This window comes from Variovorax boronicumulans (genome assembly GCF_019352895.1).
Classification (GTDB): domain Bacteria; phylum Pseudomonadota; class Gammaproteobacteria; order Burkholderiales; family Burkholderiaceae_C; genus Variovorax; species Variovorax boronicumulans_A.
The window spans coordinates 584,214-640,465 of sequence record NZ_JAAAFX010000004.1; the positions used below are offsets into that span (position 1 = coordinate 584,214).

At 69.2% G+C, this 56,252-nt stretch carries 50 protein-coding genes; 32 read left to right on the forward strand and 18 right to left on the reverse strand.

Annotated features, from left to right (window positions below; all coding sequences use genetic code 11):
• The 5 genes from K0H49_RS30505 to K0H49_RS04340 all read right to left on the reverse strand — a co-directional run.
• Window positions 1-409 (reverse strand): ATP-binding cassette domain-containing protein (locus K0H49_RS30505; protein ID WP_257624584.1); only part of this gene is annotated, 409 nt, incomplete at its 3' end.
• A 121-nt stretch (window positions 410-530) separates the two neighbouring features.
• A complete protein-coding gene (locus tag K0H49_RS04325; RefSeq protein WP_219209891.1) occupies window positions 531-1,490 on the reverse strand; it encodes a LysR family transcriptional regulator in 960 nt (319 codons plus the stop codon).
• Window positions 1,491-1,536: 46 nt separating this feature from the next.
• The gene (xdhB, locus tag K0H49_RS04330) at window positions 1,537-3,981 is read right to left on the reverse strand and encodes a xanthine dehydrogenase molybdopterin binding subunit (RefSeq protein WP_219209892.1); all 2,445 of its coding nucleotides are present in this window, start codon (window positions 3,979-3,981) and stop codon (window positions 1,537-1,539) included.
• Window positions 3,978-5,573: a xanthine dehydrogenase small subunit gene (gene xdhA / locus K0H49_RS04335; RefSeq protein ID WP_219209893.1), complete on the reverse strand. Its 1,596-nt coding sequence runs from the start codon at window positions 5,571-5,573 to the stop codon at window positions 3,978-3,980. The genes xdhB and xdhA overlap by 4 nt, the downstream gene beginning before the upstream one ends.
• 191 nt (window positions 5,574-5,764) lie before the next feature.
• Window positions 5,765-7,027, reverse strand: coding sequence for an Nramp family divalent metal transporter (locus K0H49_RS04340; RefSeq protein ID WP_219209894.1), 1,263 nt, complete (start codon window positions 7,025-7,027; stop codon window positions 5,765-5,767).
• A 99-nt stretch (window positions 7,028-7,126) separates the two neighbouring features.
• Here K0H49_RS04340 and K0H49_RS04345 point away from each other — a divergent pair, with 99 nt between their 5' ends.
• Window positions 7,127-7,960, forward strand: coding sequence for an alpha/beta hydrolase (locus K0H49_RS04345; RefSeq protein WP_219209895.1), 834 nt, complete (start codon window positions 7,127-7,129; stop codon window positions 7,958-7,960).
• Between the two features lie 6 nt (window positions 7,961-7,966).
• Here K0H49_RS04345 and K0H49_RS04350 read toward each other — a convergent pair whose 3' ends face one another.
• Both K0H49_RS04350 and K0H49_RS04355 read right to left on the reverse strand, forming a co-directional pair.
• Complete coding sequence (locus K0H49_RS04350) at window positions 7,967-9,301, reverse strand: glycerate kinase type-2 family protein (protein ID WP_219209896.1); 1,335 nt, start codon at window positions 9,299-9,301, stop codon at window positions 7,967-7,969.
• 53 nt (window positions 9,302-9,354) lie between these two features.
• Window positions 9,355-10,560 carry a urate hydroxylase PuuD gene (locus K0H49_RS04355; RefSeq protein ID WP_219209897.1) on the reverse strand — a complete coding sequence of 402 codons (1,206 nt, stop codon included), beginning with the start codon at window positions 10,558-10,560 and terminating at the stop codon, window positions 9,355-9,357.
• Window positions 10,561-10,792: 232 nt separating this feature from the next.
• On the opposite strand from K0H49_RS04355, the gene K0H49_RS04360 reads away from it, so the two are divergent.
• On the forward strand, window positions 10,793-11,146 hold the full coding sequence (locus K0H49_RS04360) for a VOC family protein (protein WP_219209898.1): 354 nt from the start codon (window positions 10,793-10,795) through the stop codon (window positions 11,144-11,146).
• Between the two features lie 16 nt (window positions 11,147-11,162).
• On the opposite strand, the gene xdhC is transcribed toward K0H49_RS04360, so the two are convergent.
• Window positions 11,163-11,966, reverse strand: a complete 804-nt coding sequence (xdhC, locus tag K0H49_RS04365) for a xanthine dehydrogenase accessory protein XdhC (protein WP_219209899.1) — start codon at window positions 11,964-11,966, stop codon at window positions 11,163-11,165.
• Window positions 11,967-12,034: 68 nt separating this feature from the next.
• Between xdhC and K0H49_RS04370 the strand changes: the two genes are divergently transcribed.
• The gene (locus tag K0H49_RS04370) at window positions 12,035-12,550 is read left to right on the forward strand and encodes a hypothetical protein (RefSeq protein WP_219209900.1); all 516 of its coding nucleotides are present in this window, start codon (window positions 12,035-12,037) and stop codon (window positions 12,548-12,550) included.
• Here K0H49_RS04370 and K0H49_RS04375 read toward each other — a convergent pair.
• Window positions 12,531-13,454: a LysR family transcriptional regulator gene (locus tag K0H49_RS04375; RefSeq protein WP_219209901.1), complete on the reverse strand. Its 924-nt coding sequence runs from the start codon at window positions 13,452-13,454 to the stop codon at window positions 12,531-12,533. The genes K0H49_RS04370 and K0H49_RS04375 overlap by 20 nt on opposite strands.
• Window positions 13,455-13,623: 169 nt before the next feature.
• Between K0H49_RS04375 and K0H49_RS04380 the strand changes: the two genes are divergently transcribed.
• Window positions 13,624-14,997 carry an aspartate aminotransferase family protein gene (locus K0H49_RS04380; protein WP_219209902.1) on the forward strand — a complete coding sequence of 458 codons (1,374 nt, stop codon included), beginning with the start codon at window positions 13,624-13,626 and terminating at the stop codon, window positions 14,995-14,997.
• A gap of 14 nt (window positions 14,998-15,011) precedes the next feature.
• A complete protein-coding gene (locus K0H49_RS04385; RefSeq protein WP_219209903.1) occupies window positions 15,012-15,890 on the forward strand; it encodes a transporter substrate-binding domain-containing protein in 879 nt (292 codons plus the stop codon).
• A 6-nt stretch (window positions 15,891-15,896) separates the two neighbouring features.
• Here K0H49_RS04385 and uraH read toward each other — a convergent pair whose 3' ends face one another.
• A complete protein-coding gene (uraH, locus tag K0H49_RS04390) occupies window positions 15,897-16,247 on the reverse strand; it encodes a hydroxyisourate hydrolase (protein ID WP_219209904.1) in 351 nt (116 codons plus the stop codon).
• 84 nt (window positions 16,248-16,331) lie between these two features.
• Between uraH and K0H49_RS04395 the strand changes: the two genes are divergently transcribed.
• The 4 genes from K0H49_RS04395 to K0H49_RS04410 all read left to right on the forward strand — a co-directional run bounded on the left by K0H49_RS04395 (window position 16,332) and on the right by K0H49_RS04410 (window position 21,294).
• On the forward strand, window positions 16,332-16,997 hold the full coding sequence (locus K0H49_RS04395) for a GntR family transcriptional regulator (RefSeq protein WP_219209905.1): 666 nt from the start codon (window positions 16,332-16,334) through the stop codon (window positions 16,995-16,997).
• A 169-nt stretch (window positions 16,998-17,166) separates the two neighbouring features.
• Window positions 17,167-18,108 (forward strand): allantoinase PuuE, encoded by a 942-nt coding sequence (puuE, locus tag K0H49_RS04400; protein ID WP_219209906.1) that lies wholly within the window; start codon window positions 17,167-17,169, stop codon window positions 18,106-18,108.
• 154 nt (window positions 18,109-18,262) lie between these two features.
• On the forward strand, window positions 18,263-20,050 hold the full coding sequence (gene uraD / locus K0H49_RS04405; protein WP_219209907.1) for a 2-oxo-4-hydroxy-4-carboxy-5-ureidoimidazoline decarboxylase: 1,788 nt from the start codon (window positions 18,263-18,265) through the stop codon (window positions 20,048-20,050).
• A 17-nt stretch (window positions 20,051-20,067) separates the two neighbouring features.
• Window positions 20,068-21,294: a M20 family metallopeptidase gene (locus K0H49_RS04410; protein WP_219209908.1), complete on the forward strand. Its 1,227-nt coding sequence runs from the start codon at window positions 20,068-20,070 to the stop codon at window positions 21,292-21,294.
• A gap of 58 nt (window positions 21,295-21,352) precedes the next feature.
• On the opposite strand, the gene K0H49_RS04415 is transcribed toward K0H49_RS04410, so the two are convergent.
• Entirely contained in the window at window positions 21,353-22,324 is a 972-nt protein-coding gene (locus K0H49_RS04415) for a LysR substrate-binding domain-containing protein (RefSeq protein WP_219209909.1), read from the reverse strand.
• A gap of 131 nt (window positions 22,325-22,455) precedes the next feature.
• On the opposite strand from K0H49_RS04415, the gene K0H49_RS04420 reads away from it, so the two are divergent.
• The gene (locus K0H49_RS04420; RefSeq protein WP_219209910.1) at window positions 22,456-23,202 is read left to right on the forward strand and encodes an SDR family oxidoreductase; all 747 of its coding nucleotides are present in this window, start codon (window positions 22,456-22,458) and stop codon (window positions 23,200-23,202) included.
• Between the two features lie 234 nt (window positions 23,203-23,436).
• Complete coding sequence (locus tag K0H49_RS04425) at window positions 23,437-23,904, forward strand: GNAT family N-acetyltransferase (RefSeq protein ID WP_374122304.1); 468 nt, start codon at window positions 23,437-23,439, stop codon at window positions 23,902-23,904.
• A gap of 144 nt (window positions 23,905-24,048) precedes the next feature.
• Here K0H49_RS04425 and K0H49_RS04430 read toward each other — a convergent pair whose 3' ends face one another.
• Complete coding sequence (locus K0H49_RS04430) at window positions 24,049-24,762, reverse strand: aspartate/glutamate racemase family protein (RefSeq protein ID WP_219209912.1); 714 nt, start codon at window positions 24,760-24,762, stop codon at window positions 24,049-24,051.
• Between the two features lie 590 nt (window positions 24,763-25,352).
• Between K0H49_RS04430 and K0H49_RS04435 the strand changes: the two genes are divergently transcribed.
• On the forward strand, window positions 25,353-26,849 hold the full coding sequence (locus K0H49_RS04435; protein WP_219209913.1) for a nucleobase:cation symporter-2 family protein: 1,497 nt from the start codon (window positions 25,353-25,355) through the stop codon (window positions 26,847-26,849).
• A 7-nt stretch (window positions 26,850-26,856) separates the two neighbouring features.
• Here K0H49_RS04435 and K0H49_RS04440 read toward each other — a convergent pair whose 3' ends face one another.
• Window positions 26,857-27,714 (reverse strand): aldo/keto reductase, encoded by an 858-nt coding sequence (locus K0H49_RS04440; RefSeq protein ID WP_219209914.1) that lies wholly within the window; start codon window positions 27,712-27,714, stop codon window positions 26,857-26,859.
• 134 nt (window positions 27,715-27,848) lie between these two features.
• On the opposite strand from K0H49_RS04440, the gene K0H49_RS04445 reads away from it, so the two are divergent.
• From K0H49_RS04445 to K0H49_RS04465, 5 genes are all read left to right on the forward strand, one after another.
• A complete protein-coding gene (locus K0H49_RS04445; protein WP_219209915.1) occupies window positions 27,849-29,162 on the forward strand; it encodes a C4-dicarboxylate transporter DctA in 1,314 nt (437 codons plus the stop codon).
• 5 nt (window positions 29,163-29,167) lie between these two features.
• A complete protein-coding gene (locus K0H49_RS04450) occupies window positions 29,168-29,872 on the forward strand; it encodes a GntR family transcriptional regulator (RefSeq protein ID WP_219209916.1) in 705 nt (234 codons plus the stop codon).
• Window positions 29,873-30,033: 161 nt separating this feature from the next.
• Window positions 30,034-31,152 carry an AI-2E family transporter gene (locus K0H49_RS04455; RefSeq protein WP_219209917.1) on the forward strand — a complete coding sequence of 373 codons (1,119 nt, stop codon included), beginning with the start codon at window positions 30,034-30,036 and terminating at the stop codon, window positions 31,150-31,152.
• Window positions 31,153-31,304: 152 nt separating this feature from the next.
• On the forward strand, window positions 31,305-31,742 hold the full coding sequence (locus K0H49_RS04460) for a DUF2141 domain-containing protein (protein WP_219209918.1): 438 nt from the start codon (window positions 31,305-31,307) through the stop codon (window positions 31,740-31,742).
• Between the two features lie 9 nt (window positions 31,743-31,751).
• A complete protein-coding gene (locus K0H49_RS04465; RefSeq protein ID WP_219209919.1) occupies window positions 31,752-33,275 on the forward strand; it encodes a carotenoid oxygenase family protein in 1,524 nt (507 codons plus the stop codon).
• Window positions 33,276-33,285: 10 nt separating this feature from the next.
• Here the strand turns inward: K0H49_RS04465 and K0H49_RS04470 are convergent, their stop codons facing one another.
• Window positions 33,286-34,188: a LysR family transcriptional regulator gene (locus K0H49_RS04470; RefSeq protein ID WP_219209920.1), complete on the reverse strand. Its 903-nt coding sequence runs from the start codon at window positions 34,186-34,188 to the stop codon at window positions 33,286-33,288.
• A 111-nt stretch (window positions 34,189-34,299) separates the two neighbouring features.
• Here K0H49_RS04470 and gcl point away from each other — a divergent pair, with 111 nt between their 5' ends.
• The 7 genes from gcl (at window position 34,300) to K0H49_RS04505 (ending at window position 44,998) form a co-directional block, all read left to right on the forward strand.
• A complete protein-coding gene (gene gcl, locus K0H49_RS04475; RefSeq protein ID WP_219209921.1) occupies window positions 34,300-36,093 on the forward strand; it encodes a glyoxylate carboligase in 1,794 nt (597 codons plus the stop codon).
• Window positions 36,094-36,268: 175 nt separating this feature from the next.
• The gene (gene hyi, locus K0H49_RS04480; RefSeq protein WP_219209922.1) at window positions 36,269-37,054 is read left to right on the forward strand and encodes a hydroxypyruvate isomerase; all 786 of its coding nucleotides are present in this window, start codon (window positions 36,269-36,271) and stop codon (window positions 37,052-37,054) included.
• Between the two features lie 12 nt (window positions 37,055-37,066).
• Window positions 37,067-37,969: a 2-hydroxy-3-oxopropionate reductase gene (locus K0H49_RS04485; protein WP_219209923.1), complete on the forward strand. Its 903-nt coding sequence runs from the start codon at window positions 37,067-37,069 to the stop codon at window positions 37,967-37,969.
• Between the two features lie 106 nt (window positions 37,970-38,075).
• Window positions 38,076-40,376, forward strand: coding sequence for an NADP-dependent malic enzyme (locus tag K0H49_RS04490; RefSeq protein WP_219209924.1), 2,301 nt, complete (start codon window positions 38,076-38,078; stop codon window positions 40,374-40,376).
• A gap of 289 nt (window positions 40,377-40,665) precedes the next feature.
• Window positions 40,666-41,265 carry an RNA polymerase sigma factor gene (locus K0H49_RS04495; protein WP_257624585.1) on the forward strand — a complete coding sequence of 200 codons (600 nt, stop codon included), beginning with the start codon at window positions 40,666-40,668 and terminating at the stop codon, window positions 41,263-41,265.
• Window positions 41,262-42,290 carry a FecR family protein gene (locus K0H49_RS04500; RefSeq protein WP_219209926.1) on the forward strand — a complete coding sequence of 343 codons (1,029 nt, stop codon included), beginning with the start codon at window positions 41,262-41,264 and terminating at the stop codon, window positions 42,288-42,290. Before K0H49_RS04495 ends, K0H49_RS04500 begins: the two co-directional genes overlap by 4 nt.
• Window positions 42,291-42,649: 359 nt before the next feature.
• Window positions 42,650-44,998 (forward strand): TonB-dependent siderophore receptor, encoded by a 2,349-nt coding sequence (locus K0H49_RS04505; RefSeq protein WP_219209927.1) that lies wholly within the window; start codon window positions 42,650-42,652, stop codon window positions 44,996-44,998.
• Between the two features lie 12 nt (window positions 44,999-45,010).
• On the opposite strand, the gene K0H49_RS04510 is transcribed toward K0H49_RS04505, so the two are convergent.
• Both K0H49_RS04510 and K0H49_RS04515 read right to left on the reverse strand, forming a co-directional pair.
• Window positions 45,011-46,075: an S-methyl thiohydantoin desulfurase domain-containing protein gene (locus K0H49_RS04510; RefSeq protein ID WP_219209928.1), complete on the reverse strand. Its 1,065-nt coding sequence runs from the start codon at window positions 46,073-46,075 to the stop codon at window positions 45,011-45,013.
• 55 nt (window positions 46,076-46,130) lie between these two features.
• Window positions 46,131-47,771, reverse strand: a complete 1,641-nt coding sequence (locus K0H49_RS04515; protein ID WP_219209929.1) for an OPT/YSL family transporter — start codon at window positions 47,769-47,771, stop codon at window positions 46,131-46,133.
• Between the two features lie 156 nt (window positions 47,772-47,927).
• On the opposite strand from K0H49_RS04515, the gene K0H49_RS04520 reads away from it, so the two are divergent.
• The 6 genes from K0H49_RS04520 to K0H49_RS04545 all read left to right on the forward strand — a co-directional run bounded on the left by K0H49_RS04520 (window position 47,928) and on the right by K0H49_RS04545 (window position 52,597).
• The gene (locus K0H49_RS04520) at window positions 47,928-48,701 is read left to right on the forward strand and encodes an IclR family transcriptional regulator (protein WP_219209930.1); all 774 of its coding nucleotides are present in this window, start codon (window positions 47,928-47,930) and stop codon (window positions 48,699-48,701) included.
• A 140-nt stretch (window positions 48,702-48,841) separates the two neighbouring features.
• Window positions 48,842-49,873, forward strand: a complete 1,032-nt coding sequence (locus K0H49_RS04525) for an ABC transporter substrate-binding protein (RefSeq protein ID WP_219209931.1) — start codon at window positions 48,842-48,844, stop codon at window positions 49,871-49,873.
• The gene (locus K0H49_RS04530) at window positions 49,873-50,730 is read left to right on the forward strand and encodes an ABC transporter ATP-binding protein (protein ID WP_219209932.1); all 858 of its coding nucleotides are present in this window, start codon (window positions 49,873-49,875) and stop codon (window positions 50,728-50,730) included. The genes K0H49_RS04525 and K0H49_RS04530 overlap by 1 nt, the downstream gene beginning before the upstream one ends.
• A complete protein-coding gene (locus tag K0H49_RS04535) occupies window positions 50,727-51,500 on the forward strand; it encodes an ABC transporter permease (protein ID WP_219209933.1) in 774 nt (257 codons plus the stop codon). Before K0H49_RS04530 ends, K0H49_RS04535 begins: the two co-directional genes overlap by 4 nt.
• A 7-nt stretch (window positions 51,501-51,507) precedes the next feature.
• Window positions 51,508-51,993, forward strand: a complete 486-nt coding sequence (locus K0H49_RS04540) for a nucleoside deaminase (protein ID WP_219209934.1) — start codon at window positions 51,508-51,510, stop codon at window positions 51,991-51,993.
• A gap of 58 nt (window positions 51,994-52,051) precedes the next feature.
• Window positions 52,052-52,597 carry a hypothetical protein gene (locus K0H49_RS04545; RefSeq protein WP_219209935.1) on the forward strand — a complete coding sequence of 182 codons (546 nt, stop codon included), beginning with the start codon at window positions 52,052-52,054 and terminating at the stop codon, window positions 52,595-52,597.
• On the opposite strand, the gene K0H49_RS04550 is transcribed toward K0H49_RS04545, so the two are convergent.
• Window positions 52,594-52,992, reverse strand: a complete 399-nt coding sequence (locus tag K0H49_RS04550) for an OsmC family protein (protein WP_219209936.1) — start codon at window positions 52,990-52,992, stop codon at window positions 52,594-52,596. The two genes, K0H49_RS04545 and K0H49_RS04550, sit on opposite strands and share 4 nt — an antisense overlap.
• 49 nt (window positions 52,993-53,041) lie before the next feature.
• Window positions 53,042-54,118, reverse strand: coding sequence for an aromatic ring-hydroxylating dioxygenase subunit alpha (locus tag K0H49_RS04555; protein WP_219209937.1), 1,077 nt, complete (start codon window positions 54,116-54,118; stop codon window positions 53,042-53,044).
• 395 nt (window positions 54,119-54,513) lie between these two features.
• Here K0H49_RS04555 and K0H49_RS04560 point away from each other — a divergent pair, with 395 nt between their 5' ends.
• Both K0H49_RS04560 and K0H49_RS04565 read left to right on the forward strand, forming a co-directional pair.
• Window positions 54,514-55,542 carry an ABC transporter substrate-binding protein gene (locus K0H49_RS04560; protein ID WP_219209938.1) on the forward strand — a complete coding sequence of 343 codons (1,029 nt, stop codon included), beginning with the start codon at window positions 54,514-54,516 and terminating at the stop codon, window positions 55,540-55,542.
• Window positions 55,539-56,060: a nucleoside deaminase gene (locus K0H49_RS04565; RefSeq protein WP_219209939.1), complete on the forward strand. Its 522-nt coding sequence runs from the start codon at window positions 55,539-55,541 to the stop codon at window positions 56,058-56,060. Before K0H49_RS04560 ends, K0H49_RS04565 begins: the two co-directional genes overlap by 4 nt.
• Window positions 56,061-56,252 lie beyond the last annotated feature (192 nt).

A 56,252-nucleotide genomic window follows, 5' to 3' on the forward strand; every position in this document is an offset into this window, starting at 1 on the left:
TGTGCACCGGGCGCGAGGGGTCGATGTCGAGCCCGTACTCGCCGGCCTTGGCCGTGATGCGGCGCGTGACCTCGGCCAGCGCCAGGCTCTTGTCGAGCCCGAGCCACACGTTCTCGGCCACGGTGAGCGTGTCGAACAGGCTGAAGTGCTGGAACACCATGCTGATGCCCAGCGCGCGCGCCTCCTGCGGATTGCGCACGTTCACGGCCTGGCCGTTGAACATCACGGTGCCTTCGTCGGGCTTGACGGAGCCGTAGATGATCTTCATCAGCGTCGACTTGCCGGCGCCGTTCTCGCCGAGCACGGCGTGCGTCTCGCCCGGCTGGACCACCAGCGACACGTCGCTGTTGGCCACCACCGCCGGGTAGCGCTTGGTGATGTGGGAGAGCTGGAGTCGTGACGTGGTCATGCGTGTCTCGCTGGCATCGTGGTTGTCATAGGGGCCGAATCGGTCCGTGGATCCATCTTTGTTCTTCGGGTTCGGCATCGACGTGGAAGCAGGAAGCAGGCCACGCGCGGTGCCCGGGGCGCTAGGGTTCCAGAACGGCGGCGGCGGCGGCGGGCGAACGCAGCGAGGCGGCCACCGACTTGATGCGCTCGCGCAGCCAGCGCGCCGAACTCGACGCGTGCGTTCGCTCGTGCCACAGCTGGTAGTACATCAGCCGCGGGAAGCTCACCGGGCACTCGACGATGCGCACCGGCAGCCGGGCCGCGAAACGCTCGCAGTACTGGCGTCCGGTGGTCAGCACCAGCAGGCTCGAGGCCACCATGTCGGGAATCAGGCCGAAGTGCGCGCAGCGCGCCGTGATGTTGCGCTGCAGGTCCTGCGCGTCGAGCATCTGGTCGATGATGCCGCGCGCGCCCGGGTGCATTGGCGTGGGCGCGACGTGCTCGGCGGCCAGCCAGGTCTCGGCGTCCCAGCCGCGGCGCAGCACCGGGTGGTCGGCGCTCACCAGCGAGACGATCTCGTCGCCGAACAGCCGCGCCATGTGCAGGTCCTCGGGTGGCTTGAGCCAGTTGCCGATCACCAGGTCGACGTCGCCCAGCGACAGGTGGCCGTGGTAGTTGGAGTCGGGCGACAGCGGATGGATCTCGATCTTGCACAGCGGCGCCTGCGCCTTCACCTGCGTGACGAACATCGGCAGGAACATCGGGTCGAGGTAGTCGCTGGCGGCCACCCGGAAGGTGTTGGTGGCGGTCTGCGGGTCGAAGCCGCGGGCGTCGCTGAACAGCACCTCGGCCGAGCGCAGGATGCTGGCGGCGGGCTCGATCATGCGCAGCGCGGCGTCGGTCGGCACCATGCCCGAACCGGAGCGCACCAGCAGCGGGTCGCCCGAGAGTTCGCGCAGCCGCTTGAGCGCGGCCGACACGGCGGGCTGGTACATGCCCAGCCGGATGGCGGCGCGCGACACGCTGCGATCGGTCAGCACGGTGTGGAGGACCCGGATCAGGTGCAGGTCGATCTTGTCGAACAGCGTTTGGTCTCTCATAACGATCTACACATTTTCACAATATGCGGACGGTTATACCGCTGCTTCACCCCGCGACCGCCTGCACCGCGGTGATCGCGCTCAAAATCGCCTCGCTGGTCGCCGGCGCGCGCAGCGGCGGGTCGATCTTGTGCTCGCCGGCGGCCGACACGGCGTCGCGGATCGCGAAGAACACCGAGAAGGGCAGCAGCAACGGCGGCTCGCCCACCGCCTTGCTGCGGTGGATCGAATCCTCGGCGTTCGGGCCGTCGAACAGCCGCACGTTGAACACCGGCGGGCAGTCGTTGGCGGTCGGGATCTTGTAGGTGCTGGGGGCGTGGGTCGTGAGCTTGCCGCTCTGCGGATGCCAGACCAGTTCCTCGGTCGTGAGCCAGCCCATGCCCTGGATGAACGCGCCCTCGACCTGGCCGATGTCGATGGCCGGGTTCAGCGAGCGGCCCGCGTCCTGCAGGATGTCGGCGCGCAGCAGCTTCCATTCGCCGGTCAGCGTGTCCACCACGACTTCGCTCACGGCCGCGCCGTAGGCGAAGTAATAGAAAGGCCGGCCCTTGAGCCGGTCGCGGTCCCAGCTCAGGCCCGGCGTGGCGTAGAAGCCGTCGGACCACAGCTGCACCCGGTCGAGGTAGGCCTCGCCCACCAGCGTGGCAAAGCTCAGCGTGCGGCCGGCGACCTCGACCTGGTCGTTGGCGAAGCGCACGTCGGCCGGCTCGCCGCCATGGCGCGCGGCGGCGCACACGGCCAGCCGCTCGCGGATCTGGCGCGCCGCGTCCTGCGCGGCCTTGCCGTTGAGGTCGGCGCCGGTCGAGGCCGCGGTGGCCGAGGTGTTGGCGACCTTGGTGGTGTCGGTGGCGGTCACGCGCACGCTCTCGAAGCCCACGCCCAGCTCGTGGGCCACGACCTGCGCCACCTTGGTGTTGAGCCCCTGCCCCATCTCGGTGCCGCCGTGGTTGACCAGGATCGAGCCGTCGCTGTAGACATGGACCAGCGCGCCGGCCTGGTTGAAGTGCTTGACGTTGAACGAGATGCCGAACTTCAGCGGCGCCAGCGCCAGGCCGCGCTTGAGCACCGGGCTGCGCAGGTTGAAGTCGGCGATCGCCTCGCGCCGCGCGCGGTAGTCGCTGGTCTGTTCGAGCTTGGCCACCAGCTCGTGGATCACGTTGTCGGTCACGACCTGCTCGTAGGGCGTGACGTTGCGCTCGTCCTTGCCGTAGAAATTGATGCGCCGCACGTCGAGCGGATCGCGGCCCAGCGCCCGCGCCACGGTGTCGAGGATGTTCTCGACCGCGATCGCGCCCTGGGGCCCGCCGAAACCGCGGAAGGCCGTGTTGCTCTGGGTGTTGGTGCGGCCCGAATAGCCGTGCATAGCCACCTCGGGCAGCCAGTAGGCGTTGTCGAAGTGGCACAGCGCGCGCGTCATCACCGGACCCGACAGGTCGGCCGAGTGGCCGGCGCGCGAGACCATCGAGATCTCCGCGCCCAGCAGCCGGCCCTCGTCGTCGTAGCCGACCTCGTAGTCGTACCAGAAGCAGTGGCGCCGACCGGTGACCATGAAGTCGTCGTCGCGGTCCAGCCGCAGCTTGACCGGGCGCTGCAGCCTGTGCGCCGCCACCGCCGCCACGCAGGCGAACAGGCCCGACTGCGACTCCTTGCCGCCGAAGCCGCCGCCCATGCGCCGGCATTCGACGTGCACCTCGTTGGCGTGCAGGTGCAGCGCGTGCGCCACCAGATGCTGCATCTCGCTCGGGTGCTGGGTCGAGCAGTGCACGTGCATGCCGCCGCCCTCCTTCGGGATCGCGTAGCTGATCTGGCCCTCGAGGTAGAACTGCTCCTGCCCGCCGACATCGAGCGTAGCCTTCAGGCGATGGGGCGCGGCCGCGATGGCGGCGCGCACCGCCGCCTGCTCGTCGCCACCGGGCGCCGCGGTGCTGCGGCGCAGGTGCATCGGCGGCACCACGTACTGGCCGCGCGCGTGCGCGTCCTGCGGCGTGAGCACCGGCGGCGCGGTCTCGACCGTGAGCACCTCCTTGGCACGCGCGGCCGCGCCGCGGGCCACGGCGCGGGTCTGCGCGATCACCGCGAACACCGGCTGGCCCAGGTAGCGGATGTCGCCGCTGCACAGGATCGGGTCGTCGTGCACGATCGAGCCGCAGTCGTTGCTGCCCGGGATGTCGGCCGCCGACAGCACCGCCACCACGCCGGGCATGGCGCGCAGCACATCGAGGTTCATGCCGGTCAGCCGGCCGTTGGCCACCGGCGACAGGCCCAGCGCGCAGTGCAGCGTGCCGCGCAGCTCGGGGATGTCGTCGATGTAGGTGGCCTCGCCGGCCACGTGCAGCTGGGCGGATTCGTGCGGGCGGCTGATGCCCACGCGCGCGCCGCCGTCCTGCGCCTTGGCCTCGGCGCCGCGGTCGATGCGCGCCAGGATGTTGGCCTGGTAGTCGGCAAAAGCCTCGGTGGGCTTGAGCAGCAGGGCTTCGATGGGCTTGTTCATTGGGCGGACTCCTGCACGGCCAGCACGTCGTGCGGCATCACGCTCCACACGCTGGTGGCCGCCAGCGGCAGTGCATCGGTGGCGCGGGTTTCCAGCCACAGGCGCTGGATCAGGTTCTGCGCCACCTGCAGCCGGTAGGCGGCCGAGGCGCGCATGTCCGACAGCGGCTGGAAATCCTGCGCCAGCGCCTGCTGGGCTGCCTTGACGGCCTGCTGCGTCCAGGGCTGGCCGAGCAGCGCGGCCTCGGCGCCGGCCGCGCGCTTGACGATACCGGCCATGCCGCCGAACGCCAGCCGCACCTCCTTCACGGTGTCGCCGTCGAGCGTGAGCGCGAAGCCCGCGCACAGCGCCGAGATGTCGCAGTCGAAGCGCTTGCTGATCTTGTAGGCCCGCACCTGGCGCCGCAGCGCGGCCAGCGGCACCGACAGGCCCTGGACGAACTCGCCAGGTTCGAGCCGGTTCTTCATGTAGTCGAGGTAGAAATCGGTCAGCGGCAGGCGGCGCGTGCGCTCGCCGCGGCGCAGCTCGATCTGCGCGTCCAGCGCCATCAGCACCGGCGGCGAATCGCCGATGGGCGAGCCGTTGGCCACGTTGCCGCCCATGGTGCCCGCATGGCGGATCGGCGGCGAGGCGAAGCGCAGCCAGACCTCGACCAGCGAGGGCGCGCGCTGCGCCAGCGCGCTCCAGGCGGCCTCGAGCGAGGCGCCGGCGCCGATGTAGAGCGCGTCGCCGCGTTCCTCGACCACCTTCAGCTCGGCCACGTCGCCCACGTAGACGATGTCGCCCAGGTCGCGGAACTGCTTGTTGACCCACAGGCCCACGTCGGTCGAGCCCGCGAGCAGCCGCGCGGCAGGCTTGCTTTCGCGCAGCGCGGCCAGGGCTTCGAGCGTGGTCGGGGCGTGGAAGTGATCGAGGCGCTCGCCACGTGGGGCGGCGTAATGGAAGGTGGCGTCGCGCCGCAGGCCTTCGAGCGCCTGCACCACGGGCCGGGTGTCGAAAGGCACGGCCGGCAGGTCGAACATGCGCTGGCCGGCATCGAGGATCGGCCGGTAGCCGGTGCAGCGACACAGGTTGCCCGACAGGTCGTCGGCCAGCTGCTGACGGCTCGGGCGGGTGCCGGTGGTCTGGTGGTGTTCGTAGGTCGACCACAGCGACATCACGAAGCCGGGGGTGCAGAAGCCGCACTGCGAGCCGTGGCAGTCGACCATCGCCTGCTGCACCGGATGCAGGCGCTGCACCGGGTGCTTGTCGTGCCGCGCGGCGTCGTGGGTGCAGTCGGCACCGCCGCGCGTCTTCAGGTCCTCGACGGTGAACAGCGCCTTGCCGTGCAAGGTCGGCAGGAACTGGATGCAGGCGTTGACCGTTTCCAGCTTGAGTCCGCCCACGGTGCCGGGCGTGCCCTCGGGGGCCAGTTCGCCGATGACCACGGTGCAGGCGCCGCAGTCGCCTTCGTTGCAGCCTTCCTTGGTGCCGGTGCAATGGGCGTCCTCGCGCAGCCAGTCGAGCACCGAGCGCGTGGGATGCACGCCGCCCACCTCGACGGTGCGGCCCTGGTGGAAAAAGCGGATCGGTGATGTCGTCGTGGGCGTCATGTTCTGGTGCGGCTCGGGTCGGTCGGGCGGTGCGTTTCGCCCATTCCAGGCGGTGCATTCCGCCCATGCTGGAACTTAAGGCCCGCAGGCCTCTGTTTCATACGGACGTCACCATAGTGGCTATATGGGCAAGCCGCTGTGCGGGGCGTCGATCCAGCCATTGTCATCCCGACAACGGGGCAGCGAAAGCCTCAGGCGAACAGATCGCGCGCCATCATCAGCACCGCGAAACCCATGAGCGCGGTGCCGCCCCAGCCCAGCCAGCGCGTGCGCCGGCTCGAGACGAAGACGCCCATCACGCGCTCCTTGGCCACCAGCATCATCATGGCCGCCATGATCGGCACCGCCACCACGCCGTTGACCACCGCGCTCCAGTACAGCGCCTTCATCGGGTCGATGGGCGTGAAGTCCAGCGCGGTGCCCACCAGCGTCGCGATGCCGATGATTCCGTAGAAGGGCTTGGCCTCGCGCCAGTGCAGCTCCAGCCCCTCTTCCCAGCCGAAGGCCTCGGCCACGGCGTAGGCCGCCGACGAGGCCAGCACCGGCACCGCCAGCAGGCCGGTGGCGATGATGCCGCCGGCGAACAGCCAGAAGGCGAAGTCGCCGGCCAGCGGGCGCAGCGCCTCGGCGGCCTGCGCGGCCGAGGTCACGTCGTGGATGCCCGCGGTGTAGAGCACCGAGGCGCCCACCACCATCACGAAGAAGGCGATGGTGTTGGAGAAGATCATGCCGATCCAGGTGTCGAGCTTGACGCGCCGCAGGCCGCGCCAGATCTCGGCCTCGGTGCCGACATGGCTCACGCCACCGCCCTTCTGCCGCAGTTCCTCGACTTCCTGCGAGGCCTGCCAGAAGAACAGGTACGGCGAGATCGTGGTGCCCAGCAGCGCCACGATCATCATCCAGTAGTCGCTGCTCCACTGCAGCTGCGGCACCACCAGGTCGTGCAGCACCTTGGCCCAGGGCACCTTCACCGCGAACACCGTCGCCACATAGGCGAACAGCGTCAAGGTGAGCCACTTGAGGATGTGGGCCAGCCGCCGGTAGGGCACGAAGATCTGCAGCAGCACCGTGACCACGCCGAACAGCAGCGAATGGAAGTGCTGGCCGCCGCCGACCACCAGCTGCAGCGCCTCGCCCATGGCGCCGATGTCGGCCGCGATGTTGATGGTGTTGGCCAGCACCAGCAGCCCGATCAGTCCCAGCAGCAGCCAGCGCGGCATGTGGTCGCGCAGGTTGGCCGCCACGCCCTTGCCGGTGACCCGGCCGATGCGCGCCGAGACCATCTGGATCGCGATCATGAAGGGCAGCGAGAGGAACACCGTCCAGAGCAGGCCGGTGCCGAACTGCGCACCGGCCTGGGTGTAGGTGGCGATGCCCGAGGGATCGTCGTCCGCCGCACCGGTGACGACGCCGGGGCCCACGTGGCTGAGAAAGGACGGGATCCGGTTTTTCATGGGTGCGAAGCTAGCATGGGAGGATGGGTCGAAACTGACGAAATCGCGGCCTCGCCCGATGCGGCGAAACTAGGGCCTGTCTTTCCCCTCGGAGTCTTCTTGTCATCCAAAGCCTCTCGCATCGCACTGTCCGCCTCGGCGGCCGCCCTCGGCAGCCTCGCGGCCTACTGGACGCTCCTCGCCACGCGGCAAGGCCATATCCTGTTCAACGCCCGCAAGCTGCCGGTGGTGCACCTGTCCGAGCACTTCTCCACCTATTCGCACACCGTGCCGGGCGGCATGGTGCGCGGCTATGTCTACCACCCGCTCGGTGAAGAGGCGCTGCAGGACCTGTTCATCTACTTCGCAGGCCGCGGCGAGGACGTGCGGGCCACGGCGCAGGCGCTGCACTGGCTGCCCGAGGGCTTCGGCCTCGCGGCCTTCAACTACCGCGGCGTGGCCGATTCGCAGGGCGACCCGTCGGAGATCGCATCGGTCGCGGACGCGATCCAGTTCGCCGGCCACCTGCGCCGCGCCTTCCCGCGCGCGCGGCTGCATGTGGTGGGCCGCAGCCTGGGCACGGGCGTGGCGATCCAGCTGGCGGCGCAGCGCGACTTCGCGAGCCTGCAGCTGGTGACGCCCTACGACTCGATGCTGGAGGTGGCGAAGAAGCGCTTCCCGCTGGTGCCGCTGGCGCTCTTGCTGCGGCATCGCTTCGACTCGCTGACACACAGCCAGGAGGTCGCGGCCAAGACCCAGGTGCTGCTGGCCGAGCACGACGTGGTGGTGCTGCCCGAGCGTTCGCAGAAGCTCATCGACGCCTGGCCCACGCCGGTCCACGTCCAGACGGTGGCGGACTCCGACCACCACAACATCATGGGCCTCGAGGCGACCTGGCTGAACCTGGTCGACTTCGCGCTGACGACCGTACTGCCCGAGACCAAGGCGGCCTGAGACGGCTCAGAGAATCAGCAGCGCCCGGAAGTCGTTGACGTTGGTGTGCGTCGGCCCGGTGACCAGCAGGTCGCCGATCGCGTCGAAGTAGCCGTAGGCGTCGTTGCGGTCCAGGTGGTCGGACAGCTTGCGGCCCGCGGCCGTCGCGCGTGCCAGCGTGTCGGGCGTGACGAAGGCGCCGGCGTTGTCCTCCACGCCGTCGATGCCGTCGGTGTCGGCGGCCAGTGCCCACACGTCCGGCTGGCCCATCAGCGCGCCGGCCAGCCCCATGCAGAACTCGCCGGCCCGGCCACCCCGGCCCTTGGCCTGGCCCGGCTGGCGCGGCCGGATCGTCACCGTGGTCTCGCCGCCCGAGAGGATCACGCAGGGCCGCGCGAAGGGCTCGCCGCGCAGCGCCACGGCGCGCGCCAGGGCCGCATGCACCTTGCCGACCTCGCGCGATTCGCCTTCCATCTCGTCGCTGAGGATGTGCGTCGCCATGCCGGCGTCGCGCGCGGCCTTGGCGGCCGCTTCGAGCGACTGCTGCGGCGTGGCGATCAGATGGGTCTCATGGCCGCGAAAGACGGCGTTGTCGGGCTTGGGCGTCTCGAGCTCGCCGCTCTGGAGCCGGGCGCGCACCGGCGCGGGCACCTCGATGGCGTAGCGGTCGAGGATGGCCAGCGCTTCGGCGCAGGTGGTGGCGTCGGGCACGGTGGGACCGCTGGCGATCACGGCCACGTCGTCGCCCGGCACGTCGCTGATGGTCAGCGTCAGCACGCGCGCCGGCGCGCAGGCCGCGGCCAGCCGGCCGCCCTTGATGCGCGACAGGTGCTTGCGCACGCAGTTCATCTCGCCGATGCTGGCGCCGCTCTCCAGCAGCTGCTTGTTGATGCGCTGCTTGTCTTCCAGCGTCAGGCCTTCGGCCGGCAGCACCAGCAGCGAGGAGCCGCCGCCCGAGATCAGGCACAGCACCAGGTCGTCGGCCGTCAGGCCCTCGGTCAGCGCGAGGATGCGCTCGGCAGCCTGCATGCCGGCCGCGTCGGGCACGGGGTGGGCCGCCTCGACGATCTCGACGCGTTGCGGCACGCCCTCGGGGCGCGGCGGGATGTGGTCATAGCGCGTGACCACCAGCCCCGACAGCGGCGCCTCGGCCGGCCACAGCGCCTCGAGCGCCTGCACCATCGAGCCGGCCGCCTTGCCCGCGCCCAGCACCAGCGTGCGGCCCTTGGGCGGCGGTGGCAGGTGCGCGCCCAGCGTGTGCAGCGGCAGCGCACGCTCGACCGCTGCGCGGTAGAGATGTTCGAGGAAGGCGCGCGGCGCCGTGCGGGGATCGGGGGCGGTGACCGGGGTCGAGGCTGTCATGTGTGGCTTGTCTCCAATCCCCGAATTTTGCCGCACGCTCGCCCTGCCGGCCGCTAGTTGGTCTTTGCGCCGGCCTGGAACCAGCGGCCGATCAAGGCGCGCTCCGCATCGGTGATCTGCGTGGCGTTGTTCATCGGCATGATCTTCGTGACCACCACCTGCTGGTACACCGCCTGCGCGTGGGACTTGACCTGGTCGGGCGTGTCGAGCCGCACGTTCTTCATCTGCACGGCCGCGCCATGACACATGTAGCAGCGCTGCTCCAGCACCTTCTGCACGTCGCCGAAAGCCACCTTGGGCACTTCGGCACCGGCCACGGGCGCGGCCACCGGTTCGGGCTTCATCCAGACGATGGTCAGGCCCAGCACCGCGATGCCGAACAGCGCATAGGGCAGCGGATGGCGCGCATTGCCCAGCTTGAAGCGGTGGCGCACCACGAAGAACTGGCGAATGGCCGCGCCACCCAGCATGATCAGCAGCAGCACCACCCAGTTGTACTTGTGGGTGTAGGTGAAGCTGTAGTGGTTGCTCAGCATCGCGAACAGCACCGGCAGCGTGAAGTAGGTGTTGTGCACGCTGCGCTGCTTGCCGCGCTGGCCGTGCACCGGATCGACCGGCCGGCCCTCGCGCAGCGCCTGCACGTTCTTGCGCTGGCCGGGAATGATCCAGAAGAACACGTTGCCGCTCATGGTCGTGGCCATCATGGCGCCGACCAGCAGGAAGGCCGCGCGGCCGGCGAACCACTGGCAGGCCAGCCAGGTCGCGAACGCGATGAAGACCGCGATCAGCACGCCGACGATGGTGTCGCCGTTCTTGCGCCGCCCGAAGATCTGGCAGATGCCGTCGTAGACGATCCAGAACACCACGAAGAAGGCCAGCGCCACCGAGATCGCGGCACCCGGCTCCCAGTCCATCTTGCTCTTGTCGATCAGGTAGGTGCTGGCGTTCCACAGATAGGACATCGTGAACAGCGCGAAGCCGGTGAGCCAGGTCGAGTAGCTCTCCCAGTAGGACCAGTGCAGGTGGTCGGGCACCTTCTTGGGCGCCAGCGTGTACTTCTGCATGTTGTAGAAGCCGCCGCCGTGCACCGCCCATTGCTCGCCGCCCACGCCCTTGTCGAGCGACTCGGCGTCCTGCGGTTTCTCGAGGCTGTTGTCCAGCATCACGAAATAGAAGGAGGCGCCGATCCAGGCGACGGCGGTGATGACGTGGACCCAGCGCAGCAGCAGGTTGGCCCAGTCGAGGTAGTAGCTTTCCATGCTCAACCTTGTCGGCGCGTGGGTGCGCCTTGTGAGGGTTTGAATCTGCTCACCACTGCGGGCGCTGTAAGCAGATGAATGGCCGCGAACGCAGGTCTGGCGACCTCGCTCCGCTGCGGCTTGTTGTGGACCAAAGTGTATACACAATTCCCCCGTGTCGGGTGGTTTTTATGGGCAGGGATTTACCGCATCGCCCAGCACAATCCGGGCCACCTTCACGCATTGGAACGCCATGGCAGCCACGGGCCGGGATCGGCAGATCGACAACATCGAGTTCAACGTCGCGGACATCGCGCGCAGCAAGGCCTTCTACGGCGCCGTGTTCGGCTGGGCCTTCACCGACTACGGCCCCACCTACACGGAATTCAGCGACGGCCGGCTGACCGGCGGCTTCACCACGGGCGAGCCGGTGCGGCCGGGAGGCCCGCTGGTGATCCTGTATGCCGACGACCTGGCCGAAACGCAGCGGCGCATCGAAGCCGCGGGTGCGGCGATCTCGCGGCCGGTGTTCGCCTTCCCGGGCGGCCGGCGCTTCCACTTCACGGACCCCGACGGTTACGAGCTCGCGGTCTGGTCGGCGCCCTGAATCGGCCCGGCGGCGCTCACGGCGGCATCAGCAGCTGCGCCGCCACCGCCACCGCGATCACCTCGGGCTCCTTGCCCTCGATGCCCGGCACACCGATCGGGCAGGTGATGCGTGCCAGCTCCTCTGGCGTGAAGCCGCGCGCCTCGAGCCGGTGGCGAAAGGTCGCCCACTTGGTCCTGCTGCCGATCAGGCCCACGAAAGGCAGGTCGTCGCGCGCGCGCAGGCGCTGCAGGCAGGCGATCACCACGTCGAAATCCTCGGCATGGCTGAAGCTCATGATCAGCACGCGCGAGCCCGGCGCCAAGCCGGCCACCGCGCCCTGCACCGGCTCGGAATGCTCGGTCTCGATCTGCACCGGCAGCGCGGGCGCGAACACGCCTTCACGGCTGTCGATCCAGCGCACCGAGAACGGCAGCGTGGCGAGCAGGCGGGCCAAGGCGGCCCCCACGTGCCCGCCGCCGAACAGCGCGACCGGCTTGAAGTGCGCGCTGAGTTCGCGGGTCAGCGCCGGCACGTCACGCGCGATGACCCGCTGGAAGGCCAGGAACACCACGCCGCCGCAGCACTGCCCGAGGCTGGGGCCCAGCGGGTAGCGGCGCACGGCCTCGATCGGGTCCCCGCCGGCCAGCCAGGCCCGCGCTTCCTGCACCGCCTGGAATTCGAGCTGGCCACCGCCGATGGTGCCGGTCAGGTCGTCCTGCCAGACCGCCATCCAGGTGCCGGCCTCGCGCGGCACCGAGCCCTGCGTCGACGCGACGCGCACCAGCACCGCGGCCTCGCGGCCGAGGCGCTGCAGCAGTTCGTCGAGGGCCGGGATCATCGCGGGATTGTCCTCCCGGATCACACGCCGATGCATCGGCCTGGCGTATGCACGGTATAACGTCGGCGATGATTTTCCGCCTCACCCCGCGCCATGTCGCGCTCGCCGCCGCCCTGTCCGCCACGCTATGGCTCGCCGGTTGCGGCACCGCCCCCACCGCCACCACGCCCGGCCAGGTGCCCGGCCAGCTCAGCAACGCCACCTCGGCGCCACCGGGCCCGGTCCAGCAGCCGGCGCCCCGCGCGTCGGTCGCGGCCAACCCGCGCGAGTACCGGCGCGATGCCGCGCGCCACATCTACGACGCCAACAAGGACCGCATCTACGGCGGCCAGCTGCCGGCCGTGCTCTATGCCGTGGGCACGCTGCAGGTGAACCTGGACGCCGGCGGCAAGGTGCTGTCGATGCACTGGATGCGTGCACCGCAGCATGCGCCGGAAGTGATCGCCGAGATCGAACGCACCGTGCTCGCCGCCGCGCCCTTCCCGGCGGCGCAGCGCCTGGGTCCGGTGACCTGGACCGACACCTGGCTGTGGGACAAGGGCGGCCGCTTCCAGCTCGACACCCTCACCGAGGGTCAGCTGTAGCCTCGCACGGGGACGGCGCCCCGCTGCAGACCCGCTCCCACAGCTGCCCGACGACCGCCCGCGCCTGCGTCCGGGCGCGGTAGGCCACGATGCTCACCTCGACGTCCCAGGCGCCCTCGCCCACCGGCACGAGGTCGGCCAGCCGCCCCGCGACGAAGGAGCTGTCGGGCAGCCAGGCGACGCCCAGGCCCTGCGACGCCAGGTCGCCCAGCACGTCGGTCATCTCGGCCTCGAAGGCCCGGTAGCCGACGAGCGCCTGCGACGACTGCTCGATGGCCGAATCGACCACACGCGCAAAGTAGCCGCTGGCCGAGTACATGAGCAGCGGCACCGGCCGGGCTGACGTGCCGGGCAGCGCGAGCCCGCCCGAGGCGGCCAGCGCGCGCGACGCGTACGGGCGCACCTGCTCCACGCCCAGTTCGTGCCGCTCGAAGCGCGCCATGTCGAGCTGGATCGGATGCGCCGCCTGGTGGAAGCCGATCAGGATGTCGGCCGAGCCCGCGTTGAAGGCCGACACCGTGTCGTGCACATTGCCCACCTCCAGGCTGCAGGTGATCGCGCCTTCGCCCGACCATTGCCGCCACCATCCCGGCAGCCGCGTGCTGGCCAGCGCATAGGTCGAGGCGATGCGCACATGGTTGCGCGAGGGCGCATCGCCGATCGCAGCCTTGGCGTCGGCGATCTGGTTCAACAGGCCGGTCGCGACCTTGCGGAAATGATCGCCTGCGGGCGTGAGCCGCGTCGGGAACGCGGCGCGGTCGATGAGCTTGGCGCCCAGCCATTGCTCCAGCGCCTGGATGCGGCGGCTGAACGCGGCCTGCGACACGTTGCGCATCTCTGCCGCGCGGGTGAAGTTCTGCACTTCGGCCAGCGTCACGAAGTCCTGAAACCAACGGGTGTCCATCGCCTGATTTGCTCCTTTGCTGCGGGCTTTTGCAAGTCGCATGCCGATTCGATTTGCGCATCGGCCATGCGTGACGCGCATTGCGGCCGGATGCAAACTCAACATTGGACCGCAGGCCGCCCGCTCGCGACCATCACGAATCCCCTCTTCACAACCCAAAGGATTCATCATGAGCGAGCAACTTCGCGCGGCGGCCAAGGAATACATGGTCCGCTACGGCGGCGACACCTTTCCCAACCTGTTCCGCAGCGCCCGTGGCGCCATCGTGATCGACGACACCGGCCGCGAGATCCTCGACTTCACCTCGGGCCAGATGTGCGCCACCATCGGCCACAACCACCCGGCCATCGTGCGCGCGGTGCACGAGGCCGGCGAGAAGGCCTTCCACATGTTCAGCGGCATGATCCCCGAAGTGGTGGCCGAGCTCGCACAGAAGATGGCCACCGACTGGATGCCCGCGCCGCTGACCAAGTCGATCTTCGTCAACACCGGTTCCGAGAGCAACGAGGTGGCGCTGCGCATGGCGAAGATGTACACCGGCGGCTTCGAGATCCTGGCCGTGGGCGGCTCCTGGCACGGCGTCACGGGCGGCACCAGCGCCGTGTCCTTCGCGAGCGACCGCAAGGGCTACGGCGTGCACGTGCCCGGCGTGTTCCTCATGCCCGAGCCCAACGCCTACCGGCCCTATATCCAGGGCATGTCGGCCGAGGAGTCGGCGCTGACCTGCCTTGAGCTCGGCCTCAAGATGTACGACATGGCCTCGACCGGCCGCCGCGCGGCCATCATCATCGAGCCCATCATCAGCGCCGGCGGCGTGCTGGTGCCGCCCAGGTCGTACATGCAGGCCCTGCGCAAGGCGGCGGACGATCGCGGCATGCTGCTGATCTTCGACGAGGCGCAGACCGCCTTCGGCCGCATCGGCCACCGCACCGCCTCGGACTTCTACGGCGTGGTGCCGGACATCATGTCGGTCAGCAAGACCATGGGCGGCGGCCTGCCGCTGGCCGCGACCGTGACCAGCCCGAAGATCGAGCAGGACGTGTTCGAGAAGGGCTTCACCTTCTACACCAGCCACGTCTCCGATCCGCTGCCCGCCACCGTGGGCCTGGCCGTGCTCGAGACCATCCGCAGCGAGGGCCTGATCGAACGCGCCCGCAGCACCGGCGCCTACCTGCGCGGCCAGCTGCTCGACATGCAGCAGCGCTACGAGGCCATCGGCGACGTGCGCGGCGAGGGCCTGCTGCTGGGCGTGGAACTGGTGCAGGACCGCGACTCGCGCCTGCCCTACCACGAGCTCGGCGCGCGCACCACGAAGAAGTGCTTCGAGCTGGGCCTGAGCATGAACATCCGCCGCCGGCCCGAGCGCGGCTCGGTCTGGCGCATCGCGCCGCCGCTCACCGTGCGCCACGAGGAGATCGACCGTGCTATCGCCATCCTCGACCGCGCGCTGCGCGAGAGCCTGGACGAGATCGCGCGGCCCGCGCCCGTGGCCCGCGCGGACGCGAAGGTGGCCGGCAAGGCCGTCGCGGCGGCGAACCACTGAACGGCGGCGTCACCATGACCCGACCTCTTCTCCTCGGCGTCGCGCTGGCCCTTGCATGCATGGGCGCCAGCGCGCAGGACAGCGGCACGCTCGCCAAGGCCCGGGCCGCGGGCAGCGTCACGATGGGCGTGCGCGACGCCTCGCCGCCGCTTTCGTACTCGCTGGGTACCGGCTACGCGGGCTACCACGTCGAGCTGTGCGAGCAGATGCTGTCGAAGCTGCTGCCCGGCGTCGCCATCCGGCAGATGGCCGTGACCTCGCAGAACCGGCTGCCGCTGCTGCAGAACGGCACCGTCGACATCGAGTGCGGTTCGACCACCAACAACACGGCCCGCCAGCAGCAGGCCGCCTTCGCCCACACGACCTACATCACCGAAGCGCGCTTCGCGGTGCGGGCCGCGAGCGGCATCGCTTCGGTCGAGCAGCTCAAGGGCAAGACCGTGGTGACGACCACCGGCACCACGCTGGTCCAGCGGCTGCGCCGACTCGAACAGGAGCGGCACATCACGGTGGTGCTGGCCAAGGACCATGCGGAGAGCTTCCTGCTGCTGGAGAGCGGGCGCGCCGACGCCTTCGCGATGGACGACAACACGCTGGCCGGCAACATCGCCAACGCGCGCAACCCCGCGGACTTCAGGATCGTGGGCAAGCCGCTGGGCATCGAGCCGATCGCGATCATGCTGCGCAAGGACGATCCGGCCTTCAAGAGCGCGGTCGACGGCTACCTGGCTGCGGCCATGGCCTCGGGCGCGCTGGAGAAGCTCTACGCCAAGTGGTTCATGGCGCCGATCCCGCCCAAGAACGCGGTCATCAACATCCCGCTGAGCGACTCGCTCAAGGCCGCGTTCCTGGCGCCCAACGACCGGCCGGCCGAGGCCTACGAGGAGAAGTAGCGCCGCTCAGGACCCGCGGTAGGTGGAATAGCTCCACGGGCTGACCAGCAAGGGCACGTGGTAGTGCTGGTCGGTGTGGGCCACGCCGAAGTCCAACGAGACCTTGTCCAGGAAATTGGGCTCGGGCAGCTTCACGCCGCGCGCCTTGAAATACGCTGCCACGTCGAAGGTCAGGCGGTAGGTGCCCGTGCGCAGGCTGTCGTTGTCGTAGAGCGGCCCGTCGCTGCGGCCGTCGGCGTTCAGGGTGAAGCGCTTGACCAGCGTGGCCTGTTCGCCTTGCGTGGTGTACAGCGCCACCGCCATGCCGGCGGCGGGCCCGCCGTGCATCGTGTCCAGTACGTGAGTGCTCAGGCCCATGGCTCGCTCCTTCGGTCCGGCGGTGCCGGTAGTTTGGTGGACAAAAGTGTATACAGTTGTGGGATTCGGGTCTATCATGAATGCATGGAGCCCTCCACCACCGGCGCGATCGTCGACGCACTGACCAAGGCGATTGTCGAGCACCGCCTGCAGCCCGGCAGCAAGCTCGCCGAGCAGAAACTGGCCGATCATTTCGGGGTCTCGCGCACGCTGGTGCGCCAGGCCCTGTTCCAGCTGTCGCAGAACCGGCTGATCCGGCTCGAGCCCGCGCGGGGTGCCTTCGTGGCCGCCCCCACGGTCGACGAGGCGCGGCAGGTCTTCGCGGTGCGCCGCATGCTCGAAGCCGAGATGACGCGTGCCTTCGTGCGCGAGAGCACGCCGGCCCGGATCAAGGCGCTGCGCGATCACGTGTCCCAGGAGAAAGACGCCGTGTCCGGCGGCAGCGCCCGGCGCCGCAACGAACTGCTGGGCGACTTCCACGTGCGCATGGCCGAGCTCATGGGCAACGAGGTGCTGGCGCAGATGCTGGGCGAACTGGTCTCGCGCTGCGCGCTGATCACGCTGATGTACCAGAGCAGCACTGCGGCCGAGCACTCGCACGACGAGCATGCCGACATCGTGAAGGCGCTGGCCGCCCGCGACGAGGAACGCGCGGTGCGCCTCATGACCGAACACCTGGAACACGTCGAAGCCGAACTCACCTTCGACCGCAAAGTCCCCACCAACGACATCTCCCTGGCCCTTTCATGACGCTCCCACTCGTTCTCCGCGCACGTCGCGTCGCTTTGCCCCCCCCCTTGCGAGGGGCAACCCGTCTGTTCGTGGGCTGCGGCGGAACCGGCTTTGCCGGGCCGCAACGCAGCGCCCCCGGTCGGGGGTGGGGGCCCGACACGCAGTGCGGGCAACCTGGGGGCGAGCAATGACCTACGACTCCACCCTGCCCTACCCGCGCGACCTGGTCGGCTACGGCCGCAACCCGCCGCATGCGCGCTGGCCCGGCGGCGCCCGCATCGCGGTGCAGTTCGTCCTCAACTACGAGGAAGGCGGCGAGAACGCCACGCTGCACGGCGACGCGGGCTCCGAACAGTTCCTGTCCGAGATGTTCAATCCGGCCAGCTACCCGGACCGCCACATCAGCATGGAAGGCATCTACGAGTACGGCTCGCGGGCTGGCGTCTGGCGCATCCTGCGCGAGTTCGAGAAGCGCGGCCTGCCGCTGACGGTGTTCGGCGTGGGCATGGCACTGCAGCGCTACCCCGAACTCACGGCCGCCTTCCAGGAACTGGGTCACGAGATCGCCTGCCACGGCTGGCGCTGGATCCACTACCAGAACCTCGACGAAGCCACCGAGCGCGAACACATGCGCCTGGGCATGGAAGCCATCGAGCAGCTCACCGGCGAACGCGCGCTGGGCTGGTACACCGGCCGCGACAGCCCGCGCACGCGCCGGCTGGTGGCCGACTACGGCGGCTTCGAATACGACAGCGACTACTACGGCGACGACCTGCCCTTCTGGATGAAGGTGCAGAAGACCGACGGCAGCACGGTGCCGCAGCTCATCGTGCCCTACACGCTGGACGTCAACGACATGCGCTTCGCGCTGCCGCAGGGCTACTCGCACGCCGACCCCTTCTTCCAGTACATGAAGGACACCTTCGACGCGCTCTATGCCGAAGGCGACCCGAACGGCGACGACAGTCCGAAGATGATGAGCATCGGCATGCATTGCCGGCTGCTCGGCCGGCCGGGCCGCATCACCGCGCTGCAGCGCTTCCTCGACCACATCGCGCAGCACGACAAGGTCTGGGTCTGCCGCCGCGTCGACATCGCGCGCCACTGGAAGCAGGTCCACCCGGTATGACGCTGGCCACGGTCGGTCGCAACGGTCTCCACCCCTTCCCCCGCCGGGGGAAGACCGGGATGGGGGCAGGCACCCGGGCTGCCGTTGCACCCAGCGCCGCGTGCCCCCACCCCTGCCCTCCCCCCACAGGGGAGGGAACCAGACAAGGAACGATATGAGCCAGACGAATCTGACCGTTGCCCAACTCAACGCCGCTGCGCCGGCCGAGGCCGTCGCGCTGCTCGACGGCGTCTACGAGCACTCGCCCTGGATCGCCGAGCGCGCGCTCGCCGCGCGGCCTTTCCGTTCGCTCGCGCATCTCAAGCATGCGCTGGCGCAGGTCGTGAACACCGCCTCGGCCGACGAACAGATCGGCCTGATCGCGGCCCACCCCGAACTCGCGGGCAAGGCCATGGTCAGCCAGACGCTGACGGCCGAATCGACCAACGAGCAGCGCAAGGCCGGCCTGACCGACTGCACGCCCGAGGAGTTCGCGACCATCCAGCAGCTCAACGCCGACTACAACGCGAAGTTCGGCTTCCCCTTCATCCTGGCGGTGCGCGGCCCGCGCGGCGCGGGGCTGCCCAAGCGCGAGATCATCGAGACCTTCGCGCGCCGGCTGCACCACCATCCGGCCTTCGAGCGCGGCGAGGCGCTGCGCAACATCCACCGGATCGCCGAGATCCGGCTCGACGACAAGTTCGCCGTCGACCTCACGCTGGGCAACGACGTCTGGGACTGGCAGGAACAGCTGTCGGTGCACACCGATCCCGGCTACGCCGAGAAGGGCCAGCTCACCGTCACCTACCTGACCGACGCGCACCGCGCCTGCGCCGCCCAGATCTCGGCCTTGATGCTCGCCACGGGTTTCGACTCGGTGCACATCGACGCGGTCGGCAATGTGGTGGGGCGCTATGAAGGCGCCACGCCCGACGCCAAGACGCTGCTCACCGGCTCGCACTACGACACCGTGCGCAACGGCGGCAAGTACGACGGCCGGCTGGGCATCTTCGTGCCCATCGCCTGCGTGCGCGAACTCAAGCGCCAGAGCCGGCGCCTGCCCTTCGCCTTCGAGGTGGTGGGCTTCGCCGAGGAGGAAGGCCAGCGCTACAAGGCGACCTTCCTGGGCTCGGGCGCGCTCATCGGCCACTTCGACGCGCGCTGGCTCGTGCAGAAGGACGCCGACGGCATCACCATGCGCGAGGCCATGCAGCACGCAGGCCTCAAGGAAGAGGACATCCCGAAGATCCAGCGCGATCCGGCGCGCTACCTGGGCTTCGTTGAGGTGCACATCGAGCAGGGCCCGGTGCTGACCGAGCTCGACCTGCCGCTGGGCATCGTGACTTCGATCAACGGCAGCGTGCGCTACGTGGGCGAAGTCATCGGCATGGCCAGCCACGCCGGCACCACACCTATGGACCGCCGCCGCGACGCCGCCGCCGCGGTGGCCGAGCTGATCCTCTACACCGAACGGCGCGCCGCGCAGGATGGCGACTCGGTCGGCACCGTGGGCATGCTCGAAGTGCCCAGCGGTTCGATCAACGTGGTGCCGGGCCGCTGCAAGTTCAGCCTGGACCTGCGCGCCCCCCACAACACGCAGCGCGACGCGCTGGCCACCGACGTGGTGGCCGAGCTCCAGGCCATCTGCGAGCGCCGCGGCGTGCGCTTCGAGCTCGAGGAAACCATGCGCGCCGCCGCCGCGCCCAGCGCGCCCGCCTGGCAGCAGCGCTGGGAGACAGCGGTCGATGCCCTGGGCATCCCGCTGTTCCGCATGCCCAGCGGCGCCGGCCACGATGCGATGAAGCTGCACGAGGTCATGCCCCAGGCCATGCTCTTCGTGCGCGGCATCAACTCGGGCATCAGCCACAACCCGCTCGAATCGAGCACCAACGACGACATCCAGCTGGCTGTCCAGGCCTTCCAGCTCCTGCTCGAAGGCCTGGCTGCTGACCCCGCCCCCTGATTCGGAGAAGACACGACATGACCGACTACGCCAAGCTCGACGCCTGGATCGACGCCCACTTCGACGAGGAAGTGAAGTTCCTGCAGCAACTGGTGCAGGTACCCACCGACACGCCGCCCGGCAACAACGCGCCGCACGCCGAGCGCACGGCCGAGCTGCTGAAGGACTTCGGCTTCGAGGCCGAGAAGCACGCCGTGCCCGCGCAGGAAGTGCAGGACTACGGGCTCGAATCGATCACCAACCTGATCGTGCGCCGCCCCTACGGCAGCGGCGGCCGCACCGTGGCGCTCAATGCGCACGGCGACGTCGTGCCCCCGGGCGACGGCTGGACGCACGACCCCTACGGCGGCGAGATCGTCGACGGCAGCCTCTACGGCCGCGCCACCGCGGTCAGCAAGAGCGACTTCGCCAGCTTCACCTTCGCGCTGCGCGCGCTCGAGGCCGTGGCCAGGCCGACGAAGGGCGCGGTCGAGCTGCACTTCACCTACGACGAGGAATTCGGCGGCATCCTCGGCCCGGGCTGGCTGCTCGAGAAGGGCCTGACGAAGCCCGACCTGATGATCGCGGCCGGCTTCAGCTACGAAGTGGTCACGGCCCACAACGGCTGCCTGCAGATGGAAGTCACGGTGCACGGCAAGATGGCCCACGCGGCCATCCCCACCACCGGCGTCGACGCGCTGCAGGGCGCGGTCAAGATCCTCAACGCGCTCTATGCGCAGAACATGCTCTACCAGCAGGTCACGTCGAAGGTCGAGGGCATCACGCACCCCTACCTCAACGTGGGCCGCATCGAAGGCGGCACCAACACCAACGTGGTGCCCGGCAAGGTGGTGTTCAAGCTCGACCGCCGCATGATCCCCGAGGAGAACCCGGTCGAGGTCGAGGCCGCCATCCGCCAGGTGATCGCCGATGCGGCCGCCGAGAGCGCGGGCATCACGGTCGAGATCAAGCGCCTGCTGCTGGCCAACTCGATGAAGCCGCTGGCCGGCAACAAGCCGCTGGTCGACGCGATCCAGAAGCACGGCCAGGACGTGTTCGGCGAACCCATCAAGGCCATGGGCACGCCGCTCTACACCGACGTGCGCCTGTACGGCGAAGCCGGCATCCCGGGCGTGATCTACGGCGCCGGCCCGCGCACCGTGCTCGAGTCGCATGCCAAGCGCAGCGACGAGCGCGTGGTGCTCGAAGACCTGCGCCGCGCGACCAAGGTCATCGCGCGCACGCTGGCCGACCTGCTGGCCTGAGGGCATGCGGGAGCGTTGAAGACCGCCCGGGTCGACGACGACTGCACCGGACCTCGCTTCATCGCCGCCGGGGCTTCCTGCGCCCCTTGGCTTCCGCCGCCGCCAGTTCCCGCGCGTCCAGCACGTAAGCGGACGACTGGGCCAGCCGCTCCACGCTCAGGTCGACGAAGGCGCGCACGCGCGAGGGCAGCGCCGTGCGGCTGCCGTAGTAGACGTGGACGCTCAGGTGGTCGGCGGCGTGCGCCGTGAGCAGCGGCACCAGCCGTCCCGCGCGAATCAGCGGCGCCGCCGACAGGCCCGACAACAATCCGATCACGTGGCCCGCGAGCACCGCCTCGGTCTCGAACTGGGCATCGTTCGTCGACAGCGCGGGCGGCAGGTCGTGGGAGATCACTTCGCCGCCCACCTTGAGCAGCCAGGGGAGCACGCGACCGGTGCCGGGTTGCCGGAACACGCTGCAGCGGTGCGAGGCCAGTTGCTCGATCGAATCCGGCGCGCCGTGCGCCGCGATGTAGGCCGGCGCCGCGCACACGATCAACTGCATCGCGAACAGACGGCGGGCGGCCAGGCCGTCTTCGGGTGGCGAGCCGATGCGAAAGCCGACATCGGCGCGATCCTGCACCCAGTTGCCGATGCGGTCGTCGAGCTTCACGTCGGGCTGGACATCGGGATGGCGGCGACAGAACTCGTCGACCAGCGGCCACAGCACGGGCAGGAAGGAGTACTTCGGCGCGACGATGCGCAGCGGGCCGGCGATCTCGTCCTTCGCGGTGCGCGCACGGTCGAGCGCGCGCTCCAGTGCCGCCAGCGCGGGCTGCGTGGCTTCGAGCAACTGCTGTCCTTCGGACGTGAGCGCGATGCTGCGCGTCGTGCGATGCAGCAGGCGCACGCCCAGCCGCGCTTCCAGCGCCGCGAGCGCCTGGCTCGCGGCCTGCGGGCTGACGCCCTGGACGGCCGCGGCCCGCCGGATGCTGCCGAGCTCGACGGCCTTGGCCAAGGTCTCGATGGCGCGAAAGTCGCTGATGGGCACGTGCTGCTCCCCGGAAGTGTGGGTCGCCAGTATCAACCAGTACTTGCCACTGGATCAAGACCCAGCCTTCTAGTGGATTGACACCGGGCCACCTAGATTGGAGGCCCACATCACCACCACAGGAGAATCTCATGCGCAGCAACATCGATGGCAAGGTCATCGTCATCACCGGCGCCAGCAGCGGCCTGGGCGAAGCGGCCGCGCGCCTCTTGAGCGCACGGGGCGCACGCCTCGTGCTCGGCGCGCGGCGCACCGATCGCCTGCAGCAACTGGCCGACGAACTCGATCCCTCGGGGCAGCGCGCGATCGCCGTCGCCACCGACGTCACCGTACGCGAACAGGTCGCGCATCTGGTGGACACCGCCGTGCAGACCTTCGGGCGCATCGACGTGATGGTCAACAACGCGGGCCTCATGCCGCTCGCGCCGATCGAGCGGCTCGCGGTCGGCGACTGGGACCGCATGATCGACGTGAACCTCAAGGGCGTGCTCTACGGCATCGCGGCGGCCCTGCCGCACATGCAGCGCCAGATGTCCGGCCAGTTCGTCAACGTGTCGTCGGTGGCCGGCCACAAGGTCATGCTGAACGGCGCCGTCTACAGCGCGACCAAGCATGCGGTGCGGGCGCTGTCCGAAGGCCTGCGGCAGGAGACCAAGGCCTGGAACATCCGCACCACCATCGTGTCGCCGGGTGCGGTGGACACCGAGTTGCAGGGCAGCGTCACGGAGCCGGACATCGCACGCGGCATGCGCGACTTCTACCAGGCCGTGGCCATCCCGGCCGACGCCTTCGCGCGCGCCGTGGCCTTCGCCATCGAGCAGCCCGAGGACATGGATGTGAACGAGATCCTGTTCCGGCCGACCCGCCAGGTGCCCTGACAGGTCCAAAGACAGAGGCGCATTCCGCCAGCTCGCGCACCATTTTTTCGCCGGGCGCTGCGAGTGCGATCCGGCGCTGAGGTCTGCGACAGAATTCTGCCGAGGTGAGCGCAGGCCGGCGGTATCGGAGATGCAAGCCCATCGCGCCGGATCCAGATACTTCTCAGCCGGAAAGTGGGTGTTGTGATCTCAGTTCGACCCGCAGGACCGAACGAATGGCGAACCTATCGCGATGTGCGCCTGCGCGCGCTGCTTGATTCGCCCGACGCTTTCGGCAGCACCTATGCAGCCGAAGCCGACCGAACGGACGCCATGTGGGCCGGCCGGATTTCAGCAGCCACGTCCTCCGGTCAGGACCGCGTGCTTCTCGCGCGCCATCGCGAGGAGGTGTGCGGTCTCGTGTGGTGCAAGTTGTCGACCGACGCGCCGACGGTGGCGAATCTGTTCCAGATGTGGGTCGACCCGGCATCTCGCGGAATGGGGGCAGGCCGTGCCTTGCTTGAAGAGGCCATCGCTTGGGCGGAGGGCCTGGGCGCGCGTCGCGTCTGCCTGGGTGTCACTGTGGCAGAGACGCCAGCGATGCACTTGTATCTGGCATGTGGCTTCCGCCCCAGCGGGAGAACGGAGCCTCTGCGTGAAGACTCGCGCCTCGCGGTGCAGCCGATGAGCCTGGCTGTGGGGTCCGACCGGATCAAGGCCTGAGTGATGCAGCGAACGCTTCGGCACCGGCCCGAAGCGCCGCGACGCAACAGGCACACCTGGGCGAATGCAGGTGTGCCCGGCAGGCCACAGTGCTTCATGACGGATGTCCTGCAGCCAGGCGGCCTGGATCAGCGCTTGCCGTCTTCAAGTGGCATGGACGCGGCCCACAGCGCGATCCAGCGCCGCACGCGCCAGCAAGCGGGTCGAATCCAGTGTCGGCAGCACCGAGTTCGCGTCGTCGATGATCAGCGGGATCTCGGTGCAGCCCAGGACCACGGCATCGCAGCCCTGCCGGGTCTTGAAGTGTTCGATGGCGGCGCGAAACACCGCCACCGATTCGGGCCGGATCACGCCGTTGACCAGCTCGTCCATGATGATGCGGTTCATCTCGTCGCGGGCCGCATCGGGCGGACGCTCCGACTGAATGCCCCGCGCAGTCAGTTGCTGTTGATACACATCGCTTTGAACCAGCCAGCGCGTGCCGGTGACACCGACGCGCCGGAAGCCCCTTCGCTGCGCCTCGGCCGCGACCACGTCGGCAATGTGCAGCCAAGGGAGCGGCGAGCGCGCTGCGACACGCGAGAACGCGGCGTGGATGGTGTTGTCGGGGCAGATCAGGAAATGGGCGCCCGCACGCGCCAGCTTTTCGGCCGATGCCAACATCAGGGCCGCCACGCCATCGAGGTCATGGCGATCGAGGCATTCGACGTACTCGGCCAGTGATGGCGTGTGCATGGAGACTTCCGGATGCGCGTGCGGGCCCAGTCGCAGGGCGCCCTCGGCGCAGATCGTGCGATAGCACAGCGCCGCGCCCTCGGCCGAGCAGCCAACGATGCCGATGTGGGCGACAGGTCTCATGCGGTTCCTTCCATGGCGCGTGCCGAGCGCCAACGAATGTGCGCACCCGCCGGCAATCGGGTGGGTCGTCGATGCGAAGGATCATCGGCTTTGTGCGCCATGCTGCACACGCGGCGAGCTGCGGTCAACCTTTCGAGGCTCTTCAAAAACCGTTCATCGCCCGCTCGACAGGCACAGCCAGCACGAACGCTTTCTCCGTGCCACAAGGGCCAGGCCGACCACCGTGCTTTGCCTGTCTTGCAGCGCGCCATCCCGTGGCGGCCAGCGTCGCGACACCGCCGATGAAGGGGTGAATCCGCCTTCGACACCCGCCCTCGAGACGCGGCTTCTCGCACCTTATCGGCCCGCGCGGTCGACCTGGTGGTCTCCGCGGCTGCTGTCACGGACGGGACTTTCATGGCTTGTCGCAGACTTCGACGGCAGCGAACACGCCCCCCTGCGCGAGGCCCGTTTCGCTCGGGACTTCTACGTTCGCACGCCTCTCGATCGCTCGCCAGACCCCATCGAAACCACTATTGCGCACATCTTTGTATACAGTTAATGTGGACTGACCATCGACCGATCTGTCGTTTTCAGCAGGAGTTTTCGCCATGAGCACTCACTCGTCCGCACCGCCCGCCACGGTCCATCCCGTGGACCAGCGGCTTCCCCTCGGCAAGGTTTCGGCCCTCGGGCTGCAGCATGTGCTGGTGATGTATGCCGGGGCCGTCGCGGTGCCGCTGATCGTGGGCCGCGCGCTCAAGCTCACGCCCGACGAGGTCGCGCTGCTGATCTCGGCCGACCTGTTCTGCTGCGGCATCGCCACGCTGATCCAGTCGCTGGGCGCCACGCAATGGTTCGGCATCAAGCTGCCGGTGATGATGGGCGTGACCTTCGCCTCGGTCGCGCCGATGGTCGCCATCGCCAATGCCAACCCCGGCACCGCGGGGGCGCAGCTGCTGTTCGGCTCGATCATCGGGGCCGGCGTCATCTCGATCCTGATCGCGCCCATGGTCAGCCGCATGCTGCGCTTCTTCCCGCCGGTGGTCACCGGCACCATCATCGCGGTGATCGGCATCAGCCTGATGCGCGTGGGCATCAACTGGATCTTCGGCAACCCCTTCGGCCCGACCGCGCCCGCGGTGGTCGACCCGGTCTATGCCAAGTGGCTGGCCGAGGTCACCTCGCCCGGCAGCTCGATCCCGCCGGTGCCCAAGGGCTTCGCGATCATGCCCACCATGCCTAACCCCAAGTACGCCGACCTCACCGGCCTGGGCGTGGCCGCGCTGGTGCTGGTGTCGATCCTGCTGATCGTGAAATACGCCAAGGGCTTCGTCGCCAACATCTCGGTGCTGCTGGGCATCGTGATCGGCGCGGTGGTGGCCTCGGTAATGGGCATCATGACCTACGAGAAGGTCGGCAAGGCGCCCTGGTTCGACGTCGTGCTGCCCTTCCACTTCGGCATGCCGGCGTTCGACCCGGTGCTGATCCTCACCATGACGCTGATCATGATCGTGGTGATGATCGAGTCCACCGGCATGTTCCTGGCGCTGGGCGAGATGACCGACCGCAAGGTCGACCAGAAGGCGCTTGCCAAGGGCCTGCGCACCGATGGCCTGGGCACGCTGATCGGCGGCATCTTCAACACCTTCCCCTACACCAGCTTCTCGCAGAACGTGGGCCTGGTGGCGGTCACCGGCATCAAGAGTCGCTATGTCTGCGCGGCCGGCGGCGTGATCCTGGTGGTGCTGGGCCTGCTGCCCAAGATGGCGGCGCTGATCGAGTCGCTGCCCACCGTGGTGCTGGGCGGCGCGGGCCTGGTGATGTTCGGCATGGTGGCCGCCACCGGCATCCGCATCCTCTCGGGCGTGGACTTCAAGACCAACCGCCACAACCCGATGATCGTCGCGGTGTCGATCGGCGTCGGCATGATTCCGCTGATCGCGCCCAACTTCAAGCAGTGGATGCCGCACGGCCTGCACTCGCTGATCGAGTCGGGCATTTTGCTGGCGTCGATCACGGCGGTGCTGCTGAACCTGTTCCTCAACGGCGCCAAGCACGACGAGCAGGCGATCATCACCGCGGCCAAGCAGGCCGAAGCCCACTGAGCGTGCGTCAGATCATCGCCAGCGGCGTCTTGCGCCGCGGCGGTGGCCGCAGCCGGTCCAGCTCGGCCAGGGTCGCCGCATCCAGCACCAGGTCGACGGCGGCCAGGTTCTCCTTCAGGTGCGCACTGCGCGCCGCCTTCGGGATCGCGACCACGCCGGGCCGGGCGATCACCGCGGCCAGCGCGAGCTGCGCGGCCGTCACGCCCAGCCGGGTCGCGAGCCGGCCCAGCGCCGCATCCCCGGCCAGCGCGCCCTGGTCGATCGGGCTGTAGGCCATCAGCGGCATGCCGCGCTCGCGCAGCCAGGGCAGCAGCGCGAACTCGGAACCGCGCTCACCCATCGACAGGTAGACCTGGTTGACCGCGCAGCCGGGGCCGCCGCCGATGGCCTGCGTCAGTTCCTCCATGTCGTCGGTGTCGAAGTTGCTCACGCCCCAGTGGCCGATGCGGCCGTCGGCCACCAGCGCCTGCATCGCCTCCACGGTTTCGCGCAAAGGATGGTTGCCGCGCCAGTGCAGCAGGTAGAGGTCGATCGCGTCGAGCCCAAGCCGCTGCAGGCTGCGTTCGCAGGCGTCGCGCGTGTCCTCGCGGCTGGCGTTGTGCGGGTAGACCTTGCTCACGATGAACAGCTCCTCGCGCCGCACGTCGCCGGCACGCAGGGCCTCGGCCACCGCCTGGCCCACCACGGTTTCGGCGCCGCCCTCGCCGTACATCTCGGCCGTGTCGATGAGCCGGTAGCCCAGCACGATGGCCTCGCGCAGCGCCGCGACCTCAGCCGCGCGGCGCGCTTCGGCCTCGCCCATCTGCCAGGTGCCGAGACCGAGAACCGGCATCGCGCCACCGGTGGGAAGGGGAAGTTTTCGCATGGCGCCGATGGTACGAGCGCCCCGGAATCCGCCCCGGGATAACCCTCTGTGGCGCCCCGGGCATCTTGCCTACATTTCTTGTATGCAAGATAGAGCGGTCCTTGCATGCAAACCCAAAGACAACAGGAGACTCCATGCCTCGCTTCGCCAAATCGCTTTTCGGTCAGGTGGTCATCGCGCTGGTGCTGGGCGTGCTCGCGGGGCTGTTCGCCCCCGAGTACGCCGTCAAGCTCAAGCCGCTGGGGGACGGCTTCATCAAGCTGATCAAGATGATCATCCCTGTGCTGGTGTTCTGCGTGGTGGTGCACGGCATCGCCGGCGCCGGCGACCTGCGCCGCGTGGGCCGGGTGGGCATCAAGTCGCTGATCTACTTCGAGGTGCTGACCACCATCGCACTGGCCATGGGCCTGGTGCTGGCCTTCGTGTTCGAGCCGGGCGTGGGCATGAACGTCGATCCGTCCAAGCTCGACCCGGCCGCCATGAGCGCCTATGCCTCCAATGCCGACAAGCTCACCAGCGGCGGCACGGTCGACTTCCTGATGAAGCTGATCCCGACCACGGTGGTCAACGCCTTCGCCACCGGCGACGTGCTGCAGGTGCTGCTGTTCGCGGTGCTGTTCGGCTGCGCGCTCACGCTGCTGGGCGAGCGCGGCAAGCCGGTGGCGGTGGTGGTGGACGCGCTCTCGCTGGTGCTGTTCAAGATCATGGGCATCCTCATCAAGCTGGCGCCGCTGGGCGTGCTGGGTGCGATCGCCTTCACCGTCGGCCAGTACGGCATCGGCTCGCTCAAGCAGCTGGGCATGCTGGTGGCGCTGTTCTACGGCGCGGTGCTGGTCTTCGTGTTCGTGGTGCTGGGCCTGGTGATGCGCTTCTCGGGCTTCAGCCTCTGGAAGCTGCTGCGCTACCTGCGCGAGGAACTGGCGGTGGTGTTCGCCACCACCTCCTCGGACAGCGTGCTGCCGCAGATCATGGCCAAGCTGCGCCGCATGGGCATCCGCGATTCGACGGTGGGCCTGGTGATTCCCACGGGCTACTCGTTCAACCTCGACGCCTTCTCGATCTACATCACGCTGGCTGCGGTGTTCATCGCCCAGGCCACCAACACGCCGATCTCGATGGCCGACCTGATGACCATCCTGGCGATCGCACTGGTCACGTCGAAGGGCGCGCACGGCGTGCCGGGCTCGGCCATCGTGGTGCTGGCCGCCACGCTGCATGCCATTCCGGCGATCCCCGCGATCGGGCTGGTGCTGGTGCTGTCGGTCGACTGGTTCATGGGCATCGCCCGCGCGCTGGGCAACCTGATCGGCAACTGCGTGGCCACGGTCGCCATCGCCGCCTGGGAAGGCGACATCGACCGCGAGCGCGCGCATGCGGTGCTCGACGGCACCTATGCGCCCGACGACGAGCCGCTGGCCGAAGCCGCCCCGCTGTCCGCGGGCCACTGAGCGCCATGGCGACCGACGTCAGCCCCACCGCCATCGCCGCGCGCGTGGTCGAGGCCATCCTGGCGCAGAAGCTGGCGCCGGGCGAACGGCTGGGCGAGCAGACGCTGGCCGAGACCTTCGACGTGAGCCGCACCATGGTGCGCGAGGCGCTGATGCAGCTGCAGGCGCGCGGCTTCGTCGAGGTGCAGCCGCGCCGCGGCTGGTACGTGGTGGAGCCCTCGGCCGAGGAGGCGCAGGACGCCTTCGCCGCGCGCCGCATCGTCGAGTCGGGCATCCTGGCCGAGAGCAAGGGCCGGCCGCTGCAGAAGGTGATCCGCAAGCTGCGCGAGCACATCGGCCAGGAGCAGCGCGCCATCGACGGCGCCGATGCCGCCACCCGCGCCTTCCTGCTGGCCGACTTCCATGTGTGCCTGGCCGAGCAGATGGGCCACCGGCTGCTGGTCGACGTGCTGCGCGACCTCACGGCCCGCACCACGCTGGCCGCCACGCTCTACCAGTCGAAGCACGATGCGGGGCAGTCGTGCGCCGAGCACGGCGCGATCGTCGCCGCGCTCGAGGCGGGCGACAACGCCGCGGCGCGCACGCTGATGATCACGCACATCGGCAACGTCGAACGCGCGCTCGAGGTCGCGCCGGCGCCCGGGCTCGATGCGCCGGGCCGCCTGCGGGCCGCGCTGTCGCCCGTCGAGCTGCCGCGCAGCAAACGCTGAAGCCGTGACTTATTACCGCCGGCTGCTATCGAATGCGTAGCTAGAGGCCCAGCGCTGGCCGCCGCCCGGCGCCGGTTCCTGGACCGGCCCCGTGGGGGCTCATGAGGGCATGCCCGCCGACACGACGGCGGCAGCGGGCTCGGATAAAGTCCTCCTCACCTATGAATTCACCCCAACTTCAGCGCGGCGTGTTCCTCGCCCTGCTCGCCGCCGTCACCGCCGCCTTCGTCTGGGTGCTGCATCCCTTCTTCGGCGCGGTGCTCTGGGGCGTGGCACTGGCCATCCTGTTCACGCCGCTGTTCAAGTGGCTGCTGCGGAAGATGCCCGGCAAACGCAACGTGGCGGCGCTGTCGACCCTGGCCATCTGCCTGTTCATCGTGATCCTGCCACTGGCCATGGTGGGCGTGTCGCTGGTGCAGGAGATCGCACTGGTCACGCAGAACATCCGTTCGGGCGAGATCAACTTCGCCACCTACTTCCAGCAGATCCTCGATGCGCTGCCGCAGTGGATGCTCAACCTCGTGCAGCGCTTCAACCTCGGCAACATGGAAGCCTGGCAGGCCCGCATCTCGGCCGGCGCCGCGCAGGGCAGCCAGCTGGTCGCCAGCCAGGCCCTGACCATCGGGCAGAACACCTTCGATTTCGTGGTGAGCTTCTTCGTGATGCTCTACCTGCTGTTCTTCCTGGTGCGCGACGGCGCCGAGCTCTCCAAGAAGATGCGCGACGCGCTGCCGCTCGCCAAGCCGCACACGCACTACCTGCTCAACAAGTTCACCACCGTGATCCGGGCCACCATCAAGGGCAACGTGGCGGTGGCGGTGGCGCAGGGCACGCTGGGCGGCCTGACCTTCTGGTTCCTGGGCGTGCAGGGCGCGCTGCTGTGGGCCGTGCTGATGGCCTTCCTGTCGCTGCTGCCCGCGGTGGGCGCGGCGCTGATCTGGGGGCCGGTGGCGATCTACTACCTCGCGACCGGCCAATGGTGGCAGGGTGGGGTGCTGATCTTCGTGGGCGTGTTCGTGATCGGCCTGGTCGACAACATCCTGCGCCCGCTGCTGGTGGGCAAGGACACGCAGATGCCCGACTACATCGTGCTGATGTCGACCATCGGCGGCATGGCGCTGTTCGGCATCAACGGCTTCGTGGTCGGCCCGGTGATCGCGGCGCTGTTCATGGCGGCCTGGAGCCTGTTCGCGGACTCGGGCCATGTGGGTCCGGGGCACACCCCCCTCGAAGGTGCAGACGACCTGGACGCCGTCGAGCACACGAAGAAGAACCGGTAGAGGGCTGAACGGCGATCGGCCGGCCGTTCCGCGCCCCTGCGGCGCCCCAACCAAGCGTTTCGCGCACGCATTTCCGCATTCCGTCGCATGGCGCTGGGCACCGCAAGGCGCCTGCGAGATCGTCGAGCCTCCAACTTCCGACGAGGCCCGCCATGCATCTTCCCGCCCTCCTGTCCCGCCCGGCCGTGCGCGCCCTGTGCACCGCCGTGGTCCTCGCGCCGGCAGGCGCCTTCGCCGCCGACCTGAGCCTGAGCGTCGCCGACGGCCCGGGCGCCGAGTCCACGCTCTACGTCGCGCTGTACAGCGACGCCGCCAGCTATGCCGCCGGCAAGGCCGCGGCCTCGCAGACCGCCCCGATGCGCGATGGCAAGGCCCGGCTCCTGTTCGCGGGGCTGGCACCCGGCCGCTATGCATTGAGGGTGTTCGCCGACGAGAACGGCAACGGCAAGCTCGACACCAACCTCATGGGCATGCCGACCGAGCGCTACGGCTTCTCGAACGACGCCAAGGGCAACCGCGCCGCGCCGGACTTCGAGGCCGCGGCGATCGCCGTCGACGCCGATCTGCAGACCGTCATCCACCTGCGCTGAGGGGCCACCATGGAACGACGCGAACTCCTGCGCCTGCTGGCCTCGGCCGGCGCCCTGCCCTTGCTGGCACCCCTGGCCCCCTCGGCCGCCTTGGCCACGTTGGCACACGCCGCCGGCACCGACGACTGGCAAGCCCAGTTCGAGGCCGCCAGCGCGCCCTGGAAGATCGGCTTCGCCACGCCGGCGGGCGACCTGCCGCTGGCCCGCGCCACGGTGCGCGGGCGCTTTCCCGATGCCGTGGCCGGCACGCTGTTTCGCATCGGCCCGGCCGGCCACGACCTGGGCGGCGAGCGCTACCACCACTGGTTCGACGGCGACGGCATGGTGCACCGCTTCGTGATCGACGGCGCCGATGTGCGGCACCAGGGCCGCTATGTCGCCACGCCCAAGCGCATGGCCGAGGTGAAAGCCGGGCGGCACCTCGTCGAAGCCTTCGGCACCCTCCCCGCGGGCGCCGAGCCGCCCACCTCGGCCGACAGCATCAACGTGGCCAACATCAGCGTGCTGCCGCTGCAGGGCGAGCTGCTGGCGCTCTGGGAAGGCGGCTCGGCCACGCGCATCGATGCACACACGCTCGAGACCCTGGGCGTGAAGACCTGGCGCGCCGACCTCGCGGGCATGCCCTTCTCGGCGCATCCCAAGGTGGACCCGGACGGCGCGGTGTGGAACTTCGGCGTCGGCGCCAGCCAGGGCCTGCTGGCGCTCTACGAGATCGCGCCCGAGGGCACGCTGCGCCGCGCGGCGGTGGTGCCGGTGGCCGACATGCCGATGGTCCACGACTTCGCGGTGACCGAGCGGCACCTGGTGTTCCTGATGCCGCCGCTGGTCTACGACGGCAAGCGCAAGGAAGCCGGCGCGAGCTTTCTCGATGCCTACGTCTGGCGGCCCGAACTCGGCATGCGCGCGCTGGTGATCGACAAGAAGGACTGGGCGCGGCGCTACACGCTCGAACTGCCGGCGGGCTTTCTCTTTCACGTGGGCAATGCCTGGGAAGAAGAAACGCCGCGCGGCACCTTGATCCACGTCGACTATGTGCGTTCGGACAACGCCGATTCGGTGTTCACCACCAACCGCGAAGTGATGCGCGCGCGCCGCGTGCGGGGCGCCGACCCGCACCTTGCCGTGGCCACGCTGAACCTCGGCACCGGCCGGGCCACGCAGGCCGCCGTGGCGCAGGAGGCCGAGTTCCCGCGCATCGATCCGCGCCGCGTCGGCCTGCGTCACCGCCAGGTGGTGCACGCCACGCAGATCCGGCCCGACCTGCCCGGCTTCGGCGCGGTCGCGCGCACCGATGTCGAGACCGGCCGCAGCCAGCGCTTCAGCTACGGCACGCAGGCCATCGTGGAAGAACACGTCTTCGTGCCGGACGGTGCGAAGCCCGGCTGGGTGCTGGGCACGGTGCTCGACTTCGGCCGGCAGAAGACCGTGCTGTCGTGCTTCGCCGCCGACCACCTCGGGGCGGGGCCGGTGGCGCAGGCCACGCTGCCGTACGCGCTGCCCTTGGGACTGCATGGCGCCTTCGTGCCGGCCTGACACGGCCTCCTCAGCGCTCCCACCAGCCCTCGTCGAAATGCCCCTGCAGGAAGGCCACGAAGCCCGACACCTTGCCCGGCACCAGCTTGGGCGAGGGAAAGACCGCATGGATCTCCTGCTCGGGCAGGCTGTGGTCGGCCAGCACCGCCTGCACCTTGCCGGACGCCAGCGACTCGCTCGCCACGTAGCGCGGCATCAGCGCGATGCCCAGCCCGTCGCGCGCGGCCGCCAGCACGGCCGACAGGTTGTTCGAGCGGAAGCGCCCCGACACCGGCACCGTGACCGCGTCGCCCCGGGGCGTGTGCATGCGCCAGAACTCGTCGCCCACCACGCTGCTGTAGACCAGCGCCACATGCGCGCCCAGGTCCTGCGCGCGCCTGGGCGTGCCGTGCTTCTTCAGGTAGGCCGGTGACGCCACCATGACCCACGGGTTGACGCCCAGGTAGCGCGCGCCCAGCGAGGAATCGGCCAGCTTGCCCATGCGGACCGCGACGTCGATGCCCTGCGCGATCAGGTCGACATAGCGGTCCTCGAAGCTCAGGTCGAGCTGCAGCTGCGGATGGCGTCGCATGTAGGCCAGCGCCAGCGGCACCACCACGCGGCGGCCGAAGGCCACCGAGGTGCCGATGCGCAGCAGCCCCTGCGCCTGGTTCTGCCGCAGCTGCACGATGCTGTCGGCCTCCTGCGCGTCGCGCACGATGCTCTTGCATTTCTCGTAGTACAGCGCACCGGGCTCGGTCAGGCTCACCCCGCGCGTGTTGCGGTTGAGCAGCCGCACCTTGAGCCGCGCCTCGGTGGCCGCGACCTGCTTGGTCACGGTGGGCTGGGTGGTGTTGAACTCGCGCGCGGCTTTGGAGAAGCTTCCGGTCTCCACCACGCGCACGAACATCTCCATGGCTAAGAGGCGGTCCATGGCCCGCATCCTAGCCACTTATTCCACCACGGAATAGCTTTTATGGTCCCCGGCCCTCTTCTTCGAACGCGCCCCGCTTCCTACAGTGGGCCCACCTCAAGGAGAGTTCCCATGGCAAAGATGACCGCGGCCCAGGCCGCAGTGCTGGTGATGGAAAAGGAAGGCGTGACGCAGGCCTTCGGCGTGCCGGGTGCGGCCATCAACCCGCTGTATTCGGCGCTGCGCCAGCGCGGCAGCATCGCGCACATCCTGGCGCGGCATGTCGAGGGCGCCTCGCACATGGCCGAGGGCTACACCCGGGCCATCGCCGGCAACATCGGCGTGTGCATCGGCACCTCAGGCCCGGCCGGCACCGACATGATCACCGGCCTCTACTCGGCCTGGGCCGATTCGATCCCCATCCTCTGCATCACCGGCCAGGCGCCGCGTGCGCGGCTCTACAAGGAAGACTTCCAGGCGGTCGACATCGAGTCGATCTCCAAGCCCGTGACCAAGTGGTCGGTCACGGTGCGCGAGCCCGGCCAGGTGCCGCAGGTGTTCCAGCAGGCCTTCCACCTGATGCGCTCGGGCCGCCCCGGGCCGGTGCTGGTCGACCTGCCCTTCGACGTGCAGATGGCGCAGATCGAGTTCGACATCGACAGCTACGAACCGCTCGTACCCTACAAGCCGGCCGCCACCCGCGCGCAGATCGAGAAGGCGCTGGCGATGCTGAACGCCGCCGAGCGGCCGTTGATCGTGGCCGGCGGCGGCGTGATCAATGCCGATGCGAGCGAGTTGCTGGTGCGCTTCGCCGAAGCCACCGGCGTGCCGGTGATCCCCACCTTGATGGCCTGGGGCGCGATCCCCGACGACCACCCGCTGATGGCCGGCATGTGCGGGCTGCAGACCAGCCACCGCTACGGCAACGCGACGATGCTGGCCAGCGACTTCGTGCTGGGCATCGGCAACCGCTGGGCCAACCGCCACACGGGCTCGGTCGAGGTCTACACCCAGGGCCGCACTTTCGTGCACGTGGACATCGAACCCACGCAGATCGGCCGCGTGTTCACGCCCGACTTCGGCATCGTGTCGGACGCGAAGGCGGCGCTCGAACTGTTCGTCGAAGTGGCCGAGGCCTGGAAGGCCGCGGGCAGGCTGCCGGACCGCGGCGACTGGGCCGGCGCCTGCCGCGACCGCAAGCGCACCCTGCTGCGCAAGACGAATTTCGCCGACGTGCCGATGAAGCCGCAGCGCGTGTACCAGTGCATGAACAACCATCTGGAGCGCGACACCTGCTACGTGAGCACCATCGGGCTGTCGCAGATCGCGGCCGCGCAATTCCTGCACGTCTACAACCCGCGCCACTGGATCAACTGCGGCCAGGCCGGCCCGCTGGGCTGGACCATTCCCGCCGCGCTGGGGGTGCGCGCGGCCGACCCCACGCGCAAGATCGTCGCGCTCTCGGGCGACTACGACTTCCAGTTCATGATCGAGGAGCTGGCCGTGGGCGCGCAGTTCAAGTTGCCCTACCTGCACATCGTGGTCAACAACTCCTACCTCGGGCTGATCCGCCAGTCGCAGCGCGGTTTCGAGATGGACTACTGCGTGCAGCTCGCCTTCGACAACATCAACGCCGCGCCCGACGCCGGCATCGAGCGCAGCTACGGCGTGGACCACCTCAAGGTGGTCGAGGGCCTGGGCTGCAAGGCGATCCGCGTGCGCACCCAGGAAGAGATGGCGCCCGCCATCGCCCGCGCCGAAGCGCTGATGGCCGAGTTCAGCGTACCGGTGGTGATCGAGGTGATGCTCGAGCGCGTGACCAACATCGCGATGGGCACCGAGATCGACGCCATCAACGAATTCGAGCCGCTGGCCGAAAGCATGGCCGATGCGCCCACTTCGTTGGCTGCTGCCATGCTGGATTGAGAGAGATGCGGACTTCCAGGACACGGACTTCCGGACGCAGAGGACGCGAAGGTTTCGCAAAGGACGCAAAAGGAAAAGCCCCAAATATTTCTTCGATGTTCTTTCGCATCTTTCGCGAAACCTTCGCGCCCTTCGCGCAGGGCCTTCCGATCCCGAATTCCAGAGACACCGCACCATGCCCAGATTCGCCGCCAACCTCACGATGCTCTTTACCGAGCTGCCCTTCATGCAACGCTTCGAGGCCGCCGCCAGGGCCGGCTTCGAAGGCGTGGAGTACCTCTTCCCCTACGCCTTCGACAAGAAGGAACTGGCCGCGGCCCTGCGCGCCAATGGCCTGCAGCAGGTGCTGCACAACCTGCCGGCCGGCGACTGGGACCAGGGCGAGCGCGGCATCGCCTGCCACCCCGACCGCACGGGCGAATTCGCCGAAGGCATCGGCATGGCGATCGACCACGCGACCGCGCTCGGCTGCCCGCAGGTGAATTGCCTGGTCGGCAAGCTGCCCGCGGGTGTCGATGCGAAGCTCGCGCACCAGACGGTGGTCTACAACCTGCACCGCGCGGCGCGCGAACTCGAAGCCGCCGGCATCCGGCTGCTGATCGAGCCGGTCAACAGCTTCGACATCCCCGGCTTCTTCCTCACACGCACCGACCAGGCGCTGGCGCTGATCGACGAAGTCGGCTCGGCCAACCTGCGGCTGCAGTACGACATCTACCACGCGCAGCGCATGGAGGGCGAGCTGGGCCAGACGCTGACGAAGCACCTGGCGCGCATCGGCCACATCCAGCTGGCCGACAACCCGGGCCGCGGCGAGCCGGGCACGGGAGAAATCCACTACCCCTGGCTGTTGCGGCACATCGATGCGCTGGGCTACGACGGCTGGATCGGCTGCGAGTACAAGCCGCGCGGCACGACGGTCGACGGCCTCGGCTGGCGCGAAGCACTCACTTCAAGGCAATAGGACGACAAAGACATGGCATCCCCCCAGAAGATCGGCTTCATCGGCCTCGGCATCATGGGCGCGCCCATGGCGGCCCACCTGCTCGACGCGGGCCACGCGCTGTTCGTCCACACGCGCAGCGGCGCGCCCGAGCCCTTCGCCTCGCAGGCCCGGGTCTGCGCCTCGGCCACCGAGGTCGCGCGCCAGGCCAACATCGTCTTCCTCATGGTGCCGGACACGCCCGACGTGCAGAAGGTGCTGTTCGCCGAGGACGGCGTGGCCGCCGGACTCTCGGCCGGCAAGCTGGTGGTCGACTGCAGCTCGATCGACCCGATCGCCACCCGCGCGTTCGCGCAACGGATCGCGGCGCTGGGCTGCGGCTACGTCGATGCGCCGGTCTCGGGCGGCGAGGTCGGCGCGCGCGCGGCCAGCCTGACCATCATGTGCGGCGGCACCGAGGCCGACTTCGGGCGCGCCCGGCCGCTGCTCGAGGCGATGGGCAAGAACATCACGCACGTGGGCGACGTGGGCGCGGGCCAGGTCACCAAGGTGGCGAACCAGATCATCGTGGCGCTCAACATCGCGGCCGTGGCCGAGGCGCTGGTGTTCGCGTCCAAGGCCGGCGCCGATCCGGCCAAGGTGCGGCAGGCGCTGATGGGCGGCTTCGCGTCATCGCGCGTGCTCGAGGTGCACGGCGAACGCATGATCAAGCGCACCTTTTCGCCGGGCTTCCGCATCGCGCTGCACCAGAAGGACCTGCAGCTCGCGCTGCAGGGCGCGCGCAGCCTGGGGATGGCGCTGCCGCAGACCGCCGCGGCCGCGCAACTGATGAACACCTGCGCCGCGCTGGGCCATGCGCAGTCCGACCATTCGGCGCTGGTCAAGGCGCTGGAAGCCATGGCGCAACATCCGGTGACGCGCGATCCCGCGCAATAACCCGGCACGGTCCTCAGCCGTGTTTCCACCCTACAGGAGAGGTGCCGCTTTGCGGTAGCCTCTCCTTGTGTTTTTTGACTGACAACGACGATCACGGAGAGCCCCCATGGCCCACACACTGTCACCCGCCGAAGAAGCCCTGCGCGAAGCAGCGCGCGAATACCACCGCAGCCCCGTGCGCGGCAAGATTTCCGTCACGCCCACCAAGCCGCTGCTCAACCAGCGCGACCTGTCGCTGGCCTACTCGCCCGGCGTGGCCTATCCCTGCCTCGACATCGAGGCCGACCCCAGCCTGGCGGCCGAGTACACCTCGCGCGGCAACCTGGTGGGGGTGGTCACCAACGGCACCGCGGTGCTAGGCCTGGGCAACATCGGCCCGCTGGCCGCCAAGCCGGTGATGGAGGGCAAGGGCTGCCTGTTCAAGAAATTCGCCGGCATCGACGTGTTCGACATCGAGCTGGCCGAGACCGACCCCGACAAGCTGGTCGAGATCATCGCGGCGCTCGAGCCCACGCTGGGCGGCATCAACCTCGAGGACATCAAGGCGCCCGAGTGCTTCTACATCGAGCAGAAGCTGCGCGAGCGCATGAACATTCCGGTGTTCCACGACGACCAGCACGGCACGGCCATCATCTCGGCCGCCGCGCTGCTCAACGGCCTGGAGCTGGTCGACAAGAAGATCGAGGACGTGAAGATCGCCGTGTCGGGCGCGGGCGCCGCGGCGCTGGCCTGCCTGGACGTGATGGTCGGCCTGGGCGCGCGCAAGGCCAACATCCACGTGGTCGACTCCAAGGGCCTGATCTACGTCGGCCGCGCGGGCGGCTTCGACGAATCGAAGGCGCGCTTCGCGCAGACCGACAGCGGCGCACGCACGCTGGCCGACGTCATGAAGGACGCCGACGTGTTCCTCGGCTGCTCGGCACCGGGCGTGGTCACGCAGGACATGGTCAAGGGCATGGGCACGCAGCCCATCATCCTGGCGCTGGCCAACCCCGAGCCCGAGATCCGGCCCGAGCTGGCCAAGGAAGTGCGGCCCGACTGCATCATCGCCACCGGCCGTTCGGACTACCCGAACCAGGTCAACAACGTGCTGTGCTTCCCCTACATCTTCCGCGGTGCGCTCGATTGCGGCGCCACCAAGATCACGGAAGAGATGAAGCTGGCCTGCGTGCGCGAGATCGCCGAGCTGACCAAGGCCGACATCAGCGAAGAAGTGGCCACCGCCTACGCGGGCCAGGAACTGGTCTTCGGCCCCGACTACCTGATCCCCAAGCCCTTCGACTCGCGCCTGATCCTGCGCATCGCGCCGGCCGTGGCCAAGGCCGCCGCCGCCTCGGGCGTGGCGACCCGCCCGATCGAGGACATGGAAGCCTACCGCCAGCACCTGACGCGCTTCGTCTACCAGACCGGCATGTTCATGCGCCCGGTGTTCGGCGCCGCCAAGCTCGCGACCAAGAAGCGCGTGGCTTATGCCGAGGGCGAGGACGACCGCGTGCTGCGCGCCGCCCAGCTGGCGGTGGACGAAGACCTGGCCAAGCCGATCCTGATCGGTCGCCCGTCGGTGATCGAGGCCCGCATCAAGAAGGCCGGCCTGCACCTGCGCCTGGGCGTCGATGCCGAGGTGGTCGACCCCGAGAACGATCCGCGCTTCCGCACCTACTGGGAGGCCTACCACCAGCTCATGGGCCGCCAGGGCATCACGCCCGAAGCCTCGAAGAGCATGGTGCGCCGCTCCAACACCAGCATCGCCGCGCTGATGGTGCACCTGGGCGATGCCGATGCCATGCTGTGCGGCCTGGTGGGCCGTTTCGACAGCCACCTCAAGATCCTGCAGCAGCTGCTGGGCACCAAGCGCGGCGCGCCGGGCTTCGCCACGCTCAATGCGCTGACGCTGGAGAAGTACACGCTGTTCATCGCCGACACCAGCGTGCACGAAGACCCGACGGCCGAGCAGCTGGCCCACATCGCGCTGATGGCGGCCGAGGAAGTGCGCCGCTTCGGCCTGCCGCCCAAGGTGGCCTTCCTGTCGCACTCGAACTTCGGCACCTCGGAGCGCGCCTCGGCGCGCAAGATGCGCATCGCGCGCGACCTGTTCGCCAAGATGGCGCCCGACATCGAATGCGACGGCGAGATGCACGGCGATGCGGCGCTGTCGGAAGACATCCGCCGCACCGCGCTGCCCACCAGCACGCTGACCGGCGAGGCCAACCTGCTGATCTGCCCCAACCTCGACGCGGCGAACATCCTGTTCAACGTGCTCAAGATGACCGGCGGCAACGGCATCACGGTCGGCCCGATCCTGCTGGGCGCCGCGGCCACGGTGCACATCCTCACGCCCTCGGCCACGGTGCGCCGCGTGCTCAACATGACGGCACTGGCGGTGGCGCAGGCCTCGATCCAGAAGTAAGGCACCGCGGGGACGGCGGGCGCGCGGCCCGCCATCCCCGCCACGCCGTGCATCACGCGCTCGATAGAATGGCCGCCGGTTTCATTCCGCCACCCGGCATCCGCGCATAGCCAGGCCGCCAGGCCCGCCAGCCCCTCGCTGCCTCACAGGCAGTGCACGGGGTTCCGCCATTTCGGATCCGTGGCCTCCCGGTGCGTCCTGTGCTTGCCCTCCCCTTCGCTGCTGCCTGCCTTCGCGCGGCCCCGTGCCGCTCCGGGCGATGGCGCGCGCCTGTCCCGTGGGGACGGCGATGAGTCACGACGAGGAGTCCGGCCCGTTCGGCCACTTCTACAGGCGCTGGCGGGCACCGCTCGGGCGCATGCTGGCGCGCTACTTCAAGACACCGGCCGACATCGAGGACGCGACGCAGGAAGTCTTCGTGCGGATGCTGGTCGCGGACAAGCGCCTGCCCGCCGACGAGGAACGCCCCTACCTGCACCAGGTGGTGCGCAGCGTGGCGGCCTTCGCGCAGCGCAAGGCACCGCAGCAGGCCGGCGTGCATGTCGTGTCGGTCGAGGACTGCCGCGAGGAGGTCGATGCGCTGCCGGTCGAAGGCCGCGGCGACACCGCGCTGGAGGCCGAGCAGCGCCAGCAACTCACGCGGCTGCGCGATGCCCTGCACGAACTGCCCGAGCGGCAACGCCAGGCCTTCGTGCTGCACCGGGTGCAGGAGCTGACGCTGGAGCAGACCGCGCAGCGGATGGGCATCACGGTGCGCATGGTGTCGCGGCACTTGAGCCGGGCCTTGGCCTATTGCGAACTCCGCGTACGCTACGCCGATCGCGCCCAGATGCAGGCCTTCGCGGCCGCGCAGGAAGCCGGACCGGACGCGGCCGAGCCCCCACGATGATGCAAGCACTTCCACCAGACCCCTCGCCCCAGGCCCTGGCCCGGCTGCACGAGATGGCGGCCGACTGGTTCGTGCGCCGCCAGCAGACCGGCTGGACCGGCGCCGACGAGCGCGCGCTGAACGACTGGCTGGAGCAGAGCCCGCTGCACCGCGAGATCCTCGACGGCATGGCGCGCCGCTGGCAGCAGGCGCCGCAACTCAAGGCGCTGTTTCCGGAAACCTTCGGCACGACCGCACCCGCGGCTGCCGCGCCCGTCGAGCGCCCCCTGCCGACAGCGCCGCGGCGGCGCTTTCTCCCGGCGCTGGCCTCGGGGCTCCTGGCCCTGGTCCTCGTCGCCGCGCTGGGCGGCTGGTACCGATGGGAGCACACCGCCAGCTACACGCTGCAGGCCCGCACCGCGCCCGGCGAGACCCGCGAACTGCAGTTGCCCGACGGCTCGCGGGTGGCGCTCAACATCGACAGCCGCCTTTCGGTGCGCTACTACCCGCGCCGGCGCGAACTCGTGCTGGAACAGGGCGAGGCCTTCTTCAAGGTCGCGGCCGACAGCGACCGCCCCTTCACCGTGGACGCCGGCTCCAGCCAGGTGCGGGTGGTGGGCACGGCCTTCAACGTGCGCGCGGGGCCGCCCCGGCTGGTCGTGAAGGTGCTGGAAGGGGTGGTGCAGCTGCGGGCCGACCGCGACCGGCCCGACGCCGAGGTCCTGCGGCTCGCCGCCGGCGCCGGCATGGCCATCGACACGGCCACCGGCCAGCGCCACGGCGTGCCGGCCGAGGCCGACACCGTGGGCGACTGGCGCACCGGCCAGGTCCGCTTCAGCGGCGCCCCGCTGGCGGAGGTGGCGCAGGAGCTGGCGCGCTACATCGGCGCGCCGGTGCTGCTGGAAGACCCTGCGCTCGGCCAGCTGCGCGTCTCGGGCCTGCTCGCCACGCACGCGCCCGAGCGTTTCCTGCGGGCCCTGCCGAGCCTGATCCCGGTGCGCGTGCAGCCGCGCGAGGGCGGCGGCTGGCTGCTGCGCAAGGGCTGAGGCACGCACGCACGAAAGACACATTTTGTTTCAAAATTCGCCGACGACGCAGGTTCCAGGTTTGCGCCCGATCCGGCTTCTCTAGAGGCAGGGGCGCGGAATTCCTCGCGCCCGCACGGCTGCCAGCCACGGACCCTTGAAGGCACCCGCCTTCGCCACCCAGCCACGGCCACAACCCCGGCGCGTTTTCGCGTGCGGGTCGGCGGAACACCGCCCGGCCAAGCACGCGCGCGCCCATCGAACAACGGCACAGCACTGGAGTGGCAATGCAAGCGGAAAGCGCACGACGCAATGAGGGCGGGATGGAACACACGGCGGCAGGACAGCGGCGGCCCGCGGTGACGACGAGAGGCCACGCGATGCGGCCACGGCTGATGGCCTGGATGGTGGCCGGCGCGCTGGCCGGCATGGCGGCCCCCGTGGCGGTGCAAGCGCAGCCGGCCGTGGCGCCGGCCGAGCGCATCGCCTTCGATCTGCCCGCGCAGCCCCTGCTGAACGCCTTGCGCGCCTTCGGCCGGCAGACGCAGTACCAGGTGCTCTACGACGGCGCGTTGATCGCCGGGCGCCAGGCACCCGCGCTCAACGGCCGCTTCACGCCGCGCGAGGCCATCGAGCGGCTGATCGCGGGCGCGGGCCTGAGCGCGCACAGCGCCGAGCAAGGCAGCTTCACGCTGCGCAAGGTGGTGGCACCGGAACTGCGCGAAGGCAGCGCCGCCACGCTGTCGACCGTCACCGTGACCTCCCTCGGCGAGCGCCTGAACGGCAGCTACGCGGGCACCGACCGCAGCGCCGGCACCAAGCTGGGCACGCCGCTGATCGAGACCCCGCGCTCGATCTCCATCGTGAGCCAGGAGCAGTTGCAGACCCAGGCGCCCAAGTCCCTCTCGCAAGCCCTGTCGTACACCGCCGGCGTCTCGACCGAGGTGACGGGGGCCGACGTGCGCATGGCCGGCGCCACCATCCGCGGCTTCAGCGACGGCAGCTCCTACTACAAGGACGGGCTGCGGCAGTTCGCCGCCGGCTCCTACGGCTCCTGGAACGACGACATCGACGAGCTCGAGAGCATCGAGGTGATCAAGGGGCCGGCGTCGATCCTGTTCGGGCAGGGACGCCCGGGCGGCGTGATCAACGTGGTGTCCAAGCGCCCGGAGGCCGGCCACGTCAACAGCGTGGGCGTCTCCTACGGCAGCTACCATCGCCGCGAGCTCAGCGCCGACCTCGGCGGTGCGATCGGCAACGACGGCGACCTGCTGTACCGCCTGAACCTCAAGGGCCGCGACGGCGACGACCGCACCATCGGCTCGCGCGACGACCGCGTGTCCATCGCGCCTTCGCTGCGCTGGAACCTCTCCGCGCGCACCCAGCTGACGCTCGCAGCCCAGTACTCCAACGAGCGCGGCACACCCAAGTCGTGGTGGCCGAGCCTGTTCACCTATCCGCAGATCAAGGACCTGCCGGCGCGCCTGACGGCCGGCGAGCCGGCCTTCGATCGCTTCAACCGCGACACGCGCGCCATCGGCTACGCGTTCTCGCACGAGACCGACAACGGCTGGAAGCTCACGCAGAACCTGCGCTACTCCACCATCGACATCGACTATCGCCACATCTACGCCATGGACGTGCTGGCCGACGGGCGCAACATCTCGCGGGCCAGCCTGGCGCAGCGCACCGAGGGCAAGACGCTGGCCTTCGACACCCGCATCCAGAAGGACCTGCGCTGGGGCGAACTGCAGCACACCTTCTCGCTGGGCGTGGACCATGTGCGCTACAAGGAACGCGGCGGCCTGGGCTTCGGCTGGGACGTGCCGAACCTCGACATGTACGCGCCGGTCTACGGGCAATACATCGCGCCGCCCGAGCTCTCCGAGAGCAATGCCGACCTGCGGCAGACCGGCCTCTACACGCTCAACCAGCTGAAGTGGAACCGCTGGATCGGCAACCTGAGCCTGCGGCACGACCGGGTCCGCACCGAGCAGACCAGCACCACGCAGCCGCAGATGCGCGACCAGGCCACCACCGGCAGCGCCGGACTGCTCTACCTGTTCGACAGCGGCTGGGCGCCCTACCTCAGCTACGCGACCTCCTTCGACCCGGTCACCGGCCTGCAGTACGACGGCAGCACCTTCAAGCCCCGGCGCGGCAAGCAGTACGAAGTCGGCCTGAAGTACCAGCCGGCGGGCAGCACGACGCTGCTCACGGCCTCGGTCTTCGACCTGACCCAGACCAACGTCTCGACCCAGGACCCGGACCATCCGCGCTTCAACGTCCAGACCGGCGAAGTGCGTTCCACCGGCCTCGAGCTCGAAGGCCGCTTCCCGCTGACGCGCGAACTGAGCACGCTCACCAGCTACACCTACCTGGACCCGCGCACCACCCGGAGCACGCGCCCCGCGGAGATCGGCCGCCAGACCTTCCAGACCTGGCGCCACACCGCCAGCGTCTGGCTGGACTACCGGCCGCGCAGCGTGCCGGGCCTGATGGTCGCGGGCGGCCTGCGCTACAAGGGCCGCTCGCCCTACAACCTCTCGTCCACCGGCCTCGTGAACGTCAACGACGAGGTCACGGTGGCCGACCTGGCCATCGCCTACGAGACGGCCAGGTACCGGATCGCGCTGAACATCAACAACGTGTTCGACAAGAAGTACTTCGCGGGCACCTTCCGCGCCGCGGACCGGGAAGCCACGGTCAGCGTCAAGTACTACTGGTAGAGGCCAGGGCGCTCAGGCCAGCGCGTCTTCCGTCGGCGCGAAGGCCTCGCCCAGCGACTGCTCCAGCGGCCGGTAGAGCTCGGGCATGAACATCGTGCGCGAGAGCAGCAGCCGCGCGCGCGGCGCCACCAGCACGCGCAGCGTCGCGCCCTCGCGCACATGGGCCGACACCACCGGCTGGCCGTCGCCGGAGAAGGTCATGACCAGATCGGGGAAGCGCGCGATGCGCCGGCCCTGCTGTTCGAGCAGCATGTACTCGTTGATGAAGCGCAGCGTGGTGCGCGCCGCGTCGTCGAGTTCGACGATGCCCACGTCCAGGCCTTCCTGCTGTTCGCAGCGGTAGCTGCGCACCGTGCCTTCGGCCACGATGCGGCCGTCGAGCGCATGGGCCACGGCGTCCACGCCGCCGTCGAGAAAAGTCTGGCCCAGCGCGATCGCATGGCTGATGGCGCCCGGCGCGCCGTGCTGCGTCGCGTAGCCCACCGTGACCGGGTTGCGCGCCACGGCCACCAGGCCGCCGGCTTCCACCGAGGCGCGGCGCACCACGGCCGAGGTCTGCTCGAGCCGGCCGGCCACCACGCCTTCGACATAGCGTCCCGGCTCGCCGCCCGCATAGGCCTGCACCGAGCGGTAATCCGGTTCGGTGTGCAGGCCCAGCGCGCCCATCACGCTCGACGGATGGGCGCGGCCGTTGCAGGCCAGGTCGATCACCGGCAGGCCGGTCATGGCGGCATGGAACCAGCCGTTGACCGTGGTCTCGGCGCCGTTCTCGTTGGCATGCAGGCCAACCAGCTTCTGGCCCGCGGGCAGCTCGCGCTGCAGCAGCTCGAGCGTGCGCAGCAGGTGCGCGGGCTGCACATGCGGATCGGGCGCGGCCGGCGCGCCGACCAACGCCATGGTGGCGGTCAGCGCGCCCGGGTCGAATTCGTCGACGCTCCAGAGCTGCGGGGTGCCGACCTGCAGCGCCAGCCCGGCGGCGCGCTCGCCCGAGGCGATCAGCCCGCCGCCGCCGCCGCCCAGGATGGCGCCGCCCCAGATGGCTGCGCGGACGTCGTCGGGTGTGAGGTTGCGTTTCATGGATGTATGGGTCCTGTGAGTGAAGAAGAAGAAGAAGAAGAGAAAACAGGGCGGGCTACTTGCGCAGGCTCTTCACCGCGCCCGAGAAGAAGCTGTAGAGCGCATCCCCGGCGATCACGCCGCCCGCGAAGACCTCGAGCTTTTCGCGCGCCGAGGCGCCGACCACGCGGTGCACGACCAGCCGGCAGCCGATGCCGGCCGCGACCATCCAGCCGGCCATGGGGCTCGCGATCAACAGGCCGGTGGCGAACAGCACGCCCAGCTGCTGGCGCGCGCCGCCCAGGATCTGCAGGACGGCGCCGGGCACGGCCCACAGCGCGAGGTTGCGTGCGGTGTCCAGCGAGATGCCGGCCTTGATGGCCGCCACATAGGCCGCGTTGATGGGCGCGGTCTGGTGGTTGGCGAAGAACATGCGGTAGGTGCAGGCCACCACCACGATGGCCACGCCGAAGCCCACCATGCCCGCGATCATCTGTTCGCGCCGGCCGTCCAGTTCGAAGGCCGTGTCCGACGTCTCGCCGCGCAGGATGTGGCCGGCCTTGAGGTCGTAGCCCATGTCGGCGAAGGCCGGGCCGGTGGCGGCCGAGAAGCCGGCCAGCACCACCAGCGCCTCGGGCGGGAAGCCGATCAGGATGCCGATCAGCAGCGAGATCAGCGCCACCGCGAAGGCCGGGAACCAGCCCGAGTGCATGGCCGCGATGCCCACGATCAGTTCGTGCACGAAGGCCGCGAAGGTGCCGTAGACCACGAAGCACACCAGCATGGCGGGCGACATGCCGGTGTACACGCCCGTGCCCACGGCCAGCAGCACCATGATCGCGAGGTAGCCGACGCTGCCAAGACGCAGCGAGCGGCCGAGTGCCGTGGCGCCGCGCGCTTCCTGTGCGGCGACCGCGGCCGGGGCGCCCGCCGTGCGCTCGCGCTTGTGCAGCACCACCCGCGCCACCTGCACCAGCGCCACGATGCCGGCACCGATCATCATCCCGTGCGGCACGTAGAGCGCGCCGATGTCCAGCCCGAACAGCGGCGCCGAATAGCCGCGCACCAGCAGGCCGATGCCGAAGGCGGTCATCGCGCCCAGCCCGCCGATCAGCGCCACGCCGAAGGCCGACATCGGCAGCTTGAACACCGCGCCCGCCACGCCGGTGGCCAGCCCGCCCAGCAGCAGCCAGGCCTGCTTGCCGCCGCCGTCGCCGGCCTTGATCGCCTCGGCCGCAGCGATGCCCAGCGGCCAGGGGTTCTTCGCGGGGAAGGCCGGCGTGTCGAACATGCGGTAGAGCAGCCAGGCGTCGAGCAGCATCGCCAGGCTCACGCCGACGAGCATGGGCACCACCATGTCGGGCAGGCCGAACAGGAAGGGGATGCCGATCGGCAGGAACAGGCTGTTGGCCGCGCCGAAGGTGGCCGAGGAGATGCTGGTCTGCGCCAGGTTCTGCGCATGCACCGAACGGAAGCCGCGGAACATGGCCAGCGGCACGCGCGCCAGCGTCATGGCCGCGAGCGCACCGATCAGCGAGGTGCTGGGCGTGATGCCCAGGCTGGCCAGCATCTGGATGCCGACGATGGCGCCGAACACGCTCAGCACCACCGTGAGGACCAGGTTGGCGGGCGCCAGCGCCTTCGGATGCAGCTCGGTGGGCGCAGGGCCTGCGTTGTCGGCCTGGAGCGGTCCGGCCGCCCTCGCTTCATGGGTCATGGTTCTTCCTTGTAGTTCCATTTTATGGAACCATATCCAATAAAATTGAACCAATGATAGAACCGCACCTTGCGCTGTCAAGGCCGGTTCACCCTGATCGGCCAAACGGCGCAGGGGTGGAACCTATGATTCCCCCCTCGCCAACTCCCTTGAACTATGAGCACTCTCGCCAACGCCATGGACGTCCTGAAGCTGATCGCGCGGCTGCGTCGCGACATCACGGTGACCGACGTGGTGAACGAGCTGGGCCTGCCCAAGAGCTCGGCCTCGCGCACGCTGAGCATGATGGCCGGCTACGGTTTTCTCGACCGCGACGCCGCCACGCGCGCCTACCGCCCGGGCGGCGTGATCATGGAAGCCTCCTACCACTTCCGCGCCTCGCACAACGCCGCCTCGCTGGTCGAGGAGGCGCTCGACGCGCTGGTGCGCGAGACCGGCTTCACCGGCTACGTCAACGTGCTCGAGGGCATCGACACGCTGGTGATCCAGATGCGCATCGGCGCCGGTGCGCTGCAGATCTACACGCCGCCGGGCAGCCGCGCGCCGGCCTACTCCAGCGCCATGGGCCGCGCGCTGCTGGCCCGCGCCAGCGACGCGGAGGTGACGGCGCTGTTCGAGCCCCGGCTCGACCGCGCCCAGGGCGATGCGCCCAAGACGCGCAAGGAGCTGCTGGCGCGGCTGGCGGTGATCCGCGCCAGCGGCTGGGCGCTGTCGCGCGGCGAGGCCGTGCCCAACGTGGCGGGCATCTCCTCCTCGGTGTTCGACTCGGCCACGCGCCAGAGCTATGCCTTCGGCATCGCGCTGCCGGCCGACACGCTGACGGACGCGTTGGTCGAACGCTTCGGCGGCATCGTGCGCGATGCGGCGGCCAGCGTGGGCAAGCGGGTCGGCGACCCGTATTGGCTCGGCTTTGGTGCAGCCGAAGCCTGATCTCCACGCCCGTGCTTTGAAGGGGTGCGCGACGCACCATCCTGTGATCTCTTGAAAGGCCTGCACCAATCGCGTGCGGGCACCGTTTTTGCTTTGGATGTGGGGAACACCTCTGCATTCATCTTTCAAGGATCGCCCGCATGAACAAGCGCCAACTGCTCCAGTCCTTCCTTGCCGCCTCGGCGCTCAGCTTCGGTCTCTCGCCAGTCTTCGCCCAGGGCACGACACCGATCAAGTTCCAGCTGGACTGGCGCTTCGAAGGACCGGCCGCGCTGTTCCTGCACCCGGCCGCCAAGGGCTACTTCAAGAACGCCGGGCTCGACGTGACCATCGACGCGGGCAACGGCTCGGGCGGCACGGTCACGCGCGTGGCCTCGGGCGCCTACGAGATGGGCTTCGCCGACCTCGCGGCGCTGATGGAATTCCACGCCAACAACCCCGACAGCCCCAACAAGCCGGTCGCGGTGATGATGGTCTACAACAACACGCCGGCCTCGGTCATGGCGCTCAAGAAGAGCGGCATCACCAAGCCCGCGGACCTGGCCGGCAAGAAGCTGGGCGCGCCGGTGTTCGACGCGGGCCGCCGCGCCTTCCCGATCTTCGCCAAGGCCAACAACGTGGGCGCGGTCAACTGGACCGCGATGGACCCGAGCCTGCGCGAGACCATGCTGGTGCGCGGCGACATCGACGCCATCACCGGCTTCACCTTCACCTCGCTGCTCAACCTCGAGGCGCGCGGCGCCAAGGCGGCCGACGTGGTGATCCTGCCCTACCCCGACTACGGCGTGAAGCTCTACGGCAACGTGATCATCGCGTCGCCCAAGCTGATCAAGGAGAACCCGGCGGCGGTGAAGGCCTTCCTCTCGGCCTTCGCCAAGGGCGCCAAGGAAGTCATCGCCAACCCGGCCGTGGCGATCGAATCGGTCAAGGCACGCGACGGCATCATCGACAGCAAGCTCGAGACGCGCCGCCTGCAGCTGGCCATCGACACCGTGATCAACAGCCCCGATGCGCGGGCCGAAGGCTTCGGCGCGGTCAACGCCGGCCGCATGGCGCTGATGGCCTCGCAGGTGTCGGACGCCTTCAACACCAAGACACGCGTGAGCCCCGATGCGGTGTGGACCGCGGCGCTGCTGCCGCCCGCGGCCGAACTCAACATCCTCAAGAAGTGATGGCCGACGCACCCGGCACCGGCGCCCCCTTCGTCGACTTCCAGGACGTCTGGCTCGCCTACAACGAAGAACTGCTGCGCGAGAACCACTTCGCGGTCGAGGCCATCGACCTGAAGGTCAAGCGCGGCGAGTTCATCGCCATCGTCGGCCCTTCGGGCTGCGGCAAGTCCACCTTCATGAAGCTCACGACCGGGCTCAAGATGCCTTCGATGGGCAAGATCCGCATCGACGGCCAGCCCGTGACCGGCCCGCTCAAGATCTCGGGCATGGCCTTCCAGGCGCCCTCGCTGCTGCCCTGGCGCACCACGGTCGACAACGTGCTGCTGCCGCTGGAGATCGTCGAGCCCTACCGCTCGAGCTTCAAGGCCAAACGCAAGGAGTACGTCGAGCGCGCGCGCAAGCTGCTGCAGAAAGTGGGCCTTGCGGGCTATGAAGACAAGTTCCCTTGGCAGCTCTCGGGCGGCATGCAGCAGCGCGCGAGCATCTGCCGCGCGCTGATCCACGAGCCCAAGATGCTGCTGCTCGACGAGCCCTTCGGCGCGCTCGACGCCTTCACGCGCGAAGAGCTGTGGTGCATCCTGCGCGACCTCTGGACCGAGCAGCAGTTCAACGTGATCCTGGTCACGCACGACCTGCGCGAGAGCGTGTTCCTGGCCGACACGGTCTACGTGATGAGCAAGAGCCCGGGCCGCTTCGTGGTCAAGCGCGAGATCGAGCTGCCGCGCCCGCGCGAGCTCGAGCTCACCTACACCAAGGAATTCACCGACATCGTGCTCGAGCTGCGCAGCCACATCGGCGCCATCCGCAACACCGGCATCTCAGCCGCCCAGACCGCCGCCGCAGGAGCCGCCGCATGAAGAAGAACAGCAAGCAGATCGAACGCTGGTCGCCCTGGATCCTGCTGGTCGCGGTGCTCGTGCTGTGGCAGATCGTCTGCTCGGGCTTCGAGGTGTCGGACTTCATCTTCCCGAGCCCGATCCGCATCTGGAACCAGTTCTGGGAGTTCAAGGAAATCATCGCGGGCCATGCCTGGCGCACCTTCTGGGTCACGATGGCGGGCTTCGGCCTGGCGATCGTGGTGGGCGTGCTGCTGGGCTTCGTGGTCGGCAGCTCGCGCCTCGCGTATGCGGCGATGTACCCGCTGATGACGGCCTTCAACGCGCTGCCCAAGGCGGCCTTCGTGCCGATCCTGGTGGTGTGGTTCGGCATCGGCGTCGGGCCGGCCATCCTCACGGCCTTCCTGATCAGCTTCTTCCCGATCATGGTGAACATCGCGACCGGCCTGGCCACGCTCGAGCCGGAGCTGGAGGACGTGCTGCGCGTGCTGGGTGCCAAGCGCTGGGACGTGCTGATGAAGATCGGCCTGCCGCGCTCCATGCCCTACTTCTTCGCCTCGCTCAAGGTCGCGATCACGCTGGCCTTCGTCGGCACCACGGTCAGCGAGATGACCGCCGCCAACGAGGGCATCGGCTACCTGCTGATCTCCGCGGGCTCGGCCATGCAGATGGGCCTGGCCTTCGCGGGCCTGATGGTGGTGGGCGCGATGGCGATGGCCATGTACGAACTGTTCAGCGTGGTCGAGAAGCACACCACGGGCTGGGCGCATCGCGGATCACAAGACCAATAATGGGCGGATGACACCTGAACAGATCACCAAGGCGCTGCGCCGCGCCGACACCGTGGCCCGGCGCGCGATGGCCATGGGCCGCCACCCCTTCGGCGCGGTGCTGGTCGCGCCCGACGGCGAGACGGTGCTGGCCGAGCAGGGCAACATCGACACGGTGCAGCATGCCGAGGCCACGCTGGCGCGCACCGCGGCACTCAACTGGCCGGCCGACTACCTGTGGCAGTGCACGCTGGTCACGACCTTCGAGCCCTGCGCCATGTGCGCGGGCACGGCCTACTGGGCCAACATCGGCCGCGTCGTCTATGGCGCCGAGGAATCGGCGCTGCTCGCGCTGACCGGCGACCATCCCGAGAACCCGACGCTGTCGCTGCCCTGCCGCGAGGTCTTCGCACGCGGCCAGAAACGCATCGAGGTGATCGGACCGGTGGCCGAAGTGGCCGACGAGATGACCGCCACGCACCGCGGCTTCTGGGCGCGCGACGGCGCCGGCTGAGCGGACGCGGTCGCCAAGTGGTTACAGTGGCGCGGGCCTTTCCTTGCCCTCTGCCTCCATGACCCAAATCCAAGCCCGCCGCCAACTCATCGTCATCCTTCTCCTGTGCGTCGCCCTGGGCGGCGCCGCGCTGCGGCACCTGAGCGCCCCCGGCACCACCGCGCGCGACATCGGCACGCTGCTGATGCTGCTGTGGATTCCAGTGATCGGCAACGTGATCGCCTGGCTGATCGGCCGCGTCAGGCGCAAGCCCGCGGCCGAGGCGCCGGTCGCCCCCTTCGCCGAGGCCGCGCCCTTCCGGGCGCAAGTGCAGGTCGAGCTCACGCTGCGCCCGCCCTCGGTGCCGGCCGAGGACATCGTCATCGCCGAAGGCGAGCATCACTGCGCCTTCGTGCTCGGCAACGAGGGCTTCTCGGGCAAATGGCAGGTGCCTGAGGGCGGTTCGTTCCGGCGCGGCACGGCGCAGGTGCTGCCGGTCGAGTTCCTCACGCCGGCGCTCGCGCTGCCGAAGTTCCAGCCCGGCACGGTGTTCCGCATGCTGGTGGGCGACTCCTTCGTCGGCGACGGGCGGGTGCTGCAAGTACTCGACGCGTCAGCGGCTTAGGCCCAGCCGGTTTCGATCTCGGTCTTCACGTCGACCATGAGCCGGTGCACCGGGCACTTGGCGGCCACGCGCAGCAGCTCGGCACGCTGCGCCTCGTCGAGCGCACCGGTCACGTGCAGCGAGGCCTTGAGCCGGTAGACGCCCTGGCGCTCCTGGCTGTCGTCGCGCTCGATCCTGACCTCGATGTCTTCGACCGGCATGTTCTTGCGCTGCGCGTAGAGCAGCACCGTGAGCGCCTTGCACGAGGCCAGCGCGGCGTCGTAGAGGTCGTGCGGGGACGGGCCCGCATCGGCCCCGCCGCCCACGGGCGAGGCATCGACCGCGAAGGCGTGGTTGCGCACATGCACGGTGTGGCGCGTGCCGGAGGTGCCGTCGCGGCGGACTGAAATGCTCATGGGGGCTCCTGGGATGTGAGCGGCCATGGTAGCGCCGCCCCCCGCGCCCTCAGGCAGCCTGCATCAGCGGGATGGTGCGCGCGCCACGGTGCACCTCGCTCTCGCCGTGCCGGGCCAGCAGCTGCATCAGATGGCGCCGGATCATGATGCCGGGCTTGTCGGACTCCATCGAGTACTCGACGCCACGGCGGCGCGTGTCGACCATCGCATCGGGGTCGGTCGATTCGAGGATGTCCTTGTCCTCGCGCGTGATCTCCTCGTCGAAGTCGATCAGCATCTGCGCCGGGCAGTCGGCCTCGGTGTCGTTGCGGTAGAGCCATTGGCACAGCTGCATGCGGCCGTCGTCGATGGGCGTGAAGCAGTTGATGATGATGTGGCGGATGCCCGAGGGGTACTCGATGTCGAGCCGGCGCGAGAAGGGCAGGAAGTAGGCGTTGCGCATGTGGCGCTGCGTCACCGGATCGCTCACGCCGCTGATCGCATGGAAGCGCGCCGGGTTGGCCGCGGCGATCACGGTCTCGGCATAGAAGCCGTTCTCGCGCTCGACGAAGTCGTAGGTGCTGGGCTTGGGCTTGTCGGGCACGCCGAAGGTGGCGCGATGCACGAAGCTGAAGTGCGAGTTGTCGAAGGAGTTCTCCAGCGCGCGCATCGGGCTGGTCTGCCATTCCTCGTGGAACTGGAAGATGGTGCGGTAGGCCGGGTCGTCGAACTCCGGCACGGCGGGGATGTCGGCGATCGGGTCCTCCAGCGCGACCCAGGCGTAGCCATAGCGCGCGGTGCAGCGGTAGGCGGTGGTCCGGTACTCGGCCGAGATCTTGCGGTCGGCCTCGTACTGCGGAATGCGGATCACCTGGCCGCTGCGGTCGTAGGTCCAGCCGTGGTAGCCGCACTGGATCGCGCCCGATGCGCAGGCCTGGCCCTGCGCATCGACGCACCAGCCCTTCGAGAGCTTCGCGGTGCGGTGGCAGCAACGGTCGCGCAGCGCGGCCGGCTGGCCGTCGGCGTCGATGAACAGCACGATGTCCTCGCCCAGCAGCCGGAACGGCTTGGGGCCCTGCGCCAGGTCGGTGAGCGGCATGACCGCATGCCAGAACTTGCGGAAGACGGGTTGTCGGGTGACGAGCATGAGCGGACTCCTTCGGTTGCGTGGGAACAAACATGAAAGAGCAATTTCCCGCCGACCGTGCCGGCTGAACGCTTCTACTCTGAGCCGATGCACAAGCAAGTTGCGCACCAGAGGCTGTTTCTCTTGCGCCTTCCCCGCCGGGGGAAAGTCGAGAAGGGGACTGCGGCGTGCCCATCGAAGGCTGCGTGCCCCCACCCCTGCCCTCCCCCGGACGGGGAGGGAGCAAGACCGGGAGGCGAGAGAAACGCCCGCCTGGCATGCCTCGTGCTTGAAAGAACGCAAGAGTAGAAGCGTTCAGCAGCGCACCGCACCTCCCCCGTGCGCCGCCCGGAAATTGCTCTTGAATCGCCTGCTGCATGCGCAGCGGGTTTCCTTCAAGACGCCGGAGCTTTCTCATGCAACGCCGCAGCTTTCTCGCCACGTCCACCGCCATCGCCGCCAGCCTGTCGGCGCCGTTCATCCTCGCGCAGAGTGCCAGGCTCACGCCGCTCAAGTTCACGCTGGACTTCCGCATCAACGGCCAGACCGCGCCCTTCTTCCTGGCCCACAGCCGCGGCTACTACGAGGACGAGGGCCTGGACGTGAGCATCGACACGGGCGCGGGCTCGGTGGCGTCGATCACGCGCATCGCGAGCGGCGTCTACCAACTGGGCCTGGGCGACATCAGCTCGCTGATCGAGTTCAACGCACAGAACACGGGCACGCCGATGGTGCAGGCCGTCTACCAGTACTACAACCGCGCACCCTTCGTGATCATCGGCCGCAAGGACCGCGGCGTGACCGGCGACTTCGCCAGCCTGCAGGGCAAGAAGGTGGCGGCCGCGGCCGTCGAATCGACCCGCCGCGCCTGGCCGATGGTGGCGCGCAGGAAGGGCATGAAGCCCGATGCCTTCCAGTGGCAGACCACCGACTTCAGCGCGCGCGACAACGTGATGGTGCGCGGCGACGTCGATGCCGCCACCTACTTCCACGACTCGGCGGTGTCGCTGTTCGCGCGCATGAAGCGCGACGAGCTGTCGGTGCTCCGGTATTCCGACGCCGGCGTCGATCTCTACGGCAACGCCATCCTCGCGAGCAGCCGCCTGATCGCCGAGAAGCCGGCGGTGGTCGCGGCCTTCCTGCGCGCCACCCACCGCGCGGTCATGGAGACGCTGGCCGCGCCCGCGCCGTCGATCGCGGCGATGCGCCAGCGCGAACCGATCCTCGACGAGAAGGTCGAGCTCGAGCGCTGGGCCATCACCGCGCAGTACGTGGCCGCGCCCGACACCCGCGCGCACGGCGTGGGCGACATCCGCAAGCTGCTGCTCGAGCAGCAGGTCGACCAGGTGGCCGAGGTCTTCGGCCTCAAGACCCACCCCTCGGCCGACGCGATCTTCAACGGCTCGATGCTGCCTGCGCGCAGCGAACGCATGGTCAAGGCATGAAATTCACCTCCCCCACCGCCCTTCCCCTCGAAACCGCGCTCGACGAGCGCGACGGCCGCTACCTGCGCAAGGCGATCCTGTGGTCGCACGCCTCGGGCCGCCGCGGCAACCGGCCCTTCGGCGCGATCATCGTGTCGGCCGAGGGCGAGGTGCTGGCCGAGGGCTACAACAACACCTTCGAGACCGGCGACTGCACCGGCCACGCCGAAGTCAGCGCGATCCGCGCGCTCGCGGCGAAGCGCCCCGACCGCGCCCTGCTGGCCGAGGCCACGCTGTATTCCTCGGCCGAGCCCTGCGTGATGTGTGCGGGCGCGATCTTCTGGGCCAACATCGGCCGCGTGGTGTTCGGCATCGACGCCGAGCGCCTGCGCGCCTTCCGCGGCGAGCGCCAGGACCAGCGCGACGCCGAGCTCTCGTGCCGCGACGTGTTCGCGGCCTCGCCGCATCCGATCGCGTGCATCGGGCCGGCGCTGATCGACGAGGCGAGCGCGGCGCACGAAGGCGCCTGGAAGACCTGAGGCTCTAGGGCCTGTTCGCACTATTTTCGGGGATCGCGTTGGTTGAGCCAGGGGCTGGATGCAAGGCGCACGCGCGCAGCAAGGCTTGCGCCTTGCAAGCGCGGGCAACGCCGCAGACGGCCCCTGGCTCAACCAACCCTTCGGGAAGGCCTGCCATGACCGGCCACTCGGCGTTGCGCTCCTTCCGCGTGC

Bases quoted from the DNA above. Each gene is read 5' to 3' on its own strand.
- K0H49_RS04325 (WP_219209891.1), bottom strand. From the start codon at position 1,490: ATGAGAGACCAAACGCTGTTCGACAAGATCGACCTGCACCTGATCCGG.
- xdhB (WP_219209892.1), bottom strand. From the start codon at position 3,981: ATGAACAAGCCCATCGAAGCCCTGCTGCTCAAGCCCACCGAGGCTTTT.
- xdhA (WP_219209893.1), bottom strand. From the start codon at position 5,573: ATGACGCCCACGACGACATCACCGATCCGCTTTTTCCACCAGGGCCGC.
- K0H49_RS04340 (WP_219209894.1), bottom strand. From the start codon at position 7,027: ATGAAAAACCGGATCCCGTCCTTTCTCAGCCACGTGGGCCCCGGCGTC.
- K0H49_RS04350 (WP_219209896.1), bottom strand. From the start codon at position 9,301: ATGACAGCCTCGACCCCGGTCACCGCCCCCGATCCCCGCACGGCGCCG.
- K0H49_RS04355 (WP_219209897.1), bottom strand. From the start codon at position 10,560: ATGGAAAGCTACTACCTCGACTGGGCCAACCTGCTGCTGCGCTGGGTC.
- K0H49_RS04360 (WP_219209898.1), top strand. From the start codon at position 10,793: ATGGCAGCCACGGGCCGGGATCGGCAGATCGACAACATCGAGTTCAAC.
- xdhC (WP_219209899.1), bottom strand. From the start codon at position 11,966: ATGATCCCGGCCCTCGACGAACTGCTGCAGCGCCTCGGCCGCGAGGCC.
- K0H49_RS04370 (WP_219209900.1), top strand. From the start codon at position 12,035: ATGATTTTCCGCCTCACCCCGCGCCATGTCGCGCTCGCCGCCGCCCTG.
- K0H49_RS04375 (WP_219209901.1), bottom strand. From the start codon at position 13,454: ATGGACACCCGTTGGTTTCAGGACTTCGTGACGCTGGCCGAAGTGCAG.
- K0H49_RS04380 (WP_219209902.1), top strand. From the start codon at position 13,624: ATGAGCGAGCAACTTCGCGCGGCGGCCAAGGAATACATGGTCCGCTAC.
- K0H49_RS04385 (WP_219209903.1), top strand. From the start codon at position 15,012: ATGACCCGACCTCTTCTCCTCGGCGTCGCGCTGGCCCTTGCATGCATG.
- uraH (WP_219209904.1), bottom strand. From the start codon at position 16,247: ATGGGCCTGAGCACTCACGTACTGGACACGATGCACGGCGGGCCCGCC.
- K0H49_RS04395 (WP_219209905.1), top strand. From the start codon at position 16,332: ATGGAGCCCTCCACCACCGGCGCGATCGTCGACGCACTGACCAAGGCG.
- puuE (WP_219209906.1), top strand. From the start codon at position 17,167: ATGACCTACGACTCCACCCTGCCCTACCCGCGCGACCTGGTCGGCTAC.
- uraD (WP_219209907.1), top strand. From the start codon at position 18,263: ATGAGCCAGACGAATCTGACCGTTGCCCAACTCAACGCCGCTGCGCCG.
- K0H49_RS04410 (WP_219209908.1), top strand. From the start codon at position 20,068: ATGACCGACTACGCCAAGCTCGACGCCTGGATCGACGCCCACTTCGAC.
- K0H49_RS04420 (WP_219209910.1), top strand. From the start codon at position 22,456: ATGCGCAGCAACATCGATGGCAAGGTCATCGTCATCACCGGCGCCAGC.
- K0H49_RS04430 (WP_219209912.1), bottom strand. From the start codon at position 24,762: ATGAGACCTGTCGCCCACATCGGCATCGTTGGCTGCTCGGCCGAGGGC.
- K0H49_RS04435 (WP_219209913.1), top strand. From the start codon at position 25,353: ATGAGCACTCACTCGTCCGCACCGCCCGCCACGGTCCATCCCGTGGAC.
- K0H49_RS04440 (WP_219209914.1), bottom strand. From the start codon at position 27,714: ATGCGAAAACTTCCCCTTCCCACCGGTGGCGCGATGCCGGTTCTCGGT.
- K0H49_RS04445 (WP_219209915.1), top strand. From the start codon at position 27,849: ATGCCTCGCTTCGCCAAATCGCTTTTCGGTCAGGTGGTCATCGCGCTG.
- K0H49_RS04450 (WP_219209916.1), top strand. From the start codon at position 29,168: ATGGCGACCGACGTCAGCCCCACCGCCATCGCCGCGCGCGTGGTCGAG.
- K0H49_RS04455 (WP_219209917.1), top strand. From the start codon at position 30,034: ATGAATTCACCCCAACTTCAGCGCGGCGTGTTCCTCGCCCTGCTCGCC.
- K0H49_RS04460 (WP_219209918.1), top strand. From the start codon at position 31,305: ATGCATCTTCCCGCCCTCCTGTCCCGCCCGGCCGTGCGCGCCCTGTGC.
- K0H49_RS04465 (WP_219209919.1), top strand. From the start codon at position 31,752: ATGGAACGACGCGAACTCCTGCGCCTGCTGGCCTCGGCCGGCGCCCTG.
- K0H49_RS04470 (WP_219209920.1), bottom strand. From the start codon at position 34,188: ATGGACCGCCTCTTAGCCATGGAGATGTTCGTGCGCGTGGTGGAGACC.
- gcl (WP_219209921.1), top strand. From the start codon at position 34,300: ATGGCAAAGATGACCGCGGCCCAGGCCGCAGTGCTGGTGATGGAAAAG.
- hyi (WP_219209922.1), top strand. From the start codon at position 36,269: ATGCCCAGATTCGCCGCCAACCTCACGATGCTCTTTACCGAGCTGCCC.
- K0H49_RS04485 (WP_219209923.1), top strand. From the start codon at position 37,067: ATGGCATCCCCCCAGAAGATCGGCTTCATCGGCCTCGGCATCATGGGC.
- K0H49_RS04490 (WP_219209924.1), top strand. From the start codon at position 38,076: ATGGCCCACACACTGTCACCCGCCGAAGAAGCCCTGCGCGAAGCAGCG.
- K0H49_RS04495 (WP_257624585.1), top strand. From the start codon at position 40,666: ATGAGTCACGACGAGGAGTCCGGCCCGTTCGGCCACTTCTACAGGCGC.
- K0H49_RS04500 (WP_219209926.1), top strand. From the start codon at position 41,262: ATGATGCAAGCACTTCCACCAGACCCCTCGCCCCAGGCCCTGGCCCGG.
- K0H49_RS04505 (WP_219209927.1), top strand. From the start codon at position 42,650: ATGCGGCCACGGCTGATGGCCTGGATGGTGGCCGGCGCGCTGGCCGGC.
- K0H49_RS04510 (WP_219209928.1), bottom strand. From the start codon at position 46,075: ATGAAACGCAACCTCACACCCGACGACGTCCGCGCAGCCATCTGGGGC.
- K0H49_RS04515 (WP_219209929.1), bottom strand. From the start codon at position 47,771: ATGACCCATGAAGCGAGGGCGGCCGGACCGCTCCAGGCCGACAACGCA.
- K0H49_RS04520 (WP_219209930.1), top strand. From the start codon at position 47,928: ATGAGCACTCTCGCCAACGCCATGGACGTCCTGAAGCTGATCGCGCGG.
- K0H49_RS04525 (WP_219209931.1), top strand. From the start codon at position 48,842: ATGAACAAGCGCCAACTGCTCCAGTCCTTCCTTGCCGCCTCGGCGCTC.
- K0H49_RS04530 (WP_219209932.1), top strand. From the start codon at position 49,873: ATGGCCGACGCACCCGGCACCGGCGCCCCCTTCGTCGACTTCCAGGAC.
- K0H49_RS04535 (WP_219209933.1), top strand. From the start codon at position 50,727: ATGAAGAAGAACAGCAAGCAGATCGAACGCTGGTCGCCCTGGATCCTG.
- K0H49_RS04540 (WP_219209934.1), top strand. From the start codon at position 51,508: ATGACACCTGAACAGATCACCAAGGCGCTGCGCCGCGCCGACACCGTG.
- K0H49_RS04545 (WP_219209935.1), top strand. From the start codon at position 52,052: ATGACCCAAATCCAAGCCCGCCGCCAACTCATCGTCATCCTTCTCCTG.
- K0H49_RS04550 (WP_219209936.1), bottom strand. From the start codon at position 52,992: ATGAGCATTTCAGTCCGCCGCGACGGCACCTCCGGCACGCGCCACACC.
- K0H49_RS04555 (WP_219209937.1), bottom strand. From the start codon at position 54,118: ATGCTCGTCACCCGACAACCCGTCTTCCGCAAGTTCTGGCATGCGGTC.
- K0H49_RS04560 (WP_219209938.1), top strand. From the start codon at position 54,514: ATGCAACGCCGCAGCTTTCTCGCCACGTCCACCGCCATCGCCGCCAGC.
- K0H49_RS04565 (WP_219209939.1), top strand. From the start codon at position 55,539: ATGAAATTCACCTCCCCCACCGCCCTTCCCCTCGAAACCGCGCTCGAC.